The sequence below is a fragment of the Hydrogenophaga sp. SL48 genome (assembly GCF_021729865.1).
GTDB lineage: Bacteria > Pseudomonadota > Gammaproteobacteria > Burkholderiales > Burkholderiaceae_C > Hydrogenophaga.
Genome location: NZ_CP063400.1, coordinates 842,600 through 898,545 on the forward strand (window position 1 = coordinate 842,600; position 55,946 = coordinate 898,545).

Below are 55,946 nucleotides of genomic sequence, written 5' to 3' on the forward strand. Positions count from 1 at the left end.
CGCGCGTTGCGCGCGGGGCGCGCCAAAGCGCCCGCCGCCAGCCGCATGGGCGAGCCCGTGCCCTGGAGCGAGGCCGCGCAGCAGCCTCTGTGCCTGCTCACGCCCGACATGCACAACCGAAGCGTGGTGGACGCGGCGTTCGCGCGCGCCGGGGCTGTGGCGCGGCCGGTGATGGAAACGAACTCGGTGTTCGCGCTGGCGCTCGCCGTGCGCTCCGGCCCGCTGTCCAGCGTCATGCCCGGCGCGCTGGTGGCCAGCCTGCGCGATCAGCCAGGGCTGGTCTTCCGGCCACTCACCCGACCCGACGTGCAGACGCCCGTGGGCTTTCTGACACGCCGCGACGTCGCGCCCACGCGGGTGCTGGCTGCGGCGCTGGCCTGGGCCCAGGACGCGACCTGGCGTGCCGAGCTGGCCACCCTGAGCGGCACGTTGAGCTGAACTGCCGGCCCGACCGGGTTCATTCAAAACCTGAATGAACCCATGTGCCAAAGCAATTTGACGCGGGGGCCGCCACGCGACACAGTGCGATGATGAGCATCCTCTCTTCGCGCACCATTCCCATCGCCGTTGCGGCATCCTCGAAATCCGACGGCGCCCGCCAAGGCATGAAAGCCCGCGCCCACCTCAAGGGCCGCCAGGCCACCCCCGCCGCCATCGAGGCGGTGCGCGCGTTGATCGGCCCGCCGCCCGCCGATGGCCACCGCCGCGACCTGCTGATCGAACACCTGCACGCCATCAACGACGCCCACCACGGCCTGCCCGAAGCCTTGATCGTCGCGCTCGCGGCCGAGATGCGGTTGCCGGTGGTCGAGGTGTTCGAGGTGGCGAGCTTCTACCACCACTTCGACGTTCTGCGCGATGGCGACACGCCAGCGGCGCTCACCGTGCGCGTGTGTGAGGGACTGAGCTGTGGTCTGGTCGGCGCCAGCGACCTGCTGGCGAAGCTGCCCGCCTTGCTGGGTCCGTCGGTGCGCGTGATGCCCGCGCCTTGCGTGGGTCGCTGCGAGCAGGCGCCGGCGGTGCAGGTCGGGCAACGTGCCGTGCCGAAGGCCACGCCCGAATCGGTGGCGGCTTGCGCAGCGAACCCGGACGCAACGCCTGCCCCTCCACACCCCGATTTCGTGGGCTACGCGGCCTACCGCGCGGCGGGCGGTTACCAGCTGGCGGCGGCGGTCGCGCGCGGCGAGCGAGACCCCGAAGACCTCATCAGGGCCATGGAAGGCTCGGGCCTGCGAGGGCTGGGTGGTGCGGGGTTTCCGGCGGGGCGCAAGTGGCGCATCGTTCGCGGCTTCGCGGGGCCGCGCCTGATGGCCGTGAACATCGACGAGGGCGAACCCGGCACCTTCAAGGACCGCCACCACCTGGAGCGCGACGCACACCGTTTTCTGGAAGGCCTGCTGATCGCCGCCTCGGTGGTCGGCATCGACGCGGTCTACCTCTACCTGCGCGACGAGTACCACGACTGCCGCCGCCTGCTGCAGGCCGAACTGGCCGCGCTGCAGGCCGACCCGCCGTTCCCGCTGCCGCGCATCGAACTGCGCCGCGGCGCGGGCGCCTACATCTGCGGCGAAGAGTCGGCCATGATCGAGAGCATCGAAGGCAAACGCGGCGAGCCGCGCATGCGCCCGCCCTACATCGCCGAGGTGGGCCTGTTTGGCCGGCCCACGCTGGAACACAATTTTGAAACGCTCTACTGGGTGCGCGACATCCTGGAGCGCGGCCCCGGCTGGTTTGCTTCGCAAGGGCGACACGGCCGCCAGGGCCTGCGCAGCTTCAGCGTGAGTGGCCGTGTGCGCGAGCCGGGCGTCAAGCTGGCGCCGGCCGGCATCACGCTGCGTGAGCTGGTCGAGGAGCACTGCGGCGGCATGGCCGAAGGCCACGAGCTGTACGCCTACCTGCCCGGCGGCGCGAGCGGCGGCATCCTGCCCGCGAGCATGGCCGACATCCCGCTCGATTTCGACACCCTGCAACCGCACGGCAGCTTCATCGGCTCGGCCGCTGTGGTCGTTCTCGGCCACCACGACCTCGCACGCGATGCGGCGCTCAACACCATGCGCTTTTTTGAACACGAAAGCTGTGGCCAGTGCACGCCCTGCCGCGTGGGCACGGCCAAGGCGGCGAAGCTGATGGAGGCCAGACACTGGGACGCCGACACGCTGGGTGACCTGTGCGAGGTCATGGCCGACGCCTCGATCTGCGGCCTGGGCCAGGCCGCGCCGAATCCGATCCGCTCGGTGCTCAAGCACTTTGCGCATGAAGTCGGGGGTGCGCAATGAACAAGCCCTTGACCGCCCAGCAGCTCACCCCCGCCACCGTCGCGTTCGAACTCGACGGCCAGCCCGTCGAAGCCTTCGACGGCGAGTCCATCCTGAACGCCGCCGAGCGCCACGGCGTGGTGATTCCGCGCCTGTGCCACAGCGACCCGCTGCGTCCGGACGGCAACTGCCGCGCCTGCGTGGTCGAGGTGGCGGGTGAGCGCGCGCTCGCGCCCAGCTGCTGCCGCAGCGTGACGCCCGGCATGAAAGTGCTGGCGCAGAGCCTGCGCGCGAAGAAGAGCCGCGACATGGTGCTGGAGCTGCTGCTCTCCGACATGCCCGAGCAGGGCCACCAGTGGCTGGACGACGACCCCGCGTTGCCGCACGGCGAGCTGAGCGAGTGGGCGCAGCGCGAGGGCGTGAGCGTGCGCCCCGCGCTCCAGGCCTTGCGCCGCGCGCCCACCGCGCCCGACCTCTCGCACCCCGCGATGGCGGTCAACCTCGACGCCTGCATCCAGTGCAACCGCTGCCAGCGCGCCTGCCGCGAAGAGCAGGTCAACGGCGTGATCGGCATGGCCTTCCGGGGCTCACACGCGCAGGTGGTGTTTGACATGGCCGATCCCATGGGCGCGAGCAGTTGCGTGGCCTGCGGCGAGTGTGTGCAGGCCTGCCCGACGGGCGCGCTCATGCCCAAGGGCCTGGTGGGCTCACAGGCCGTCGACCGCACGGTGGACTCGGTGTGCCCGTTCTGCGGCGTCGGCTGCCAGCTGACCTACAAGGTGCGCGACGACAAGATCGTGGCGGTCGAAGGCCGCGACGGGCCGGCCAACCACGGGCGCCTGTGCGTCAAGGGGCGCTTCGGTTTCGACTACGTGCACCACGCGGGGCGCCTGACGGTGCCACTGATCCGCCGCGAAGGCGTGGCCAAACATGGCGACGCCATTCCGCCGCGCGACGCCGACTGGCGCGACACCTTCCGCGAAGCGAGCTGGGACGAGGCGCTGGCGCTGACCACCGGAAAGCTCAAGGCACTGCGCGACACCCGCGGTCCGAAGAGCCTGGCCGGCTTCGGCTCGGCCAAGGGCACGAACGAAGAGGCCTACCTGTTCCAGAAGCTGGTGCGCACCGGCTTCGGTTCCAACAACGTCGACCACTGCACGCGCCTGTGCCACGCCTCCAGCGTCGCGGCCCTGCTCGAAGGCGTGGGCTCGGGCGCGGTGAGCAACCCGGTCAACGACGTGGCGCACGCCGAGCTGATCCTGGTGATCGGCTCCAACCCGACGGTCAACCACCCGGTGGCCGCGACCTGGATGAAGAACGCCGCTCAGAGCGGCACCCGCATCGTGCTGGCCGACCCGCGCATCACCGACATCGGGCAACACGCCTGGCGCACGCTGCCGTTCCGGCCCGACACCGACGTGGCCCTGCTCAACGCGATGATCCACACCGTGATCGACGAGGGCCTGGTGAACCAGGACTTCGTCGCGCAGCGCACCACCCACTACGAGGAACTGGCGCAGAACGTCGCGCGCTTCAGCCCCGAGGTCATGGCCCCGGTCTGCGGCATCCCGGCGCAGACCATCCGCGAGGTGGCGCGCGCGTTCGCCACCGCCAAGGCCGCGATGATCCTCTGGGGCATGGGCGTGAGCCAGCACGTGCACGGCACCGACAACGCGCGCTGCCTGATCGCGCTGTGCGCCATCACCGGCCAGATCGGCAAGCCCGGCAGCGGGCTGCACCCGCTGCGGGGCCAGAACAACGTGCAAGGCGCGAGCGACGCCGGCCTGATTCCCATGATGTTCCCCAACTACCAGCGGGTCGACAACGCCTCGGCACACGCCTGGTTCGAGGCCTTCTGGGACACGCCGCTGGACCGGCAACCGGGCTACACCGTGGTCGAGCTGATGGACCAGGCGCTGGCCGACGAGACCGACCCGCACAAGCTGCGTGGCCTCTACGTCATGGGTGAGAACCCGGCCATGAGCGACCCGAACCTGAACCACACGCGGCACGCGCTGGCCTCGCTGGAACACCTGGTGGTGCAGGACATCTTCATGACCGAGACCGCCTGGCTGGCCGACGTGATCCTGCCCGCCAGCGCCTGGCCCGAGAAGACCGGCTCCGTGAGCAACACCGACCGCATGGTGCAGCTGGGCCGCCAGGCCATCGACCCGCCGGGCGACGCGCGCGCCGACCTCTGGATCGTCCAGCAGATGGCCGCGGGCCTGGGGCTGCGCTGGAACTACGAGGGCGAGCACCACGGCGTCGCGGCCGTCTATGAAGAGATGCGGCAGGCCATGCACAGCTCGATCGGCGGCATCCGCTGGGAGCGGCTGGAGCGCGAGGGCAGCGTGACCTATCCGTGTCTGAGCGACGACGACCCGGGCCAGCCCATCGTGTTTACCGACCGCTTCCCGACGGCCGACGGCCGGCTGCGCCTGGTGCCGGCGCAGCTGGTGCCCGCCGACGAATCGCCCGATGCGGAGTACCCGATGGTGCTGATCACCGGGCGCCAGCTCGAACACTGGCACACCGGCAGCATGACGCGCCGCGCGACGGTGCTCGACGCGCTGGAGCCGGAGGCCACGGCCAGCGTGAGTGGCGCCGATCTGGCGCGGCTGGGCGTGAAGCCGGGCGACCGCATCACCGTGCGCTCGCGCCGGGGCGAGGTGACGCTGCGCGCGCGGCAGGACGACGGCACCGCCGCCGGCTGCGTGTTCATTCCTTTCGCCTACTCGGAGGCGGCGGCCAACCTGCTGACCAACGCGGCGCTCGACCCGCAGGCCAAGATTCCCGAGTTCAAGTACTGCGCGGTGTCGATCCGGCCCGCGGACGCCTCCAGCCCATGAGCGTGGAGCGCCCACGGTGGCGACCCCGGGCAGGGCGCCGGGGGATTCCCGGCGTATGATGTTTCATACCCCTAGGGGTAGACAGAATGTGAAACCACCCATCACGGAGTTCCCTCATGAGCGACCAAGCCACCGTCACCCTGACCCGCCAGTCCGGCTACCAGTTTCTGGTCGATTTCGGCCCCGCCATTGCGCAGCTGGCGGTGGACGAGCCGCCGCCGCTGGGGGGCGCGGCCGGCCCTGCGCCCGACCACCTGCTGCTGGCCGCCGTGGCCAACTGCCTGAGCGCCAGCCTGGTGTTTGCGCTGCAGAAATACAAGCAGGACCCCGGTCCGCTGAAAGCCACGGCCACCGCCACCACCGGCCGGAACGCGGCCAACCGCCTGCGCATCACCGACATCACGGTGCAGCTGGAGCTGGGGCGCCCCGCCGCCGAGCTGGAGCACCTGGACCGTGTGCTGGCCCAGTTTGAAGAGTTCTGCACCGTGTCGATGAGCGTGCGCCAGGGCATTGCGATCAACGTGCAGGTGCAGGACGGGACAGGAACCCGCCTCAAGGGCTGATGCGCGCGGGAATGTCGCCGGACCTTGATCGGGGACACGGTGGTGCCGTCCCGTTGGCGCTACAGTGAAAATCACCAGCCATCCACCACCTGCCTCTGGAACAACGCATGCGACTCACCCACTGGACCGACTACAGCCTGCGTGTGCTGATGTATTGCGCTGCCTGTGAAGGGCGCGAGCATCCGCCCACGGTCAACGAGATCGCTGAGGCACACGGCATTTCCCGCAGCCACCTCACCAAGATCGTGATGATCCTGGCGTCGTTTGGCTGGCTGGCCACCACGCGGGGTCGAGGCGGCGGTCTGCGTTTGCTCAAGCCTGCCGGGGAACTGACCCTGGGCGAGGTCGTGCGTCAGACCGAGACCGACATGACCCTGGTGGAGTGTTTCGATCGCAAGACCAACACCTGCCGCCTGGATGGCTATTGCCGGCTCAAGGATGTCCTGTACAAGGCGACGCAGGGATTCTTCGATGTGCTCGATGGCGTCACGCTGGCCGACCTGCTGGCGCCCATGGCGACGGCCAAGGCGGCACAGGCGGGGCAAGCGGGACAGATGCCGCACCTGATTCCCATCCAGCTGGCCTCGCTGAAGATGCCGGGAAAGGCGCCGGCCTCAGCGGCAAGGGTCGCTCCCGCCAGGCGGCCATCGGCCGCGCGCAAGCCGGGCAAAACCCAGACCGACTGACACCGGAGGGCGTTGCCTCAGTGCCACCGCCCCGTGGTGCTGACGCGGGCGTCGGCGTCAACGATCAGGCTGTCCACCTCGCGAAGGGGTGACAGCAGGTGCCCGCCTGCGGTGGCTCCCGCCACCATGATCGCGGCGCCCAGGCCGTTGACCGGATCGGGCTGGCGCGACACCGTGACCACGCCCCGCACGCCACGGCTGGGCATGCCCGTGCGCGGGTCCAGCACGTGGTGGTAACGGCGGCCGTCGCGCACAAAGCAGCGCTCGTAGTCGCCGGACGAGGCCACGCAGGCGTCGCTCACCTGCACCGTGTGGATCAGCCGCTCGGGCGCGCGCGGGTCGCGGATGCCCACGCGCCAGTCCTGGCCCAGGAGCTGGCCGCGCGTGAGCACGTCGCCACCGCCATTGACCATGGCATGGCGCACGCCACGCTGTTCGAGCACATGCAGGCCCGCCTGCAGGATGGGCAGTTTGGCCACGCCCCCCAGGTCGATGCGCATGCCCGGCCGACCCAGGCCGGCCTGGCCCGTCGCGGGGTGGACCAACACGTCGCGGAAGTCCACCAGCCGGCGTTCGCGGCGCAGGTCTTCCGGCGCGGGCATGCGGGCGTCCTGCGGGTCGAAGGACCAGCCGTGGTACGCGCCCACGGTGATGTCGAAAGCGCCCTCGCTGAGCCGCGACAGCTCGGCGGCGCGCTGCAGCACCGAAACCAGCTCGGGTGGCGCCTGCACCAGACCCTGGCCCGCGCTGCGGTGCATCGCGCTCACCAGGCTGTCGGCGCGGTGGCGGCTCATCATGCGTTCCAGGCGCTGCATCTCGGCAAAGGCCGCCTGCACGGCGGCCGCCGTGGCGTCCGGGCCGTCGCCCTGCGCCACGATGTCCACCCGCGTGCCCATCAGGACGCGGGAGGCGCGGTGGACGTCGGGGCTGGCCAGCGCCGGGCGCATGCCCAGACCGGCGACGAGCAGACCGCCCAGCCCGGCCAGGCACTGACGGCGTTGGAACAGTGGTGTCATGGTGAGGCCGGGTGAGGTCAGAGCGACTGGGCGACCATGTAGTCCACGGCGGCCTTCAGCTCGTCGTCGGTGAGGGTGCTGCCGCCGCCGCGGGGGGGCATCATGCCCTTGGCGCCGGTGAAGCCTTCGATGGCGTGTTTGTAGAGCGTGTCGTTGCCTTGCGCGATGCGCGGGCCCCAGTCGGCCTTGTCACCGGGCTTGGGTGCGCCAGCCACGTTGGCGGCGTGGCACATCGAGCACACCGAGCCATAGACCTTCTTGCCCACGGTGTTCTCGGCCACGGGGGCGGGCGCCGGCGCGGCCGCGGGCGCGGCGGCCACCGGGGCCGGCGCCGCCGGCGCTGCGGTGGAGTCGGCGGGCTTGTCGCCACAGGCCATCAGGGCGGCGCTGCAGCCCAGGATCAGGAGAAGCTTCTTGGCGTTCATGGGGAGTCCTTGAATGAGGTGTTGAAAGAGAAGGTCTGGATTTTAATATTCATACTACATGAATAATTAAACCGGCACTTGATCGATATCAAAGGGGGTCGGGCTTCAGCCATGGGTGTGCGGGGCGAGCCGCTGCAGCGATGCGGGCAGGCCTTGGCGCAGGTGCGCGGCCGTGAGCCATTCGCCACCTTCCCGCGCGGCGAAGGCGCGCGCCTGGTCCAGGGTGGTGAACGCGGGCAGGTTGCCCGTTCGCATCGGCCCCATCTGCCGCGACCCGTGCACGTACCAGGCCCGCTCGGCGGGAATCCAGGCGCCGGTGTCCAGGTCGGTGACGTACGAGGCGACGATGCTGGCGGCGCTCTGGCCGGCGGTGTAGCGTGGGACCCGCTGCAGGTACAGGAACAGGCTCAGGGGCGAGTCCAGGTACTGCACGTCGCCGTTGTGGAAGATGACCTGGGCCGCCCAGCGCCGCTGGCGGGCCGGAAACATGCCACAGACCGGACAGCGTGCTTCGGCCGGTACCTCGCGCGCCGCCCGCAGGGGCTGGCCTGAGGCGGGGTCGTGGGAGAAGGTGGGCGCCGTCAGGCACACATCGCCGGGCTGTGTTGCGTCCGCGCGGGTGGGTGCCGTGGCACTGCGCACCGAGCGGTAGCCCAGGCCGGCGAACGCGGCCGCACCGCCCAGCAGCGACAGACCGATGATGGCGCGGCGCGATGGCATCACATGCGGGTGTCGTGCAGCGCGCCGCCGCTGAGATCCACCATGTCGGGCTTGAGGTCGGCGTAGCGCAGCAGGCGGCCGCCGTGCTGCTGCACGAAGGCCTGCGCGGCGGCCTCGGTGGCGAAGCTCGCGGCCGTGGGCCCCATGGAGCCGTGGCGTTTGCTGCCCAGCACGTAGAGCGCCTGGCGCGCGTCGATCCAGTGGCCGCGGGGCTGGTCCCAGTCGGCCAGGGCCATGTCCTGCACGTGGGCGCTCACCACCGCGCGCACCTGCTCGGGGGCGATCAGCACCGACAGCAGCTCCACCGAATCGCAGAACCACTGCACCTCGGCCACGCCGTCGTAGCGGATCTGGCCCTTGGGGCCGGGGTAGTCGGCGAGCAGCATGCCGTCGAGCGAACAACTGGCCTGGGCGCTGATCTCGGCCGGGGCGCTGGCGCCGGAGGCGGCATCGCCGCTCTGGCCGCAGCCCAGCAGGCTGAGGGTGGCCAGGCCGGCGCAGCCGCACAGCAGGCGGCGGCGGTTCAGGGGGAAGTGGGATGGGGTGTTCATGGTCGGAATCTCCAGGAAGCCAGGGCAAGGGGTGCGACGATCCAGGCCAGCATGGCGCTGCTGAGCCAGCCCACCTGGCTCAGCGCCGGGGGCAGGATGCTGGCCAGGCCATAGAGGCGCTGCACGTCGTCGAGCGAAAACACGTTGAGGATGCGGAAGATGTCGGCCGGGTTCAGCAGCAGCAGGTAGGCGAAGGCCTGGCCGCCGAACTGGCCGCCCGTGGCCACCAGCAGGCCCAGCAGCAGCAGGTCGAACACCAGCACCAGCGCGAACCACAACGCGATGGCCAGACCCGAGGCGCGGGTGCGGTCGCGGGCCAGCACCGACAGCAGCACCGCCAGGCTCAGGAACGCCAGGCCCAGCAGCACCGAGCTGATCACGAAGCCGGCGTAGTGGTACAGGCCGGCCCAGCTGAAGCGCTGGTACAGCAGCAGCGCCACCAGCGCAAAGCCTGACACGGTGGACAGCGTCAGCGCACCCGCGAGCCCGAGGTACTTGCCCAGCAGCAGTTCGAGCCGCGTGATGGGCAGGGCCAGCAGCAGGTCGAGCGAACCGCGCTCGCGCTCGCCGACGATGGCGTCAAAGCCGAGCAGCAGCGCGATCAGCGGGATCAGGTAGATCACCAGACTGACCAGGCTGGCGATGGTCAGCTCGATCGATCGCGGACCGATCTGGCCTTGCGCGGCCGAGCCGAAGTAGGTGATGAGCAGCGAGAAGACGGTGAAGACCACGGCCACGGCCAGCACCCAGCGGTTGCGCAGCCGGTCGCGGAACTCCTTGGCGGCCACCGCCTGCACCTGGCGCCATTGCAATGAAACGTTCATGGGGCCTCCCTCAGGCCGAAGTACACGTCCTCCAGCGAGGGCTCGTGGATCTGCAGATCGCTCAGCTCCGCGTTGGCCAGCCAGGCCAGCACGCGCATCTTGTGTTCGCGGGGGCAACGCAGTTCCAGCAGGCCCGGTTCGCGCTGTTGCAGCGCGATGTCGATGCCGGCCAGTTGCCCGGGCAGTTCGGTGGCCAGCGTCTGCAGCCAGGTCGGCGCGGCGCGCAGCTGGAAGACCAGGGGCATGCGCGAGCGCTCGCGCAGCGCCTGCACCGAGCCCTGCGCACACACGCGGCCGTTGCTGAGCATGGCCAGGGCATCGACGCGCTGCTGCAGTTCGGCCAGGATGTGCGAGCTGATGACCAGGGTCACTCCTTGCGAGCGCAGCAGGTCGAGCTGGTCGTAGAAATCGCGGATCGCCGACGGGTCCAGGCCCGTGGTGGGTTCGTCGAGCAGCAGCAGCTGGGGGTCGCCCAGCAGGGCCTGGGCAAACCCCAGCCGTTGCCGCATGCCCTTGGAGTATTCGCGCACCGCGCGCCCGCCGGCCCGGGTCAGGCCGACGCGGTCGAGCAGGGCGGCGCACTGCGTCTGAGGCGCGCCCTTGAGGCGCGCGAAGAAGCGCAGCGTCTCCAGCCCGGTGAGGTTGTCGTACAGCACCAGGTTCTCGGGCAGGTAGCCCAAGGCGCGCCGGGTGGTGCGGAAGTCGGGGCCGTTCACCGCGCAGCCGTTGACCTGGATGCGGCCCTGGCTGGGGGTGATGAGACCGAGCACGAGTTTGAACAGGGTGCTCTTGCCAGCGCCGTTGTGGCCGATCAGGCCGAAGAGCTGGCCGCGCGGAACCCGCAGGCTCACGTTGTCCAGCGCCAGCAGCGGCGCACGCCGGCTGCCGTAGGGTTTGGTGACGCCCTCCAGGTGCAGGGCCTCAGCGGAAATACTTGTCACGCCATGTGCTCCAGTGGGGATGTTTCGGCGCCATGGCCGGATGGGGATCGATCACGCTGGGCACGCGCAGCACCGGGAACTGGTGTCCCAGCACGCGCAGGGCCTGCACGGCGGGGCTGCCCAGCAAGAGTTGAATGGAAGGGTGGCGCCACTGCAGGCGGTCCACCAGGTCGTTGGCTTCGTAGGACAGGTCGCCGATGCCGTTGCCGTCGCGGTCCCAGCCCAGGTAGTTGCTCCAGTGGTTGCCCTGGCCGGGCTTGGGGTGGCCCCAGGGTTCGTCGCGCGCGCCGACGTAGCGCACCTGCTCCCGGTTGGCGATGAAGTCGTTGCCCACGACCTGGTTGCGCGTGGACCCGGCCGAGAGGTGCACGCCGACGTGGTTGTCCACCACCAGGTTGTTGCGCAGGGTCACGTACTCGACGTCGTAGATGAAGAAGCCGCGGGCGTTGCCGGCCACCACGTTGTCTTCGATCACCGAGTCCTGCAGGGTGCGCAGCATGATGCCGTGGTCGGAGTTGCCCCAGGTGCGGTTGCCTCGCACCACCTGGTTGCGCACCTCCATCAGGGCCAGGCCGCCTCGGTTGTAGTAGCTGTCGTTGTCTTCCCACAGGTTGTGGTACGAGTTCATGTAGTGCGCGCCGTAGCGGCTGTGGTGCAGCCGGTTGCCGCGGAATTCGGCGTGGTGCGACACGTCGACGTACAGCGCGTCGCGCACGAAGCTGATGTCGTTGCCGGTGATGCGCGCGCCCTGCGTGTTGTAGAGCTGGATGCCGTTGCCGCGCTGCGAGGAGTTGAGGTCGCGCAGGCCGGTGATGCGGTTGTCTTCGATGCGCACCTCGTTGGCTTTTTCGATCCACAGGCCGAAGAGGTTGTAGGTCAGGTCGCAGCGCCGCACCACGGCGCGGTGCGAACCGGGCTGCACGTAGATGCCCGCGTGCTGGCTCTTCAGGCTGGTGCCCGAGTCGCGCACGATCAGGTTTTCGATCAGCACATCGGGCGAGGCGACGCGGATGGTGTCGCCGCGCTGGCCGCCGCTGAGCGTGGGGCGGTTGATACCGCGCAGCGTCAGGGGCTTGTCGATGCGCAGGTTCACGCTGTAGAAGCCGCGCGCCACTTCCACCACGTCGCCGGCGGCGGCCTGCGCCACGGCGGCCTGGATGTCGCCACCCGGTTCCACCCGCCACACGGCGGACCACGCGGAGCACGCTGGCAGGGCCAGGCCCAGCAGCCATGCACAGGCCAGCCGTTGGCGCCAGGAAGTGTGGGTCTTCACGCCAGATGCCCCAGGCTCTTGAGCACGAGGAACAGCGTCGCGCCGATCAGCAGGTTCTTGAAGCCGACGTAGCTGAGCATGTCCATCCAGTTCGCCACGCGGTAGCGCGCCTGCCACCACGGGCCGTCCTTCACGTAGCGCTTGCCCGCCATGCGGATCAGCACCTCGTAGACGCTCCAGCCGAACCACCAGCCGATGATGGCGCTGGCCGACAGGCGCCCGTCGGCCGCCAGCAGCCAGGCCACGCTCGCGGCCAGGGCCAGCGAGAGCCCGGCGAACTGCAGGGCGCGCTGCTTCTTCCAGCCGTCGCGGCTCCAGGGCCACAGGTGGTGCTGCACCTCCTGCCACAGGCCTTTGAGGCCAGGGGCACGGCCGCCGGGCCAGGGCTGGGCGGGCGCGGTGGGCATGCGCGGATCGGGGCCCTGCGCCGCCCGGGCGCTGACGGGCGAGACCGGTTCGATCGGGATGAAGTAGCCGTTGCGCCCGATCGGCGTGATGAGCAGGCCGTCGCGTTCGCGGCGCTTGCGCTCTTTGGCCAGCGGCGGGCAACCCTTCTGGTCGGTGTAGAGCACCATGCAGTCCAGGCAGTGCAGGCACTCGCGGTGGTCGATGCGGCCATCGGCGTCGATCGCCTGCGCGCCGCAGCCCACGGCGCAGGCCTTGCAGCTGTTGCAATCCTGCTTGCGCTGCAGGCCGAACCAGCGGAACGTGCTGGGCATGGCCAGAGAAGCGCCCAGCGGGCAGATGTACTTGCAGTAGGGGCGCTCGATGAACAGCGACGCACCCAGGATCACCACCACGAACAGACCGTAGGGCCAGCTGCGGTTCGTGATGCCGACCAGGAAGGTGGTCTTGAACGGCTCCACCTCGGCCAGCACCTCGGCCAGGCCCATGGAGAACATGGACACCACCAGCAGGCCGAAGAAGATGGCGTACTTCAGCCACTTGAGCCGGTCGTGCCAGACCTGCGGTACCTTGGTCTGGAAGCGCTTGAGGCCGATCACGCGCCCCACCTTGTAGAGCGCCTCGGAGAGCGAACCGAAGGGGCACATCCAGCCGCAGAACAGCCCGCGCCCGAACACGAACACGGTGACGATGATGAAGACCCAGAAGACGAAGATGAACGGGTCCGAGAGGAACAGCGACCAGGTCCACTGGAACAGCAGGGCGTGGAACCAGGTCAGCACCTGGGTGATGGAGGGCTGTGCCAGCAGGCCGAAGCCGACGAAGCCGATGCTCAGCGCCCAGGCCGAGTATTTGAAGGCGTTGACCGGCCATTTGTTCTTGTGGGTCGAGCGCCGCGTGAGCTTGTCGCGCAGGGCATAGACCACGGCCACCGCCAGCAGCAGGGCGGAAAAGAGGGCGATCTCGATGGCGCGCGACTTCCAGATGCGCACCCAAGGGGCATCTGGCTCGGTGACCACCGGGCGGCCGCCTTGCAGCATCTCGGCGGGCAGCCAGTACTTGGTCTCGAACACCGCGAAGCTGCGGTGCCCTGTGGCGCGGTCCACGCGGTTGCCCAGGAAGGCCAGCTTCCAGGGGTAGGCCGCCGAGAAGCTCTCGGAGCGGATCACGAAGATCGCCGACTCGGAGTAGCGCGGCGCGCCATCGGCTTCCAGTCCGTAGAGGTTGAACGAGTCCAGGTCGCGGAAGGTGAAGGCATCGGCGCCCTGCTTGACCTGGATGCGGTCGTAGATGCCACCGCGCACGAAGCCCGAGCCCTTGAAGGATTCGATGCCGGCACTGCGCACCACGAAGAGCGCCTGTTCGCTGTCTTTCAGGCGCGAGCGCAGCGTGGCGAAGCCCGACTTGCCGAGCAGGCTCTGGCCCACGTCGGGGTGGTTGAGGTCACCGAACCACAGCTCGATGAAGGGCTCGGCGCTGCGCTCCAGGCCCAGCTGCTCGGGCATCACGCGCAGGCGCTGCACCGCGCCCATCTTCACCAGCTCGTCCCAGCGGTAGGGCCGGCCGCTGGTCACGAAACGTGCGGGGTCGCGGCGGGTGGGTTCGATGATGCCGACCTGGCGGGCCACCGCCGAGCCCGAGAGCTGCATCACCTGGTTCTGCGCGATCACCGTGACGGTGGCGCCGGAGATGGCGTCCAGGCCCAGGATGTTTTCGTCCGGGCGCGAAGGACCGACCTCGATCTGGTCGGTGACCGACTTGCCGAGGTACTGGTTGTTGAAGTTGACCAGCGTGGACTCTGGAATGCCCAGCAGCAGGATGGGCTCGGAGTGCTTGAGCACCTTCACGCCGACGTAGCGGCCGCGCGCGTCCATGCCGATCAGCGTGATCACCGGCTTGCCGGAATAGGCCGGGGTGTCGGTGATGTCGGTCGAGAGCATCACGTAGCCCAGCAGGGTCTTCTTGCCCGGCTGTTGCGGGTCGGCGTCGCCGTAGGCCTCCACATACGGTGGCTGGCCCTTGCGCTGGGAAAAACTCTGGGCGCCCGGGAACACCTCCGCGCAGGGCACGAGGGCGCACAGGTCGGGGTTGGTGGCCAGGTCGGCGGGCAGATGGGCCTCGTAGGCCTGCGCCTGGGCATCGTTGCCGAGCGGGCTCAGCAACAGAGCAGCGGCGGTCAGCGCGGCCGAGAAAAGGCGTGCAATCGACATCGTTGGAATCCAGGGGGGCGGGGTCCGACGCCAGCGCCACACGGCGCGGGCATCGGTTCCGGCAAAGCAGGACCTCCCCGGGGGGAGGTTTTGAAGGCTTGTGGGCCTACCTTCGTGCAGCGCACTCCGGTGCGAGCTTGCTTGGGGCGGCCCGGCGCGACGCTCAGGCCTCCACGATCATGCGGGTGCGCATCTCCAGGTGCAGGGCGTGGCAGAAGTGCGTGCAGTAGCACCAGTACACGCCGGGCTCGCCCGCGGTGAAGGTGACCGATGCCGTCTCCTGCGGGTTCACGATGAAGTTGACGTCGTGGTTCGGGATCGCGAAGCCGTGCGTCAGGTCTTCGATCTTGTCCAGGTTGGTCAGGATCAGCGTGACCTCGTCACCCTTCTTCACTTTGAACTCGCGCAGCGAGAAGGCCGGGGCCTGCGATGTCATCTTCACGGTCACCTTCTTGCCGTTGCGCACCACGCCCGAGTCCTTCGGGTCCTTGACGGCGTTCGGGAAGTCGTCGAGGCTGTAGACCTGCTTGGGCTTGACGAGGTCGCGCTTGAAGATGATGAAGTCGTGCGGTTCGCCGCGCACCGGGTGGTCGGCCAGCAGCACCATCTTCTCGCCCGACATGTCGATGATCTGCTCGTTCTCGGCGTGCAGCGGGCCCACCGGCAGGAAGCGGTCTTTCGAGAACTTGCAGCCCACGGCGAGGTACTTGCCGTCGGCGGCAATGGTCTCCGACTGCGAGCCGTTGATGTGGCCCGGCTGGTACTGCACGTCCAGGCGGTCGACCACGTACTTGGCGGCCTTGTCGCCGGCGTGGAACTTGATTGCGGCGTCCACGTTCCATTTCACGATCTGGCTGTCCAGGAACAGCGTGGTGTAGGCGTTGCCACGGCCGTCAAAGGCGGTGTGCAGCGGGCCCAGGCCGATCTCGACCTCGGCCACGATGGCGTTGTCCAGCTTCTCGAGCTTGCCGTCGAACCATTCCAGCACCTTGGCCAGCTCGATAACCGTGGCGGTGGGCGAGAGCTTGCCGGCGCAGATGAAGTACTTCTGGTCCGGGCTGGCGTTGACGCCGTGCGGGTTCTTGGGCACCGACACGTAGGCGGTCAGCGCGGTCGTCGGGTCCTGGTTGGTGGTGTGCGTGCCGTCCACCACGGGCACCTTGGAGCTGCCGAAGGTCTTGAACTTGCCGGCCTTCACCGCCGCTTCGATGCGGGCGATGTTGAAGAAGATGCAGGCATCGCGCTCGGCGGACATCATGTCCTCGTACTTCGCGCCCATCTCGGTGTTGTACTGGTTCGACGCGGCCAGCTTGCCGTCGTAGGACGTGGCCACCAGGTCGCAGTTGCCGTCGATCAGCACCTGCCAGCGCACCTCCATGGTTTCGGCGTCGACGCAGCTGAACAGCGAACGGTACTTGCCCGCGTCCTCGGTGCCGGTGTTGGGCAGCGGAATGCCGAACTCGCCGCCGCAGAACACGCGCGTGGTGTAGTTGATGGCGGGGTCCACGGGGTCGCGTTTGTCGGGGAAGATGCCGTGGAAGCCCTGCACGTTGGGCAACTGCGTGATCTTGTCGCAGATGAAGTAGTCCAGTCGGATGCGTGCGATGCGGCTGTTGATCTTGTCGTTGATCCAGGCGTAGCGGCCGTCGTAGTTGCCGTCCTTGTACGAGGCGTGCGTGTGGTGGGTGTCACCCACGGTGTAGCGCAACGCGCCATTGGGCTTGGTGCCCATGATCGCCTTGGACTCGTTGGTGATGCCCCAGCCCACCAGGGCGTCGGGCACGAAGCAGGGGATGCGAAGCAGTTCGCGACCCGAGGGCATGCCGAGCACGCGCATGTCGCCGGTGTGGCCACCGCTCCACAGCCCGTAGTAGGTGTCGAGCTCACCGGGTTTGAGGTGCGTGGCGTTGGCGCCGGCGTGTGCGGCATCGGTGGCCGCGGCCGGTGCTGCGGCGGGGGCGTTGGCGGCACCCGACTCTTTTTCGGTGCAGGCCGTGGCGCCCAGTGTCAGTCCCGCGAGCGCGGCGGTGTTGAGGAAACGCCGGCGACCCCAAACGGTGGTGTCGTTGGCAGACAAAGTGCTGTCGTCTTTCATGTGTGAACCTCTTGGGTTTGGTTTTGGAAAAGGGGTGGACCACGCGCGGGGGGCGGCATGGCGGCGGGAGCGGGGGGCACGTGGCTGGCCACCTGGGCCAGCAGCGTGAGCGAAGGCAGGCCGACCGCCGGCAGCGTGGCGGTGGGCGGGGTCGGCAGGGCGGCGGGCAGGCAGAGCCAGCAAACGGTGGTGTGCGTGGGTCCGGAGTCGGGGCTGTCATCGGCCTGAACCCACTGGGTGCCGCTGCTGCTGCAGACCTCGGTCATGCCCTGGGGGGGCGGGATCGGCGATGAAAAGACGATTCCCCAGGCGAGCAGCAGGCAGAGCAGAAGCCATCGCTGCACTGCGCGTGTGGGTCTCGGGAAATGCGTCATGCGCGGACTATAGGTCCGATATCATTCACGTGGAGTGAATATTTAAGTGCATTTGACCTGCATCAATGGAATGGCCCCTTGAACCGCGGCGTGCGGTGCCCGCGCCGACCCCAGGCCGGCGTCGCCGTCCCGTGAGCCCACCGCGCCCCTGCGATGCCGGCCACGTCGCCGTGCACCAGCACGCCGTAGGCACGGCCGGCCAGGTGCTGCGGGTAGCCCCAGCCCTTCATCTCCAGGGCTTTGGCCTTGGCGGCGTTTTTGCCTGAGGTGGCGGTCGGGTCCGGGTTGCCGCCGTCGGCGCACACCATGCGGTCCATCATCAGCTTGAGTGGGCTCGGGCGCTGGTACCAGTAAACCGGGGTGACGATGAGCACGGCGTGGGCCGCGGTCCAGCGCTCGTGGATCTGTGCCATCCAGTCGTTGGTCTGGTTCAGCGCGTGGTTGGGGTCGCCGCTGCAGGGCCAGTGGCTTGCGCGGCGTCCAGGCGTTTTTTGGTGGCCACCCATTCATCGGACAGCAAGTAGTCTGGGTTCGCGTAACCCTCGCCGGCCTGGTGGGTGAACGGTGCCTTGCGGCCTTCGCTGAAGGCGGCCCAGGCAATGGCCTCCAGGCGGGCAATCGAGGCCTCTTCCGCGCGGAAGGCCGGGTCCTTGAAGGAGGCCCGGAAGCGCTCGGTGAACTGCGCCCGTGCCAAAGGGGCGGGCGCCTGCCCCTTGCGAATCTGGATCATGGTGGTCCCCTGGCGGCACATGCCGAGGGGTCCAATCTGGGCGTATGGCCCCACGGTGTCTGTGCGACGCCGCACCGAGCGCCGGCGGTCCCGCCGTGCCGCGTCAGCGGGGCGGGGTCAGGCCGGGGCCCACCACCAGCCCGCCATCTTCATGCCGAGCACCGTGAGCAGCAGCGAGCCGAGCAGGTGCAGGACCGCGGTGCCGAAGGCCAGCAGGTAGCGCGCGTGCTGCAACATGCCGACCACCTCCACCGAGAAGGTGGAGAAGGTGGTGAGCGCGCCCAGAAAGCCGGTCACGATGGCCAGCCGCCAGGCCGGGTCCAGCTGGGTCTGGCTGTGGAAGAACACCACCGCCACACCCACCAGCCAGGCCCCGATCCAGTTGGCTGCCAGCGTGCCCCAGGGCAGCACGGCGTGCCCCTGGTTGAGCCACAGGCTCAGCTGCCAGCGCGAGAGCGCGCCGACGCTGGCGCCGAGGCTGATGGCGATGACTTGCAACATGAGTGTTCGCTGGTCAGGTGGTGGTCGCTATCTTGCCCAGCTCACACCGTGGAACCGGCTTTGCCGGGCCACGGGTGTGGTCCCCCTGGGGGGAAGGCGCGCAGGGACGCAGGGGGTGCATGTATCAAAACGGCGGGTCGTCGTCGCCGACGGCGGTGACGGCTTCCTGCTTGGGCTTGGCCGGTGCCGCGGCCGGGGCGTCGGGCATCGCCATGCCGGGCACGATCTCGCCGCCCAGGGCTTCGATCAGTTCAGGGATCAGTTTTTGCAGCTCGCCGGTGCTCAGCGCCACGTCGGTGTCGAAGCCGCTGTCGCCGTCGCCCGCGCGGTCGTCGAACACGCCTTCGAGGAACGCGAGCTTCTTGAGCTGCATGGACTCGGTGAGCACGAAGCCGATGCGGCCTTCCCAGCTCATGGCCAGGCGCGTGGGCAGCTTGCCCTCGGTGATGTGCTTGCGCACCTCGTCGGTGGCGAGGTTGTGGCGGGTGAACTTCACCACGCTCTTCTCTTCGTCGCCCGATTTCAGCTCGCACTCGCGCTCGACCGAGAAGCCACCGGGCGCGCCGCCTTCGTCTTCGTCGGACACCGGGGCCGAGAGCCACGAGGTCATCGCGGTCTGCGGCGTGATGGCGGTCTGCAGCAGGGTGAGGGACAGGTCGTTGAACACGTTGACCAGCGCGGTCACCAGCTCGTCGGCCTTGCCCTGGCTGCTGGCGTCGGTGATCAGCAGGCCGTTGGCCAGGTCGATCCAGACCCACACCGCCATGCGGCGTGGAAAGGCCTGCGGCAGCAGCGACAGCAGCGCGTCTTCGCGCAGCTCTTTCATCTGCTTCTTGCCGGGCTTGCGGCCGGTGGTGGCCTCGATGTGCTCGGCTTCTTCATCCGCCTTCTCGCGCACGACCGAGCCGGGCACGGCCTTGCTCTCGATCATCAGTTTGAGGATGCGCTGCCCGGCCACGGACTCGGCCAGCGGGCCATTCGCCTCGCCGCGCGGCTCGACCCAGCCCACGGCTTTGTCCTGGGTGGCGCCACAAGGCACAAAACGGGCCGCGTCGAGCGCGGTTTCCATGGCTTCCAGCGTCGCGGTCCAGCCGGGCGCGATGCGGTAAATCGTCACATTCTTGAACACAGGGTATTTCTCTCTCGGTGGTCCGCGCGGCATTGCGCGGCCTTGCGTCTGATGATACCCAGCCAGCCACGGTCCGATGGAGGTGCACGGCCCAAGGCCAACGCGGAACCGGCTTTGCCGGGCCGCTGCTGGCGCCCCCTTCGAGGGGGTGACGCCGAAGGCGGCGCGGGGGTGTTCAGATGAGTGCCGTCAGTGGTTGCAGTCTGTAACCGGCGGCTTCGAGCGCGAGCCGGATCTGCTGGGCCGAGGCCACGGCGTCGGGCCCGTCGCCGTGCACGCAGATGCTGTGGATGGGGGTGGGCAGGCGCTGGCCGTCGGCGGTGACGATGCCGTGCGCGTCGAGCATGCGCAGCACGTGTTGCACGCAGGCCTGGGCGTCGTGCAGCACGGCGCCGGGCTGCGAGCGGGGTGTGAGCTGACCGTCTGGTTGATAGGTCCGGTCGGCAAACACCTCACGGCCCAAGCGCAGGCCGGCCGCCTCGCCGGCCGCTTCGAGCGCCGAGAGGGCGGGCGCGAGCAGGATGAGGTCCCGGTCCAGCGCCCGCACGGCGCGCGCCACGGTGGCGGCCACGCCAGCGTCGGCGCAGGCGATGTTGTTGAGCGCCCCGTGCGGCTTGACGTGCGTGACCCGACCGCCTTCGGCCGCGGCCATGGCCTGCAGCGCGCCGACCTGGTAGAGGATGGTGGCCTCCAGCTCCTTGGCCGACAGCTGCATCGCGCGGCGGCCAAAGCCTTGCAAGTCGGGAAACGCCGGGTGCGCGCCCAGGCTCACGCCGTTGGCCAGCGCGAGGCGCACGGTCTCGCGCATCACGACCGGGTCGCCCGCGTGGAAGCCGCAGGCGATGTTGGCGCTGCCGATCACCTGCAGCAGCGCCGCATCGTCGCCCATGCGCCAGGCGCCGAAACTTTCGCCGAGGTCGGCGTTGAGGTTGATGGTTTTGGCATTCATGAAGGGCTCCGGGTCAGAGGGTGAGCGGGCGTGGGCAAAAGGCGCTTTCCCCTCAGGGGTCGGCGCGTTGCATGCCGTCGATGAGGTTGCAGGTGTAGAGCGCGGCTTCGTCCACCGTGCCGGGTGGCAGGTAGGTCTCGCGCGAGTTGAGCCAGCGCTGCCAGCGCTCGTGTTCGTCTTTCAGCGCGCGGTGGGCCTGTTCCAGGTTCACCGCCTCGAAGCGCACGCGCGTGCCGGGCCGCAGGTGCGCGAGCCGGGGCAAGTCGGCGCTGATCACGGTGGCGATCTTGGGGTAGCCGCCCACGGTCTGACCGTCGGCGAGCAGCACGATGGGCAGGCCGTTGGCCGGCACCTGGATCGCGCCGGGCGTCACGCCGTCGGACACGATGTCCGCCGCCGCGGCGTTGACGTGCGCCAGCGGTTCACCCTGGAAGCGCAGGCCCATGCGGTCCTGCGCGGCGGTGGCTTCCCAGTCCTGATTCAGGAACTGGGCGATGGCGTCGGGGGTGAAGTGGTCTTGTTGAGGGCCGAGCAGCACGCGCACCGGGCCCTCGTTCGCGGTCCACGGCGAACGGCAACGCCATTCCCTCGGGTCGGCGTGGCCCCAGGCGCCGCAAGGCAGCATGTCGCCCGGGCGGAAGGCGCGACCCAGCACGCCGGCCAGCCCGGCGCGCCAGTAGCTGGCGCGGCTGCCGAGCTGGGGCTCCATGAGCAGGCCACCGGCCACGGCCAGGTAAGCGCAACCGCTCTCGGCCGGGCCGAGCAGCAGCTGGTCGCCCTCGCGCAGCGTGACGCTGTGCCAGGCGGGCAGGGGGCTGCGACCACCGTCGTTGCGCAGACAGGTGGCGCCGACGCGGCCCGCGAGCGCCACGCGCACCGGCCCGGCCGCCACGCGCAGCACCGTGCCCGTGCCGCGCAGCTCCAGCACGGCCGCGTCGGGCGGGTTGCCGAGCAGGGCGTTGGCCGCACGGGCCAGCGGTCCGTCGAGCCAGCCGGAGAGCGGCATGCCGTGGTGCCGGTGGCCCGCGCGGCCACGGTCCTGCACGGTGGTGCCGATGCCGGGTTGTGCGATTTCCAGCAGGCCGCTCATCGCTCGGGTGCCTTCAGAAACGTTTCGCGTGGCAGCCCACGAGCGATCTCGGCGGCCAGCCGGTCGTGGGTCGCACGGTCCACGGCGTGGCACCGCACCTCGTCGCCGGCCGCGAGCAGGGCCGGCTGCTCGGCGTGGCGCAGGTCGAACAGCACCACCGGCGTGCGACCCAGCAGGTTCCAGCCGCCAGGGCTGTCCCAGGGGTAGACCGCGCACATCTCGCCCGCCACGGCCAGCGATTGCGCGGGCACCTTCTGGCGCGGCGCCGGCAGTCGCGGCATGTGCAGCTCGGGCGGCACGCCGCCCATGTACGGGAAGCCCGGCTGGAAGCCGAGCATGTAGACCCGGAAGGTGGCGGCGAGCAGGTGATGGATCACTTCGTCAGGGTTCAGGCCCTTGGCTTCGGCGAGCCGGGGCAGGTCGGGCGCGAAGTCGGCGTCGAAACACACCGGCAGGTGCCAGAGACGGCCGGGCTGCATGGCCTGGTGACCGTCCTGGGCGAGCACCCGCAGGCGCTCGCCCAGCGCGGTGGCATCGGCTTCCAAGGGGTCGTAATGCACCGTGAGCGAGCGGAAGGTGGGCACCACATCGGTGACCGATGCCATCAGCGGTTCCGAAGCACGCGCCTGCGACACCCGCTCGGCCAGGCCCATCACGCGGGCGTTGATGGCCGGGTCGATGGCACTGCCGAACTCCAGCGTCCAGGCGCTGTCGCCGAGGGCGAGCAGGCGGGGGGGCGTGTCAGTACTCATGAGTGAGATGGTGTGTATGGGAGGCACGGGCTCGGCGGCGGCCCCTCACCCCAGCCCTCTCCCCAGAGGGGCGAGGGAGCAAGGCACGAGGCGCGAGCAGGAGTGGTACCCACATGCAGCCGGAGTGCGTGCCCCACCCAGAGCAGCCGTGGAACCGGCTTCGCCGGGCCACCAGCTGCGTCCCCCCTCAGGGGGGAAGCCGCGAAGCGGCGCAGGGGGGCTTTCACAGTGACGCCGCGGACCGCGCCGCCTGGTCGTACATGCCCGAGAGCACGCGCAGCAGGCGCGCGAGCTCGCCGATGTCCTTGTTGAGCGCGTCGTCCGCGTGCAGCGCCTGGATCAGGCATCGCTCGCGGATCTCGCGGTAGCGCTGCACGCTGGCGCTGCCCGTCTCCGTGGCGGCGTAGGTCACTTCCTTGCCCGACTTGCTGGACACCACCACGCCCAGGCTCACGAGCTTCTTGAGCGAGTAGTTGACGAGGTGCGTGTCCTCGATGTTCATGATGAAACAGATGTCCGACAGGCGTTTGTCCCGCGCGCGGTGCGAGACGTGGTGCAGGACCAGCACGTCCAGCGGCATCAGGTCTTTCAGGCCGGCGGCCGACATGCAGTGCACGACCCAGCGGTGGAAGGCGTTGCTCGCCACGATCAGGCCGAACTCGAACTCGCTCATCTCCGCGCTCTGCGGCGAGACCAGGTGCGCCGACGACACGATGTGCGAGCCGGGAGCCTTCGCGGCGGGCGTGGATGTTGCTTTGGGTGTCTTGGCCATGGGTGCTCCTTCGATGGCCCGGAGTTTAGATTTTTTGCCGATGATTTGCCAACAATTTGTTGACGATAAGGGAAAACACCCATCACAATCCGCCGGCCTGACGCCTACAGTCCGTGCACCCTTTCCCCGCAGGACGCCCCTGCGATCCGTTCCACCTCACCCACCGGAGTTCCCATGAACCGTCGCGCTTTCCAACTCTCGATGGCCGCTGCCGCTGTCGCGCTCTCCACGCTGACCACCACCTCGGCCTTCGCCCAGACCAAGTGGGACCTGGCCACCGCCTACCCGGCCAGCAACTTCCACACGGTCAACATCAGCCAGTTCGCGGCTGACGTGGACAAGGCCAGCGGCGGCAAGCTCAAGATGACGGTTCACGCCAACGCCGCGCTGTTCAAGGCGCCCGAGATCAAGCGCGCGGTGCAGGGCGGTCAGGCCCAGGCCGGCGAGATCCTGCTGGTGAACTACCAGAACGAATGGCAGGTCTTCGGCGCCGACGGCCTGCCGTTCCTGGCCGACAGCTACGACGAAGCGGCCAAACTCTGGAAGGTGCAACGCCCGGTGCTGGAGAAGAAGCTGGCGGAGCAGGGCATGATGGTCTTGTTCGCTGTGCCGTGGCCGCCGCAGGGCGTGTACAGCAAGAAGCCGCTGAACAGCGCGGCCGATCTCAAGGGCATCAAGTGGCGCGCCTACAGCCCGGCCACCGCGCGCATCGCCGAGCTGGTGGGCGCCCAGCCGGTCACCGTGCAGGCGGCCGAGGTCAGCCAGGCCTTCGCCACGGGCGTGACCGAAAGCATGATGTCCAGCGGCTCCACCGGTGCCGACGCCAAGCTGTACGAACACGTGAAGTACTGGTACGACACCCAGGCCTGGCTGCCCAAGAACGCGCTGCTGGTGAACAAGAAGGCCTTTGATGCGCTGGACAAACCGACGCAGGATGCCGTGCTGAAGGCCGCCGCCGACGCCGAGACCCGCGGCTGGGCCGAGAGCAAGAAGGCCAACGGCGAAAGCCTGGACAAGCTCAAGGCCGGTGGCATGCAGATCCTGCCGGCGCCCGCGCAGCTCAAGACCGACATGAAACAGGTCGGCGACACCATGCTCAAGGAGTGGCTCACCAAGGCCGGCCCTGAAGGCCAGGCCATGGTCGACGCGTTCCGCAAGTGAGTCACGGCAGCACCATGCGGCGCACGCTGAATGCCTTGTACGACGGCTGCGCCTGGCTCGCGGCGGTGTTCATGATCGGCGTGCTGGTCATGGTGCTGCTGTCGGTGCTGGGCCGGCAGCTCAACTTCCACGTGCCGGGCACCGATGCCTACGCCGGCTACGCCATGGCCGCCGCTGGCTTCCTGGCGCTGGCGCACACGCTCAAGCGCAACGAGCACATCCGCGTCACGCTGGTGCTGGGCAAACTCACCGGCCGTACCCGCCAGGGCCTGGAGCTGTGGTCGCTGAGCGTCGCGGTGCTGCTGTCCGGGTTGTTTGCCTGGTTCGCGGCGCGCCTGGTGTGGCAGTCGATCGAGTTCCACGACATCTCCACCGGCAACGACGCGACGCCGCTGTGGATGCCCCAGCTCGCGATGGCGTTCGGCACGCTGGTGCTGTTCATCGCCTTCGTGGACGAATGGGTGCTGGAAGCGCGCGGTCAGCGCCTGCGCGTTGACGGATCGGAGACGCACCATGAATGAGATGCTCGTCACCGGGTTTCTGATCGTCACCCTGTTCGCCCTGCTGGGCAGCGGCGTCTGGATCGGCCTCACGCTGGCCGGCGTGGCCTGGATCGGCATGGAGCTGTTCTCCACACGCAGCGCGGGCGACGCGATGGCCGTCACCATCTGGGGCTCGGCCAGCAGCTGGACGCTGACCGCGCTGCCGCTGTTCATCTGGATGGGCGAGATCCTGTTCCGCACCAAGCTGTCCGAGAACATGTTCAAGGGCCTGGCGCCCTGGGTCAACTCGCTGCCGGGCCGGCTGCTGCACACCAACATCCTGGGCAGCACGATCTTTGCGGCGGTGTCGGGTTCGTCGGCCGCGACCTGCGCCACCATCGGCAAGATGACCATCCCTGAGCTGACCGCGCGCGGCTACCCGCCGGAGCGCGTCATCGGCTCGCTGGGTGGTGCGAGCACGCTGGGCCTGCTGATCCCGCCCTCCATCGTGATGATCGTCTACGGTGTCGCGGCCGAGGTGTCGATCGCCAAGCTGTTCGTGGCGGGCATGATTCCGGGCCTGATGCTCGCGGGCCTGTTCAGCGGTTACCTGATGGTCTGGTCGCTGTTCAACCCCGACAAGATTCCGCAGGCCGATCCGGGCATGAGCTTCACCGACAAGTTGCGCGCTTCCAGCGAGCTGATCCCGGTGGTGCTGCTCATCGGCGGCGTGATCGGCTCGATCTACGTCGGCGTGGCCACCGCCACCGAGGCGGCCGCCATCGGCGTGGTCGGTTCGCTGATGCTGTCGGCGTACCAGAAGTCGCTCAACTGGCAGAACTTCAAGGACGCGTTGCTGGGCGCCACCCGCCTGTACTGCATGATGGCGCTGATCCTCGCTGGGGCGGCTTTCCTCACGCTGTCCATGGGCTACATCGGCCTGCCGCGCCACCTGGCCGAGTGGGTGGGGTCGCTGGGCCTGTCGCCGGGCCTGCTGCTGATCGCGCTGGCGCTGTTCTTCATCCTGCTGGGTTGTTTCCTCGACGGCATCTCCATGATCGTACTGACCATGGGCGTGCTGATCCCGACGGTGCAGGCCGCGGGCATCGACCTGATCTGGTTCGGCATCTTCATCGTCATCGTGGTGGAGATGGCGCAGATCACGCCGCCGGTGGGCTTCAACCTGTTTGTGCTGCAGGGCATGACCAAGCGCGAGATCAACTGGATCGCCAGCGTCTGCATGCCGTACTTCTTCCTCATGGTGCTGGCCGTGTGCCTGCTCTGGTGGTTCCCGCAGATCGTGATGTGGCTGCCGGGGCGGATGTGAACCTCATGACCGCAGGAAACGCTGCGGCCTGAACGGGTGCGGGTCGAGGGTGGTGGGCTCGCCCAGCATGAGCTGCGCCAGCAACTCGCCGGTGCCCGGCCCGCTGGAAAAGCCGATGTGCTGGTGGCCCAGCGCCAGCCAGACCCCGGCCTGACCGGGGCACTCGCCGACCATCGGTCGGCTGTCCGGCAGGGTGGGACGGCTGCCCAGCCAGTCGGGTTCAGCGGTGCGTTCACCCAGCGCCACCGCCTCGCGCGCGGCCCGCTCGGCGGCGTCCAGCTGCGCCGGCCGAGACGGCGCGTGTTGTGCGTTCAGCTCCACCCCGGTGGTCAGCCGCAGCCCTTGCGCCATGGGCGCGAGCACGTAGCCGGCGGCGGTGTCGTACACCGGCCGGTTGATTGCCGCGCCATTCGCTGGCGTGAAGTGCCTGTGGTAGCCGCGCTCGAAGCCCATGGGCAGCTTCAGTCCGACATGCTGTCGAAGGAAATCGCGCGACCACGGGCCGAGCGCGATCACCACGTGATCGGCACGCAGGGCGCGCCCATCGGACGTGCCGATGGACCAACCACCGTTGTCTCGTTGCAGCTGTGTGGCCTCGGTGGTCTGCAGCTGCCCGCCGAGTTCCACCAGCCAGCGCGCGTAGGCGCGCACCAGCTCACCCGGGCTGTCGACCGAGCTGGCGTCTTTCACCCACAGGGCCCTGCGGAAGATGGGCTGCAGGTGCGGCTCCAGATCGTGCAGTTCGTGTGCGCCCAGTTCGGCGGTGGCCACGCCGAAGCGGGCCAGCGTCTCGCGCCCGAAAGCGCCCGATTGGAAGCCGGCTTCGCTGCGGTAGAGGAACAGCCAGCCCTCGTCACGGCGGCGGTGCGCGACACCGGTCGCGTCCATCCACCGGCGGTGCACGGTGCCGGATTGACGGATGAGGGCGTCCAGCGCGGTCGTGGTCTCGCGAAAGGCCTGCTCCCGCGCATGGGACAGGAACGACAGACCCCAGCGCCATTGGCTCATCATCGCCAGCGGGTTGTAGCGAAAGCCCGGGCTGCGCCCGCGCAGCAGACCCGGCAATTGAGGCCACAGCCGGGGGTGGTTGAACGGCATGAGCGAGCTGCGCGCCAGCACGCCGGCGTTGCCGTGCGAAGTCGCAGCGCCCGGCCCCAGCGGGTCGACCACGGTCACGGCCAGGCCGCGCTGGCGCAACGAGAGCGCGCAGGCGATGCCCACCATGCCCGCGCCCAGCACCACCACCTGTTGTCCCAGCCTTGCACGCGTCATGCTTCAATGTTCCCATCGTTGGTGTTTTCAACCCGCAGCTTATCGCCATGAAGGACACGAAGACCGAAGCCGAAAGATGTCTGGGCGTCATCATGCTGGACACGCGTTTCCCGCGCCCGCCGGGCGACATCGGCAGCCCGGACACCTGGGCACGCGCCGGCATCCCGGTGCGCTTCATCACAGTGCCGGGGGCTTCGGCCCGGCGGGTGGTGCAGACCCAAGACCCGGCGCTGCTTGGACCTTTCGCAGACGCTGCAAGATCGCTGGCGCACCAGGGCGCCCGACTGATCACCACCAGTTGCGGCTTTCTGGCCGCGTGGCAAGCCGAGCTGCAGGCGGCGGTGGACGTGCCTGTGATCACCTCCAGCCTGTTGCAATGCGCCAGCATGGCGTCGCCGGGCATCGTCACGTTCGACGCCGCCTCGCTGCACGCCGATCTGCTGCATCGCGCGGGCGTCCCGGCGGGCACGCCCGTGGAAGGGCTGCAACCAGGGTGCGAACTGCAATCGCGCATCCTGAGCGACGACACCGTGTTGGATTTACGACAGGCGTCAGAGGACGTGGTGGACGCGGCGGTGCGACTGGTGGCGAGGCATCCCGAGGTGGAGCAGGTGGTGCTGGAGTGCACCAACATGCCGCCGTACCGAAGCGCCGTGGCCCAGGCCACCGGGCGACCGGTGCACGACCTGGAAACCTTGCTGCTGAAAGCCTGGAACGAGCAGCGGGTCAAACACTGACTCACCGTAGAGGGGAAGCCCAACCCAGAACGCCGCGCAACCGGCTTTGCCGGGCCGCCAGCGTTGCCCTCTGGGGGGTTGACGCGCCGCAGGCGCGGCGCGGGGGGATCACAGCTCCTCTACGCGCCGCGCCGGGTAGCTGTCCCAGCTCTGGCAACCCGGGCAATGCCAGAAGTGCTGCCGCGCCTCGAAGCCGCAGGCAGCGCAACGGTAACGTTTGAGCGGCGCGCTGGCCTGTTCCAGTGCAGCCTGCACCCGCTTCTGGGCAGTGGGGTCGGAGAGTGTCTCGCCGCCCAGCCATTTCGTGGCGATCACCAGCGAAGGTTCTCGCTCCAGGTGGGCGAGGTAGTGGGATCGCGCGGCATCCGGGCTCAGGTGCGCCAGGGCTTCGGTGATGTCCAGCGAAGGCGCGTGGGCCTGTGCCGTGTGCAGCAGCTGGAGGGCCTCCGCCTGGCGCCCGACCAGTTTGGACAGGTCGGCCAGTGGTTGGGCCGCCAGCGGCATGCCTTGAGGCGCCTCGGTGGCCATTTGCTTCAAGGTGTCCATGGCCCCCGACGTGTCGCCCTGCTGGGCCTTGAGCGCCGAGAGCGCCAGCCAGCCCCGTGCCTGTTGAGGCGCCCGGTCCACGGCCTTGCCGAGCAGGCGCAGGGCTTCGGTGGCGTCGCCTTTGCTCTGGGCCAGCTCGGCCTCTTCGCACAGGTAGTGGGACAGGCGCGGGCTGAAGCTGCCCTGGTTGGCGTTTTCCAGCCGCTGGGCAATCGCCTGGGCCTGGGGCCAGTCGCGCGAGCGCTCGCTGATGGCGAGCAGCGCTAGCAGGGCCTCGCCTTCGAAGGCAGAACCATCGAGCTTGTGCAACGCCGACTCGGCACGGTCCAGCAGACCCGCCTTCAGGAAATCGAGCGCCAAGGCGTGCTGGGCGCGGTCGCGGTCCTTGCGGTCGAGGTCGGCGCGCGCGAGCAGGTGTTCGTGAACCCGGACAGCGCGGTCATAGTCCCCTCGGCGGCGGAACAGGTTGCCCAGCGCAAAGTGCAACTCGGCCGTGTCGGGGTCCCGCTGGACCGCCTCGATGAAGGCGTCGATGGCCTGGTCCTGCTGCTCGTTCAGCAGGTGGTTCAGGCCCCGGAAATAGGCCTTCGGCGTCTGCCGGCTTTCCATGCGCCACTGGCGCAGGTCCAGGCGCGAAGCGACCCAGCCGAGCGCGAACGCCAGAGGCAGGCCCCACAGGAGCCAGGTGAGATCAAGATCCATGGGCAGGGGTCTGGGGAGGGCCGACAGCGTCAGGGACGGTGGGCAGCGGCGCCACGACCGTGGGGGCGGGACGGCGCTGTTTGCGTGCACGCAGCCACAGCGGCAGCATCACCAGGACGCCCAGCACCACGCCCAGCAGCAGCACACACAGCAAGACCAGCACCAGTGGTGCCTGCCAGCTGACACCGAAGAACAGGTGCAGCGTGACGGGTGCCTGGTTGTTCAGCGCGAAGGCGAACAGCACAAAAAAAATGGCTGCGTTGAGCAGCCACATCAGGTATTTCAAATCATCCCCTCTGTGGTGGGGCGATTGTAGCGATCAGGTCGGCGTCTTCGGCTCGCGGCCCAGGATCTCGGCGGTCTTCTTGTCCACCTCTTCGCGCAGGGCCTTGCCTGGCTTGAAATGGGGGACGCGCTTCTCCGGGATCATCACGCTCTCGCCCGAACGCGGATTGCGTCCGATGCGGGGTGAGCGGCGGTTCACGGAAAAGCTGCCAAAACCCCGGATTTCGATCCGGTGGCCTTTGACCAAAGCCTCGCCCATCGCGTCGAGGATCGCCTTGACGGCAAATTCGGCATCGCGGTGGGTGAGCTGGCTGAACTTGGCCGAAAGTGCTTCGACGAGGTCGCTGCGGGTCATGTCTGAATCGAACCGTGTTCGGGTCTGGATGGCGCATCACAGGGCTGGCGCGCAGGGTGCGCGCCAGCCACTGATCAGGCTTCTCAGTTGTTGTTGTCCAGCTTGGCGCGCAGCAGGGCGCCCAGGCTGGTGGTGCCGGCGTTTTCACGGGCCGACTGCTGGCTCAGGGTCTGCATGGCTTCGTTCTGGTCGGCCATGTCCTTGGCCTTGATCGACAGCTGGATGTTGCGGGTCTTGCGATCCACGTTCATCACCACGGTCGTGACTTCGTCGCCTTCTTTCAGCACGTTGCGCGCGTCTTCCACGCGGTCACGGCTGATTTCGGAGGCACGCAGGTAGCCCAGCACGTCTTCGCCCAGATCGATCTCGGCACCCTTGGCGTCCACGGTCTTGACCTTGCCGGTCACGATGGAGCCCTTGTCGTTCACCGACACGAAGGTCGTGAACGGGTCGCCGTCGAGCTGCTTGATGCCCAGAGAGATGCGTTCGCGCTCAACGTCGATGGCCAACACGATGGCTTCGACTTCCTGGCCCTTCTTGAAGTTGCGCACGGCGGCTTCGCCGGTTTCGTTCCAGGACAGGTCGGACAGGTGCACCAGACCGTCGATGCCGGCGGCCAGGCCGACGAACACGCCGAAGTCGGTGATCGACTTGATCGGGCCCTTGACGCGGTCACCGCGCTTGGTGCCTTCAGCGAACTCGTGCCAGGGGTTGGCGCGGCACTGCTTCATGCCCAGGGAGATGCGGCGCTTGTCTTCGTCGATGTCGAGCACCATGACTTCGACTTCGTCGCCCAGCGACACCAGCTTGGACGGGGCCACGTTCTTGTTGGTCCAGTCCATTTCGGAGACGTGCACCAGGCCTTCGATGCCCGGCTCCAGTTCAACGAACGCGCCGTAGTCGGCGATGTTGGTGATCTTGCCGAACATGCGCGTGCCTTGCGGGTAGCGGCGGCCAACGCCCATCCAGGGGTCGTCGCCCATCTGCTTCAGACCCAGGGAAACGCGGTGCTTCTCGGTGTCGAACTTCAGGATCTTGGCGGTGATTTCCTGACCAGCCGTCACCACTTCGCTCGGGTGACGGACACGGCGCCACGCCATGTCGGTGATGTGCAGCAGGCCGTCGATACCGCCCAGGTCCACGAACGCACCGTATTCGGTGATGTTCTTGACCACGCCGTTGACGATGGCGCCTTCTTTCAGCGTGTCCATCAGCTTGGCGCGCTCTTCGCCCATGGAGGCTTCCACCACGGCACGGCGGCTCAGCACCACGTTGTTGCGCTTGCGGTCGAGCTTGATGACCTTGAATTCCAGGGTCTTGTTTTCGTAAGGCGTGAGGTCCTTGGTCGGACGGCTGTCGACCAGCGAGCCCGGCAGGAAGGCGCTGATGCCGTTGACCATGACCTTGAGGCCGCCCTTGACCTTGCTGGAGGTCGTGCCGGTGACGAAATCGCCGGATTCGAGGGCCTTTTCCAGGGCCATCCACGAGGCCAGGCGCTTGGCCTTGTCGCGCGACAGCAGGGTGTCACCGAAGCCGTTTTCCACGGAGTCGATGGCGACGGAGACGAAGTCGCCGACCTGCACTTCGAGTTCGCCCAGGTCGTTCTTGAATTCGGCGAGCGGCACATAGGCTTCGGACTTCAGACCGGCGTTGACCACCACGTGGTTGTGTTCGATGCGAACGACTTCCGCAGTGATGACTTCGCCCGAGCGCATTTCGGCGCGTTTCAGGGACTCTTCGAAGAGGGCGGCAAAAGATTCAGACATGCAGTTTCCTAGAGCCACTCAGCGTCGGGGCGCAGCACCGGTTGTACGGTGGGCGCGGGTTCGACGGATGAGCGGCGTTGACGTGCGGTACGAGGTACCGCGGGGTTAAGTGAAAGAACCATTCGGCCTGCGGGCAGTGAGCGCCCGGCGGTGCCGTCTGGGCCATCAGGGACGGTGTTTCCAGCTGCCTGAAAACACCGTTTTGCCTTGCCACCAGTCCAGCACCTGCAACACCGACTGTTCGATGGTGAGCGCTGAGTTGTCCAGCAACAAGGCATCTTCGGCCGGCTTCAGCGGTGCGTGGGCGCGGGATGTGTCCCGCAGGTCGCGCGCCGCCAAGTCGGCCAAAAGACTGTCGATGTTAGCAGCAAATCCCTTTGAAATCAACTGCTTATGCCGTCTTTGCGCGCGTTGTTCGGCGCTGGCGGTCAAATACACCTTCAGTGGTGCGTCCGGGAAGATCACCGTGCCCATGTCGCGCCCGTCGGCGACCAGGCCGGGCAGGCGCCGGAAGCTCAGCTGCAAGGCATGCAGCGCGGATCGAACCTCCGGATGCTGGGACACCCTGGAGGCCATGCCTCCGGTGGACTCCAGCCGCAAGGGGTCGGTGATGTCGCGACCGGCGAGGTACACCCGGTGATCCCGAAACACCAGGGGCAGCTGTGCGGCCAGCCGGGCCAGGGCGGGTTGGTCGTCCAGATCGATGCCCGCGTCCTGCGCCGCGAGGGCGGTGGCCCGGTACAGGGCGCCCGAGTCGAGCAATTGGTAACCCAGCCGCTGGGCCACTTCAGAGGCCAGCGTTCCCTTGCCAGATGCCGTGGGTCCGTCGATGCAGATCACCGGTATGGCATGGGTCGGCGTGTGGCTCACGTCGAAGAGGGTCTCGAAGTAGTCGGGGAAGGTCTTGGCCACGCATTTCGGGTCTTCGATCCGCACCGGCAGAGCGCCCGGATTGAAGGCCGCGAGCGAGAAGCACATGGCCACGCGGTGGTCGTCGTAGGTGTGGATGCTTCCCGTGCTCCATTGCGTGGGGGGCGTGATGCGGAGGAAGTCAGCCCCTTCTTCGACCTTGGCGCCGAACTTGCGGCACTCGGTTGCCATGGCGGCGATCCGGTCGGTTTCCTTGACCCGCCAGCTGGCGATGTTGCGCAAGGTGGTGGTGCCATCGGCGTAGAGCGCCATGACGGCCAGCGTCATGGCCGCGTCGGGGATGTGGTTGCAGTCCAGGTCGATGGCCTTGAGGGGCCAGGCGCCGCGCCGGATGTGCAGGCGGTTGGCTTCGCCCGTCACGTCGGCCCCCATCAAGCGGGCGGCTTCGACGAAGCGGATGTCGCCCTGGATCGACGAGAGCCCCACGCCTTCGATGGTGATGCCCTGGGTGCCGGGTGTGGCGGCGGCAATGGCGCCCAGCGCAATGAAGTAGCTGGCCGAAGAGGCATCGCCTTCGACGTGGATCAGGCCGGGCGAGCGGTATCGGCAACCCGCAGGGATGGTGAAACGTGACCAGCCATCGCGCTGCACCGTGACGCCAAAGCGTTCCAGCAGATTGAGCGTGATCTCGATGTAGGGCTTGGAGATCAGCTCTCCCACCACATCAATCACCACGTTGTGCGACGTGGCCACCAGCGGCAAGGCCAGCAGCAAGGCGGTGAGGAACTGGCTCGACACGTCGCCGCGCACGCGGATCGGCTGGTCCAGCTTCAGCGACTGTGGCGCCCCGTTGCCCAGGCGCAAGGGTGGGTAGCCCTCCTGTGCCGTGCAGTCCACAGGGCAGCCGAGTTGGCGCAGCGCGTCCACCAGATCGCCGATGGGGCGCTCGTGCATGCGAGCGACGCCGCTGAGGTCGAACTGGCCGCCCTGGGTGCTGGCAAGCAGCGCGAGCGCGGCGGTGAGCGGGCGCATCGCCGTGCCGGCATTGCCCAGAAAGAGGGGCGCCTGCTTGACGGGCAGCGCACCGCCCAGGCCGTGCACACGCAACACACCGTCGGCCTGCGGTTCGATGCGGCATCCCAGCTGGCCCAGGGCCGTCAGCATGACGCGCGTGTCGTCTGAATCCAGCAGATCGGCAATGTCGGTATGTCCGACGCTCAACGCTGCAAGCAAAAGCACGCGGTTGGAAATGCTCTTGGAACCGGGCAGGCGGACCGTGCCGCCTGCGCTGCTCAATGGCGGAAGATCAAGGTGTTCAATGGCGTACATGCGCGGCGGTCGATGCTCAGCTTTGCGGCTTGTGGGTGCTCATGCGCCAGTGGGATCGGGCGTGGCTGGCCTTTTCGATCAGCGATTCCAGGGCATCGGCATTGCCGGCGGAGATCGCCGTTTCGAAGGCGTGCAGGGCACGCTGGAAATGCCGGGACTGCGCAATCAGTTCCTCGCGGTTGGAGGCGAGGATGTCACGCCAGACGCTCGGGTCGCTCGCGGCGATGCGCGTGAAGTCCCGGAAACCGGGGCCGGCCAGCGACAGAAATGCCTTCGCCTGGGCCTGCCCCGTGATGCCGTTCATCAACGCGAATGCAATCATGTGTGGCAGGTGGCTCACGGCCGCGTAGGCCGCGTCGTGTGCCTCTGGCGACATCTGTTCCACCTGGCAGCCCAGCGCAGTCCACAACCGGGTGGCCTTGTCCAGCTGGGTAGTGAGTGTGCGTTCGATGGGCGTGAGGATGACCTGCCGGCCCGCGTACAGGTCGGCATCGGCGTGTTCCACGCCCGCCAGTTCCTTGCCCGTGATGGGGTGAGCGGGCACGAAGATGCCGACCTGATCCTTGAGCACACGGCGCGCGGCGTCGATCACATCGCGTTTGGTCGAGCCCACGTCCATGATGAGGGTGTCGTTGCTCAACAGATGCCGGATGGCCTTGAAGGTCGCTTCGGTGGCCGCCACGGGCACCGCGACGAGGACCAGATCGGCGCCCGACACGGCCAGCAACGCCGACGGGGCTTCAATGTCGATCACCCCCATCTGCCGGGCGCGCTCGGTGGTGGAAGGCGATTTGCTGTAGCCGACGACGCGCTTGACCAGGCCCGCTTTCTTCAGCGCCAGCGCGAAAGAGCCACCCATCAGGCCGCACCCGATGAGGCCGAGTTGTTCGAATTTCAGAGGGGCAGGAGTGGCCATGTCATTCACTGACCGGGTAGGCACCCAGCACCTTGTAGAAGGCGCAAAGGCCCTGGAGTTCCTTGAGCGCCGCCGCCACATGGGGCTGGGACGGATGGCCGGCGATGTCGATGTAGAAGTAGTACTCCCACTGCCCCGACTTGGCCGGGCGAGATTCGAAGCGCGTCATCGACACGCCGTTGTTCTTCAGTGGCACCAGCAGGTCGTGCACGGCACCTGGACGGTTGGGTACCGAGACCACAAGGCTGGTGCAGTCCTTGCCCGAAGCCGGTGGCATGGCCAGGGTCTGCGGCAGGCTGATCACGGCGAAGCGTGTGCGGTTGTAGGCTTCATCCTGGATCGCATGCGCCACGATGTGCAGGCCGAACTGCGCGGCAGCGCGTTCGCTGGCCAGACCGGCCCAGGCTGGGTGGGTCGCGGCCAGGCGGGCGCCCTCGGCGTTGCTGGACACCGCCCTGCGTTCTGCATTGGGCAAGTGCTGGCTCAGCCAGCCTTGGCACTGGGCGAGCGCCTGCGGATGCGCCATGACGACCTCGATGCCGTCCAAGTGGTTCACCTGGCGCAGCAGGTTGTGGCGCACCAGCAGACTCACTTCACCAACCACGTGGACCGGTGAGCGCAGGAACAGGTCGAGCGATCGGGCCACCACGCCTTCGGTGGAGTTTTCCATGCCCACCACGCCGTACTGCGCGGTGCCCGCTGCTGTGGCGTGAAACACCTCGTCAAAATTGGCGCAGTAGATCAGGTTGGCTGCGCTGCCGAAAAATTCGATGGCGGCCTGCTCGCAGAACGTGCCTTGCGGTCCGAGCACGGCGACGCGTTGGGGCGCTTCCAGTGCCAGGCAGGCCGACATGATCTCGCGCCATATGGATGCCACATGCGCGTTCTGCAGCGGACCCTGGTTGGCCTTCTGGATCTTTTCGATGACCTGTGCCACGCGGTCGGGGCGGAAGAACGGCGAGCCCTCGGCGCGTTTGATCTCGCCGACCTGTTCGGCCACCTTGGCGCGCTGGTTGAGCAACGAGAGCAGCTGCTGGTCCAGCGAGTCGATCTGGACCCGCAAGGTGCCCAGCGCTTCGGATTGGGAGGGTTGGGTCATGCTTGTGTCTGTTCAAAGTCCCGCATGTACGTCACCAGTGCCTGCACACCTTCCAGCGGCATGGCGTTGTAGATGCTGGCGCGCATGCCCCCCACCGACTTGTGGCCCTTGAGCTGAAGCAGCCCGGCCGCTTTGGCCCCGGCCAGGAAGGCGTCGTTGCGCGATTCGTCGCGCAGGAAGAAGGGGACGTTCATGCGCGAGCGGCAGTCCTTGGCCACGTGGTTCAGGTAGAACCCTGAGCCGTCGATGAAGTCGTACAGCAGGCGGGCCTTGGCCATGTTCTTCGCCTCCATTGCGGCGATGCCGGTGAGCTCGCCCTCGGTCTGGGCTTTGAGCCACTGGAACGTCAGTCCCGCCATGTAGATGCTGTAGGTGGGCGGCGTGTTGTACATCGACGCGTTGTCGGCCACGGTCTTGTAGTCGAACGCGCTCGGGCAGATGGACAGCGCGTGACCCAGCAGGTCTTCGCGGACCACCACCAGTGTCACGCCGGCGGGCCCGAGGTTTTTCTGGGCACCACCAAAGGCCAGCCCCACGCGAGACCAGTCCACCGTGCGCGAGGCAACGTGAGAAGAGAAGTCGATCACCAGCGGAGCGTCGCTGCCCAAGGCCTTCAGGTCGGGCAGCTCGTGGAACTCCACGCCGTGAATGGTTTCGTTGCTGCAGAGGTGCAGGTATTGCGCGTCGCTGCTCAGCTGCCAGCTGGCTGGTGAGGGCAGGGTGGTGTGGTGGTCGGCCTCGTTGCTGCCCACCACGTTGGCCGAAGCGTACTTGCGCGCTTCCTTGGCCGACTTCTGGCTCCAGCTGCCCGTGACCACAAAGTCCACCACGCCACCGCGCGACAGGTTCATCGGCACGATGGCATTTTCGGCAAGACCTCCGCCCTGCATGAACAGGATGCGGAAATGGGCCGGCACCGACAACAATTCGCGCAAATCGGCTTCCGCCGCTGCGGCGATGGACATGAACTCCTTGCCCCGGTGGCTCATCTCCATCACACCCATGCCGCTGCCCTGCCAGTCCAGCATCTCGGCAGCTGCCTGTTGCAGCACGGCTTCGGGCATGGCGGCCGGGCCGGCCGAAAAGTTGTAGGGGCGCGTCATGCTTCGGAGCCCGTCTCGGTGTCGTCTCCGGCGTTGGTCGCATCCGGTGCATCACCCGCATCGGCCATGTTGGCGTCGTTCTCCACGATGCGCTGCAGGCCGGAGAGCTCGGCGCCCTCGTCCAGCGCGATCAGGGTCACACCCTGCGTGGCGCGGCCCATTTCGCGGATCTCGCTCACCCGGGTGCGCACCAGCACGCCCTTGTCGGTGATCAGCATGATCTCATCGTCGGTGTGCACCAGCGTGGCCGCCACGACCTTGCCATTGCGCTCGCTCTGCTGGATCGCGATCATGCCCTTGGTGCCTCGGCCGTGGCGGGTGTATTCACCGATGGGTGTGCGCTTGCCGTAGCCATTGATGGTCGCGGTGAGCACACTTTGCTGCTCGTCTTCGGCGACCAGCATGGCGATCACGCTCTGGCCGTCTTCGATCGTCATGCCGCGCACACCACGGGCATTGCGGCCGAGTGGACGCACGTCGTTTTCGTCGAAACGCACGGCCTTGCCACCATCGCTGAACAGCATGACATCGTGCTGGCCGTCGGTCAGGGCTGCCCCGATCAGGAAGTCGCCTTCATCGAGGTTGACCGCGATGATGCCGCCCTTGCGCGGGTTGTTGAACTCGTCGAGCGAGGTCTTCTTCACGGTGCCCATGGACGTGGCCATGAACACAAAGCGGTTGTCGGGGAAGCTGCGCGCGTCGCCGGTCAGCGCCAGCACCACGTTGATCTTCTCGCCTTCCTGCAGCGGGAACATGTTGACGATGGGGCGACCACGCGAGCCACGCGAGCCCGCCGGCACTTCCCAGACCTTGAGCCAGTAAAGCCGGCCACGGTTGGAGAAACACAGAATGTAGTCGTGCGTGTTGGCGATGAAGAGCTGATCAATCCAGTCGTCTTCCTTGGTGGCGGTGGCTTGTTTGCCGCGTCCGCCACGCTTTTGCGCCCGGTACTCGGATAGCGGCTGACTCTTGATGTAGCCGCTGTGACTGAGCGTGACCACCATGTCGGTGGGCGTGATCAGGTCTTCGGTGGACAGGTCTTGCGCGCTGTGTTCGATCTCGCTTCGGCGGGTGCCCAGCTTGGTCTGGCCAAACTCCTGTTTCACGGCGGTCAGTTCTTCACCGATGATGGTGGAGACGCGCTCGGGGCGAGACAGGATGTCCAGCAGATCGTCGATCTCGGCCATCACGTCCTTGTACTCGGCAACGATCTTGTCCTGCTCCAGCCCGGTCAGGCGCTGCAGACGCATCTGCAGGATTTCCTGGGCCTGCGTTTCGCTCAGGCGGTAGAGACCATCGCCCTGCATGCCGAACTCACGCTCCAGACCGTCGGGACGGTAGTCGTCGGCGTTGACCACGCCGCCATCGAGTCGGCTTCGGGTCAGCATTTCGCGCACCAGCTTGCTGTCCCAGCTGCGCGTCATCAGCTCTGCCTTGGCGACGGGCGGGGTGGGCGACTCGCGGATGATGCGGATGAATTCGTCGATGTTCGCCAGCGCCACGGCCAAGCCCTCGAGCACGTGGCCGCGTTCGCGCGCCTTGCGCAGCTCGAACACCGTGCGGCGGGTCACCACCTCGCGGCGATGCTCCAGGAACACCTGGATCAGATCCTTCAGATTGCACAGCTTGGGCTGACCGTCGATCAGGGCCACCATGTTGATGCCGAAGGTGTCCTGCAGCTGCGTCTGCTTGTACAGGTTGTTCAGCACCACCTCGGGCACTTCTCCGCGCTTGAGTTCGATCACCAGGCGCATGCCGGATTTGTCCGACTCGTCCTGGATGTGGCTGATGCCTTCGATCTTCTTTTCGTGGACCAGTTCGGCAATGCGCTCCTGGAGGGTTTTCTTGTTCACCTGGTAGGGCAGCTCGTCCACGATGATGGACTGGCGCTGGCCCTTGTCGATGTCCTCGAAATGGCATTTGGCGCGCATCACCACTCGGCCTCGGCCCGTGCGGTAGCCGTCTTTCACGCCATTGATGCCGTAGATGATGCCGCCGGTGGGGAAGTCGGGCGCTGGAATGATCTCCATCAGTTCGTCGATGGAGGCCCCCGGGTTCTTGAGCAAGTGCAGGCAGGCCTCCACCGACTCGTTGAGGTTGTGCGGCGGGATGTTGGTTGCCATGCCCACCGCGATGCCGCCCGAGCCGTTCACCAGCAAGTTGGGGAAGCGCGCCGGCAACACCAGTGGCTCTTTTTCCGAGCCGTCATAGTTGGGACCGTAGTTGACGGTGTCTTTGTCGATATCGGCCAGCATTTCGTGGGCGATTTTCGACATGCGGATTTCGGTGTATCGCATGGCGGCGGCGTTGTCGCCGTCCACGCTGCCGAAGTTGCCTTGGCCGTCCACCAGCATGTGGCGCAGCGAAAAGTCTTGCGCCATGCGAACGATGGTGTCGTACACCGCCGAGTCGCCGTGAGGGTGGTACTTGCCGATCACATCACCGACGATGCGGGCCGATTTTTTGTACGGGCGGTTCCAGTCGTTGTTGAGCTCGTGCATTGCAAAAAGCACGCGGCGGTGCACCGGCTTCAGGCCGTCACGCGCATCGGGCAAGGCGCGCCCCACGATCACGCTCATGGCGTAGTCGAGGTAGCTTCGGCGCATTTCCTCTTCAAGGCTGATGGGCAGGGTTTCTTTGGCGAACTGTGTCATGAGCAGTGAAGAGAGATCCGTGAACAGCCTGTGGGCAACCTCTCATTTTAAATGACAGGCCGGCAGGTGACTTGCGGCGGTGCCTGTTGTGTCGCGACAACGATCGCGCTGCTCGTCTGAACAAGGGAGACCGCCGTGCCCTGCCGCCCTGATTCTTGTTTCGCACGCTTGTGGCACAATAATTTCAGCGTTTCAAGTGGTGGTCACTTCAAGCGTGATTGTTGACATCCAGCCCGTCCGCGGCTTACTCCAAGAGGAAAACCATGAAAAAACTGAACACAGTGGCAATGCTGTTTGCAACCGCCGCCATGGCATCGGCCGCCTTTGCTGCGCCTTCCAGCGGTACCGCAACGAACGACAACTGGCGCAGTGGCCATGGCAACCTCCAGTGGAAAAACGGCGACGGATCCCTCTGCTGGCGCGATGCCTTCTGGACCCCAGCCACCGCTGCAAAAGGCTGTGACGGAGCCATCGTGCCCGCACCGGCTCCTGCCCCCGCACCAGCCCCCGCTGCGGCACCGGCTCCTGCGCCCGCACCGGCTCCGGCGCCTGCTGCAGCGCCAGCCGCTCCGGCCGCCACCAAGGTGACCTATGCTGCCGATGCGTTCTTTGACTTCGACAAGTCCGTGGTCAAGCCTGAAGGCAAGGCCAAGCTGGACGATCTGGCCAGCAAGGTCAGCGGCATCAACCTGGAAGTGGTGATCGCTGTCGGCCACACCGACTCCAAGGGCACCGCTACGTACAACCAGGCGCTGTCCGTTCGCCGCGCCGAAGCGGTGAAGGCGTATCTGGTGAGCAAGGGCATCGAAAGCAACCGCGTGTACACCGAAGGCAAGGGTCTGACCCAGCCTGTGGCCGACAACGCCACCTCCGAAGGCCGCGCAAAGAACCGCCGCGTCGAAGTGGAAGTCGTGGGCACTCGCACCAACAAGTAAGCTTTGCTGGCCGCGTTTCCAACGCAAGGCCCCAGGCGCGCAAGTGCCTGGGGCCTTTTTCCTGGCCTGTTGGTGTGTCGAATGGGTGTTTTTGTGGCGGTGTGTATCGTTTGTGCCGTGTGGACGTGGCGAACAGCTCATTCGGAGACACTGCCCTCCAGTCATCTCTTGCCCGTGGTCCGTGGCATCGGCGTCGACTGCCATGCGGCCTGGTCCACACTGTCTTCCTCACCGGTGGTCGTGATGCTGATTTCTCCGCGCATGATCTACAGCCTGTCCGAATGGCCTCGCATGCGGTTGGCTGCTCTGGCGGCGGGCTTTGATGTGGTGACCTGGAAAGCCCCAGGGGTGCCGCCTCATGAGTGGGCTCAAGCTGTCCAGGCGGCGCGCTGGACACCCATGCAAAGTGCCTTGATCGGTGATGCGCCGGCAGCCTGTTCCGCGTGGTGGCAAAGCCTCAATCATTTTCCCTTCAGCGTCGTTGTCCAGGGTGACCAGGTTCACGGGTGGCCGATCTGGGGTGTGTTGCCCGATGAGGCGTGGACTGCTTCGCTGGCGGTGCGCCTGGAGGCCCTGAGGGAGGCGAGCATCCGCAACCACCTGAAATCCCCATGATGCGATCGGTTGACGCAGTCTTCGTTCATCTTTTGGCGTTGCTCATGGCCTTGGCGGTGCCAGTCAACGCCAGCGAGGCCGATAGCGCCTGCATCGACGCAGTGAGCTATTTGGCTCTGGATCCCGAGAAAGTTGGGGTGGACAGCAACGGCGCCCCTGCATTGGGCGCCTACGAACGCATCAGCCCGGATGGGCGTTTTGTCCTGCGTTCGTTTTCCGGCGCGAGGCTGGGCGAGGTGTCTCTGATCGAGCTGCCAGCTGACACGGGCGGTCGGCTTGCTGTTTTCAGAACACCGCTCAGCAACGAGGCGTTTCCGGTACAGGGCACCTGGCGCTACGTGGTCGATGTCGACGGGCGCCATTTCCGGTTGGCCGATGTGCTGCGGCAGCAGGAGCGGGCCGAGCCACAGTTTCAAGGCGGCATGCGCGGTTTTTATGCCGCCGCTGCAGAGTTGACCGGGGTCAGGTCCGATGACAAATCTCTGGTCTGGATTCGCTCCATGAGTTGGCCGCAGGGCGGGCGGTCGGGGCAGGGCACCGGGCCGCTGCAGGTGCGCACGCTGGGCGTGCGCGATCAGGGCGATCGTGTGGATGTCGTGTCGGACAGTGGTCCGCAGTTCATCTGCGGGGCGCGGGGCAGCTCCGATGGTGGGGTTTATACCTTGCCCATGATTTCGGTGGACGGGCTGGAGTTTTCGGCGATTCCCATCAATCCGCGCGTGGGACAACCCAGCATGCGGGTCTACGGACTCGCAAACGATGCACTTGCCGCAGCGCACCCCTGCGATCTTCGCGTGGACCTGCAGGCTGCGCCAGGCAAGGCGGTGTTTGGTTTTGCGGGTTCCGGGTCGGCGATGTTGGCTTACACCGACAACGCCAGCGTGTACTTCGTGGACCGGCATCCCGCGCTGCACGACCAGGTGTTTCGTGTTGAAGACACGCAAACCCAGGTGCTGGCCAGTGCGTTTCCAGGTCTGACCCGAGATGGGCGCATTGTGTTTGGAGCCAACTGGAAGGAGTGCACCTCCCGCGGGACGTGTCTCGATCGCGCGGGCTACGTGGTGGCCGACCCCTACCAAAACAAAGATTACCGCCAGCAACTCCAGCGATTGGGGCTTGCGCCCGACAAGGCCTGCATCACGCGACGCGATGTCCTGCAAGAGCGCCAGCGCTTTGCGACGCAACACCGGCTCAAGCCCTGAAGCCGTGGGAAAATCCGGGGCATGAACCCCGTCAATGCCGATCCGGCCGAACTGGCCAAATTTTCCGATCTCGCTCACCGCTGGTGGGACCCCGAGAGCGAATTCCGTCCCTTGCACCAGATCAATCCGCTGAGGCTGGCTTGGATCGATGGCTTGGTTCCGCTCGCGGGTCTACGGGTTCTCGATGTGGGTTGTGGCGGCGGCATCCTGTCGGACTCGATGGCGCGCAAAGGCGCCGATGTGACTGGTATCGATCTCTCCAGCAAGGCACTCAAAGTGGCGCAGTTGCACGCGCTGGAAGCCGGCACCACCCAGGTCAGCTACCGCGAAATCAGCGCCGAGGCGATGGCGCTGGAGCAGCCGGCGTCGTTTGATGTGGTCACCTGCATGGAGATGCTGGAGCATGTGCCGGACCCTGCCTCCGTGGTGCGCGCCTGCGCCGCGCTGGTGAAGCCCGGTGGATGGGTGTTCTTCTCGACCATCAACCGCAATCCCAAGTCTTTCCTGTTCGCCATCGTCGGGGCAGAGTACCTGCTGCAGATGCTGCCCAAGGGCACCCACGAATATGCCAAGATGATCCGGCCAAGCGAGTTGGCGCGCTACTGCCGTGCGGCCGACCTGACACTGGAGCACACACGCGGCCTGGAATACAACCCGCTGTCCCAGCGCTATTGGCTGAGCGACGACACCAGCGTCAACTACATGATCGCCACGCGCCGATCATGACCGTGGTGTTCCGTGGCATCCAGGCTGTGCTGTTCGACCTGGATGGCACCCTGATCGACAGCGCGCCCGACCTGGGGTCGGCCGCCAATGCGATGCTGGTGCGCCGGGGGCGCGAGGCCATTCCGCTCGATCGTTACCGGGCACTGGCGGGTTCGGGTGCTCGGGGTATGTTGCGGGTGGCTTTTGACATCGATCCCGAGCACAAAGACTTTGAGCTGCTCAAGCAGGAGTTCTTTTCCGAATACCAAGCGTGCCTTACCGCAAGCACCCAGGCCTTTGATGGCGTCAGCGGCATGCTGGCGTCGCTGGGTCATGCCGGCTTGCCCTGGGGTGTGGTCACCAACAAAGGGGAGCGGTTCACCGGCCCCTTGACCTGCGCAATGGGTCTGTTTGACACTGCGGCCACGGTGATCAGCGGCGACACGACGCCGCACGCCAAGCCCCATCCCGCGCCGTTGTTGGAAGCCGCCCGGCGACTGGCGCTGCCGCCGGACGCGTGCCTCTACGTGGGTGATGACCTGCGCGACATCCAGGCCGGTCAGGCAGCCGGCATGAAAACTGTTGCCGCGATGTACGGATATCTGGGGCAAGGGGCCGATGTGAGCAGTTGGAGCGCAGATGCGTCAATATCTTCTCCGGCCGACCTCTTGCAATTGCTCGAACTGCCTTAAACTTGAGGGCTCAGGGGCTGCACTGGTTTCGACGTGGGTTCGGACACGCAGCAGGGCATGTCGAGGTTCTGTCACCTCGTAAAACCGCAGAAAAAACTAACTGCAAACGACGAACGTTTCGCACTCGCCGCTTAATTGCCGGTGAGCTTTGCAACAGCAGGCCTATGGGCTGGGCAAGGGTTCAGGCGGCGCAAGCCGCTTGGGTCCAGGCTGCAAAGATAATTCAATAGGCTGGTCGGGCGTCGGGTAACTTGGCGCACGGTGAGATTCAAGGTTGCTGGCGTCCTTCACAGCGTGCCGCTGCGCGGTGAGGGAAGTGAGATCCAAATCAGACGGCTACACATGTAGAACTGCTCGAAGAAGGCTTGCGGACGGGGGTTCAAATCCCCCCAGCTCCACCATTTCAACAAAAAAGGCCTCGAAGCATCACCGCTTCGGGGCCTTTTTTCTGGCGACTGCCCAGGGCAGCGTTCGCCCAAAAACGAATTCGAATGATGCAGTTGCAGGATATTCTATTTTCCCAGGGCTTCGGCACACGACGCGTATGCTGTGGCCTTGTTCAGCAGGGTCTGGTGCAGCTCGGTGAGTCCCGGCAACCTTGCACCGGTCCGACCGAGGAGGTGGACGACGACGGACTCGTGTTCTGGGTTCAGGGTGAACGTTGGGAATACCATGCGCAGGCCTATCTGATGCTGCATAAACCCGCGGGCACAGAGTGCTCACAAAAGCCCAGCACCTACCCCAGCATCTACACGCTGTTGCCTGGCCCGTTGCGCAACCGGGGTGGTGGAGCGGCGGCGGGTGTGCAGGCCGTGGGACGGCTGGACCAAGACACCACGGGGTTGCTGTTGTTGTCGGACGATGGCAAGTTCATTCACCGCATGACTTCACCCCGCCATCACGTGCCGAAGGTATATCAGGTGCAGGTCAAGCACGCGCTGGACGATCGGCAGTTGGAGCGCTTGCGTCAGGGCGTGGTGCTGGATGACGATCCGGTGCCCGTCAGGGCGGCCGACTGCCGGACGGTGGACACCTTCCACCTGGAGCTGACACTCACCGAAGGCAAGTACCACCAGGTCAAGCGCATGGTGGCTGCCGTGGGAAACCGGGTGGAGGGCTTACACCGGTCCTCGGTCGGGACCATTGCTCTGCCGGAGAGCCTGTCGCCCGGTCAGTGGCGCTGGTTGACGGCTGAGGAGGTTCAGTCGCTGACCAAGAAAGCGGTCAAGTCGGCCTGACCCTCCCCTGGATTCTTCAGAGCAGATCGCCTTTGCGACTGTCGAGGGGCATGAGGAACGAGTTGTCCTGCCACTGGGAGCCCAGATCGCTCACTTTGGAGTCTCCGGTCGTGCTGCCCGGCCATGTGGACAACGGGCTGAAGTCGCTGTGGCGGTTGCTGCGCTGACGGTTCAGCGCCGAGCGCAGGTTGGTCTGCGCCGCGATCATGGCGCGCTCTTCCTGCTCACGATCACGCAGGATTTCTGGCGTTGGCACTTCGCCAAGAAACTCACCCCGGATCTCGGAGACCGTGGGCAGGCTGTTGGAGCGGACCACCCAGTAGGGCAGGCCGCACTGGGTGAGCAGGGAGTGTTTGAGCTGCCGCGTGCTGCGTGGGATACCCGAGCGCCCGGGCACGTCCAGGCAACCGACCACCCTTCCATCGGCCTTGCAGACCGAAAAGGTGCAGTACACCCCGCCGAGCAGCCGGTACCAGTCCATGCCCTCGTCCTTTTCCCTGGGGAGGGTGAAGCGGGTCACGGGCAGCTTGATCATCACATGATGATCGTAGAACGCCCGGGACAGCCAGTGCCAGACCAGCAGCTCTTCGCTGTTGGTCACAGCTCGCGTGTCCAGTGGCCACTGTTTGGGGATGCGACGGCGCGCCCGTGCCTTCCGGTCTTCCCAGGCGCGGTACAGCATCGCGCCGATGGCCAGCAGAGCAGGCACCAGCACGGCCAGTAGCCATGGTTCGTTCCAAAGGGTCATTGAAAAACTCGGGTGGAATGTAACCTAATGTATTGAATCTGCAAGAAAAGTGTGCGAATGTCGTATTCAAGAAACGCCGCTGTTGTGAGATTCTTGGGGTTTCGGGGTAGCTTGCAGGCTGCGTTTGAGGCGCCGGTCGCTGGTTCCGGTCCTTCGTGGATCAGGCAGGTGGGTGGTCACGGTATTCAGGCCCCGTGCAGAAGGGGCTTTGGGGCTAGCGCAGCCGTGGACTTGTGGGCGATGTGTCGCTTGGCCGTGACAAAAGGCAAATTGTGCCCAAGCCGCAGCGCTTCGAACATCCCACAAATGGGGGATTCAGCGAACGTTGTTCAGAAATCCGGCGATGGCAGAGGTGAGTTGCTCGGGCTGGTCGCGGTGGGGACTGTGCCCGCAACTGGCCAGTTCGAGTGTCTGGACGCCTGGAACCCGCGCTTCGATCTCGCGCAGTTGTTGCAGGCTGCCGTATTCGTCGTTCAGCCCCTGAACTGCCAGCAAAGGGGCCTGGATGGTGCTGCAGTCTGCGCGGATGTCGAAACGGCGAAACGCCGGGCTGAGCCAGACATCGTTCCATTGGTAGAAGGCGTTGTCCACGTCGGCATGGTGACGCGCCAGGCGTTGACGCAACCCTTTTTCCGCGGGACCCGCTTCGTACAACCGACGGGCCTCGTCAATCGCCTGGACCGCGATGTCCTCGACAAAGACATGCGGAGCCATGACCACGCAGGCTGCGACGGGACACCGGCTCGCGTGCAGCAGGGCAATGCTCGCGCCGTCGGAGTGTCCGATGAGCACAGGTCGATTGACGTCCAGCCGCTGGAGCAACTCGGGCAACACATGCCAAGCCTCCCGATGCATGTAGTCGGGCTCATGGCGTCCTGCATGCCAGAAAGCGCCACCCCGCGGCTCACCGCGCACGTCAGCGACGGGATCCGAACGGCCATATCCCCGGCGCGAGTACAACCAGCCTGCACGTCCGGTGGTTGCGCACAGTTCGCGAGGCCAGTCGCGATCGCGCTGGGTCCACATCGACACACTGCCCAGCCCTTCATGCAGGAACACCAGCGGTGCCCGTTCCTTCGGTCCGGGAATGTGGGCGAACTCCAGTTCGACGCCGCGTATGTCTATGCGATCCATGGCGGGTTCTGACCGGCGTGTGGCGTCGGTTGGAAGTGAAAGCCTGTATTCTCGTCAGATGTCCCTGATGTTCGATTCCTTCTGGCGCGCGGTGGCTTATTGCATGCATCCGCGCGTGATCGGCCTGTCGTTTCTGCCGTTGGTCCTGATGGTGGCGCTGTCATTCGGGCTGGGCTATTTCTTCTGGGACACCGCGGTGGCTTCGGTGGCGGCCACGCTGGAGGCTTACGAGCTGATGCAGAGCTTTCTCGGCTGGCTGGAGCGAGTGGGCATGGGGTCCTTGCGTACCGTGTTCGCGCCGCTGGTGGTGCTGGTGCTGGCCACGCCGGTCATCGTGCTGCTGTGTCTTCTGCTCGTTGCGCTGTTCATGTCGCCCGCGATGATCGAGCTGGTCGGTCAACGCCGTTTTGCGCAGTTGGAACGCAAGCACGGCGGGTCGCTGCTGGCCAGCATTTTCTGGTCGCTGGGTTCTACGATCGTGGCCTTGCTGGCGTTGGTGATGTCAATGCCTTTGTGGCTGGTCCCGCCCCTGGTGTTGATCTTGCCGCCGCTGATCTGGGGCTGGCTCACCTACCGCGTGTTTGCGTTCGACGCCCTGGCGCAGCACGCCTCCAGCGCTGAGCGAAAGACCATTCTTCGCCAGCACCGCGGCACGTTGTTGTTGATGGGCGTGCTCAGTGGTTACCTCGGCGCGGCGCCCAGCCTGCTCTGGGCCTCGGGCGCGATGCTGGTGGCACTGGCACCCTTGCTTGTGCCGGTGGCAATCTGGATCTACACGCTGGTTTTTGCCTTTGCATCGCTCTGGTTCGCCCACTTCACCCTGGCCGCCCTGCAGCGCCTTCGCGCCTCTCAGGTGGTGGAGGCTGACGGGACTTCGTCTCCCCCAGGCATGCCACCTGGTTTTTGATCTTTTTGTGCCATGGACACGACGACACCTGAATTCGGATTGATCATCATCGGGGACGAAATCCTCTCGGGCAAACGCGCCGACAAGCACCTGCCGAAGGTGATTGAGCTGCTGCAGGCCAGGGGGCTGTCGCTGGCCTGGGCTCGGTGCATCGGCGATGACCGACCCCGCATCACGGCCGCCCTTCGTGATGCGTTTGACGGGACCGATGTGGTGTTTTGCTGTGGCGGTATTGGTGCCACACCAGACGATCACACACGCCAGTGCGCCGCCGCGGCGCTGGGGGTTGAGCTGGCGCTCCATCCGCAGGCGCGTGAACTGATCGAGCAGCGCATGCGCGATCTGGCCGCGGAGCGCGGCGAAGCTCACGACCCTGCTCGCTCCGACAATGTGCATCGCCTGAACATGGGGGTGTTCCCGTTGGGGGCCAGCATCATTCCGAACCCTTACAACCAGATCCCGGGCTTCAGTTGCATCGGGGCCGGTGGCAGCAAGGTGCATTTCGTGCCAGGCTTTCCAGTGATGGCCTGGCCCATGATCGAGTCGTTGCTGGACGGCCCCTACGCCCACTGGCACCGCCAAGGGGGGTGGCAGGAGCGATCGGTCGTGGTCATGGGCGCGATGGAAGCCGCGCTCACGCCGTTGATGGAGCGCATTGAGCGCGAATACCCGGTGAAGGTGTTCAGCCTGCCCAGCGTTGACCATCCGGTGCACGGGCGCCACATCGAGCTGGGCGTCAAGGGGGAAACTGCACAGGTGGCTCCTGCGTTTCAAGCGTTGATCTCTGGACTCCGAGGGTTCGGTGCCGATTTTGGCCCTGAAATGGTGCGTTAGAGGGTTGCACCAACAAGGTGCGATGTGTTTGCGCATTGTTGGTGCATCGAAGCCGATTCCAAGGCGTGCGCTCCATGCCATCGGCACCGTTTCCGGTCGGTTCAGGTCCTGAGCAGTCAAGGCGCTGCGCCATAATCCGTTCGAGTGTGCAAGTCAGCGGTGCCGGACGGATCAGACGGTCTGCTGATGGCACAAAAGCTGCTTAACTCCCATGTTGGTTTTTTCACTTCCACCCACCCGCTACAGGAGCTTTTGATGGCAAAGACCGTCGCAGACGTAATGCAAATGGTGAAGGACAACGACGTCAAGTTCGTTGACTTCCGTTTCACCGATACCCGCGGTGCGCAGCAGCACACCACCGTGCCCGTGTCGCATTTCGATGAAGACAAATTCGTTTCGGGTCACGCCTTTGACGGCTCCTCCATCGCTGGCTGGAAGGGCATCGAAGCCTCCGACATGCAGCTGATCCCCGATCCGAACACGGCCAACATCGACCCGTTCTACGAAGAGACCACGCTGATCCTGACTTGCGACGTGCTGGAGCCTGCCGACGGCAAGGCCTACGACCGCGATCCCCGTTCCATTGCCAAGCGCGCCGAGGCTTACCTCAAGTCCACCGGCCTGGGCGACACGGCTTTCTTCGGACCGGAACCCGAGTTCTTCCTGTTCGATGGCGTGCGCTGGAGCACCGCTCCGGGCCACACCTTCTACGAAATCGAAGAGTACGAAGCCCCCTGGAACAAGGGTGCCAAACTCGAAGGCGGCAACCGCGGCCACCGTCCCACCGTCAAGGGCGGCTACTTCCCCGTGCCCCCGGTCGACAGCACGCAGGACATGCGCGCCGAGATGGCCCTGATCCTCGAATCGCTGGGCATTCCGGTCGAGGTGTTCCACCACGAAGTGGCGGGCGCTGGCCAGAACGAAATCGGCACCCGCTTCAGCACCCTGGTGCAGCGCGCCGACTGGACCATCCTGCAGAAGTACGTGGTGCACAACGTCGCCAATGCCTACGGCAAGACCGCGACCTTCATGCCCAAGCCCTACGCCGGTGACAACGGTTCCGGCATGCACGTGCACCAGTCGGTCTGGAAAGACGGCAAGAACCTGTTCGCTGGCGACGGCTATGCCGGCCTGAGCGAGTTCGCGCTGTACTACATCGGCGGCATCATCAAGCACGCCCGTGCCCTGAACGCCATCACCAACCCTGGCACGAACTCGTACAAGCGCCTGGTGCCACACTTCGAAGCCCCGGTGAAGCTGGCCTACTCGGCCAAGAACCGCTCGGCCTCGATCCGCATCCCTTACGTGCCGAACCCCAAGGGCCGTCGCGTGGAAGCCCGCTTCCCCGATCCCCTGATGAACCCCTACCTGGGTTTTGCCGCGCTGCTGATGGCCGGTCTGGACGGCGTGGAAAACAAGATCCACCCGGGCGAAGCCGCCACCAAGGACCTGTACCACCTGCCGCCGGAAGAAGACAAGTTGGTGCCGACCGTGTGCCACAGCCTCGATCAGGCGCTGGAGCACTTGGACAAGGACCGCGCGTTCCTGACCAAGGGCGGCGTGTTCACCGACTCCATGCTCGACGCCTACATCGAGCTGAAGATGGGCGAAGTCACCCGTGGGCGCATCGAGGTGGCCCCGGTCGAGTACGACATGTACTTCAGCCTGTGATGCCCTGACCCGGTTCAACCGGGTGATGAGAATCGCCAAAAGGGACGGTCCAAAGCCGTCCCTTTTCGCGTTTCTGGTCGGCCATTCGCCACCGGTCGTTCGGTTTCAGGAACCGTGAGGCATGTTTTCGGTCATACTGGAAAGTGAACTGTCAAGCGCCCACTGGCGCATGGAGACTCTGCGTTGCTGAACATGACACCCGCTGCCTCGATTCGCTGGCTCACTCTTGCCATCACTTCTGCTTTTCTGTCGCCAGTACTGGCACAGGAACGCATCTACCGATGCGGCAACGAGTACACCAACAACGCGGTGGTGGCCAAAAGCCGCGGATGCAAGGTGATGGAGGGAGGCAACATCACCATTGTGCAAGGTACCTCACCGCAGGCTGCAACAGCGCCACGCACCAGTGCCGCACCCGCTGCGCCGCGCAGCGCCCCCCGCAACGATTCCGCCGAGCAGCGCTCGCGCGACAGCGACGCGCGCCAGATCCTCGAAGCGGAGCTGCGCAAAGCCGAGGATCGATTGGTCCAATCACAGAAGGCCTATGCCAATGGACAGCCGGAAAAAGAAGGTATCGAGTCGCGCAACCACCAGCGCTACCTTGACCGTGTGGCCGAACTCAAGGCCGCGTTGACGCGTGCCGAAAGCGATGTGAGCGGCCTGCGGAGAGAACTGAGCCGGATGGGTGGTGTGCCATCCGTCAGCCCCGGCGCCGCTGCGTCCGGCACGCAGACCGCGCCCGAATCTGCCGCAAAATAGCGGCTTGAAAAACCCCAGCCCCAACCCCACTCCGTCCCCCGCCCGCGCATCGTCCTTGCCGGGCCACCCCGCTTCCCGCGCTGTACCCGCCCACAGCCGTTTCCAGTCCCTTGATCTGCTGGCCACCCTGGTGGCGGTGGTGGCGTCCGATGGGGCCGTGCTGTATGCGAACGCCGCTCTGGAAGATGCCTTGGGCATGTCCCGTCGCAGCATCGCGGGCGCGTATCTGCAGGACTGTTTCACCGACCCGCAGTTGCTGCAGAACGCGCTCTCCGGTGCCCGTGGCAATGAGTTTGCGGCCCTGCGTTACGACGCCTGGCTCAAGCGCGTGACCCACGAACCCCTGCCGGTGCACGTCGTCGTGGCACAGACCGAAACACAGGGCGAGGTGATTGTCGAGTTGCTGCCTTTGGAGCAGCAGACCCGACAGGAGCGTGAAGAGCGGCTCATCGACCAGGCCCAGGCCAACAAGGAGCTGATCCGCAACCTCGCGCACGAGATCAAGAATCCGCTGGGGGGTATTCGGGGCGCAGCGCAGTTGCTCGAACTCGAACTCGACAACAAGCAACTCACCGAATACACGCAGGTCATCATCCACGAGGCCGACCGGTTGCAGTCGCTGGTGGATCGCCTGCTCGCGCCGCACCGCCGCCCGCACGTGGTGGGTGACGTGAACATCCACGAGGTGTGTGAGCGTGTGCGCTCGTTGATCGTGGCCGAGTTTCCGAAGGGGCTGCGCGTGGTTCGCGACTACGACACCTCGATTCCCGAGTTCCGTGGCGACCGCGAGCAGCTGATCCAGGCGGTGCTCAACATCGCGCACAACGCGGCCCAGGCGCTGTCGGAGCGCATTGCCTCGGGCGACGCGCTGATCACCTTCAAGACACGCGTCGGACGACAGGTCACCTTCGGCAAGCAGCGCTATCGGCTGGCACTGGAATTGCATGTGATCGACAACGGGCCTGGCGTGCCCGACTCGATCAAGGACCGCATCTTTTTCCCGCTGGTGTCGGGGCGTGATGGCGGCTCAGGTCTGGGGCTCACACTGGCCCAGACCTTCGTGCAACAGCACCACGGATTGATCGAGTGTGAGAGCGCGCCCGGCCAGACGGATTTCAAATTGTTGATTCCGTTGCCTTGAAACCAAAACGCCTCGATTGAGGAAGGGAAGACGCTCACATGAAGCCGATCTGGATAGTGGATGACGACCAATCGATCCGCTTCGTGCTGGAGAAGGCGCTGCTGCGAGAAAACCTGCCCACACGCAGTTTCATCAACCCCCAGGAGGTGCTCAAGGCCTTGGCCGAGACGCCCGAGCACGAAGGCCCGCAGGTGCTGGTGAGTGACATCCGCATGCCTGGTGGCTCCGGCCTCGATCTGCTGGAGAAGGTCAAGGAGAAGCTGCCTGGCCTGCCCGTGATCATCATGACGGCCTTCTCCGATCTGGACAGCGCGGTGTCGGCCTTCCAGGGCGGCGCCTTTGAGTACCTGCCCAAGCCGTTTGACCTGCCCAAGGCGATCGAACTGATCCACCGCGCCGTCGAAGAGAGCCAGCGTGAAGAGGTCTCCCAGGAGTCGATCACCGACGCGCCCGAGATGCTGGGCCAGGCGCCCGCGATGCAGGACGTGTTCCGCGCCATTGGCCGGCTCTCGCAGAGCCAGGTCACGGTGCTGATCACGGGAGAGTCCGGCTCGGGCAAGGAGCTGGTGGCGCGTGCCCTGCACAAGCACTCGCCGCGCGCGGGCGGGCCGTTCGTCGCCATCAACACGGCCGCGATTCCGAAGGACCTGCTGGAGTCCGAGCTGTTCGGTCATGAGCGCGGCGCTTTCACCGGCGCGCAGACCATGCGCCGGGGCCGCTTCGAGCAGGCCGACGGCGGTACGCTGTTCCTCGATGAAATTGGCGACATGCCGTTTGACCTGCAGACACGCCTGTTGCGCGTGTTGTCCGACGGCCACTTCTACCGCGTGGGCGGACACAGCGCGGTGCGCGCGAATGTGCGCGTGATCGCGGCCACCCACCAGAACCTGGAACAGCGCGTCAAGGAAGGCGTGTTCCGGGAGGATTTGTTTCACCGCCTCAACGTGATCCGCCTGCGCCTGCCCGCGTTGCGCGAGCGCCGCGAAGACGTGCCCATGCTCACGCGTTTTTTCCTGCAGCAGAGCGCCAAACAACTGGGCGTGGAGCCCAAGCGCATCTCCGATGGCGCGCTGCGCCTGTTGGGGACGTTCGACTTCCCGGGCAACGTGCGCCAGCTGGAAAACGTGTGCCACTGGCTGACCGTCATGGCCCCCGCCCAGGTGATCGAACTCAAAGACCTGCCGCCGGAGGTGCTCGCGGGCGCCGGTGCGCTGTCGGACGCGCTGGTGGAGGCCCCGGCCCCGCAGGAGGTGCCCACGGTCGCGGCGGTGCCCGACACCGCGGTGTCGCCGGTGGTGACCGCGGTGTTCCCGCCGGCGGTGGGCGCGGCTCCCCTGGCCGAGGCACCACTCCCGTTGACCTCGGCCTGGGAGAGTGGTCTCCAGGCCGAAGCGCGTTCGCTGCTGGAAGCGGGTCGCACCGATGTGTGGGACGTGCTCACGCGCCGTTTCGAAACCGGGCTCATCCTCACGGCGCTGGCCAACACCCGGGGGCGCCGCATCGAGGCGGCGCACAAACTGGGCATCGGGCGCAACACCATCACGCGCAAGATCCAGGAATTGAATCTCGAGTGACCCCGCGGCGCTTCGCGCCACCCCCTGCAGGGGGCAACACCAGCGGCCCGGCGAAGCCGGTTCCGCGGTGTTTCTGGGTTGTGCTCCCCCTCTCTGGCGTCGTGATCAGGTCAGCGTCAACACCACCGGCGCGTGGTCGCTGGGGCGTTCGTTCTTGCGCGGCAGCTTGTCCACCACGCAGGCGGTGGCGCGTGATTTCAATGCTTCGCTGACCAGGATGTGGTCGATGCGCAGACCCCGGTTGCGGCGGAACGCGAACTCGCGGTAGTCCCACCAGCTGTAGTTCTTCTCGGGCTGCGGAAACAGGCGCACCGAGTCGGTCAGCCCCAGACCGATCAGCGCCTGCAGGTGGTTGCGCTCTTCGGTGGTGCAGTGGATCGTTTCGCGCAGGCCCACCGGGTCCCACACGTCGAGGTCGTCGAAGGTGATGTTGTAGTCGCCCATGAGCACCAGCTGCGGGTGCGCCACCAGCTCGGTGCGGACCCACTCGCGCAGCGCATCCAGCCAGCGCATCTTGTAGACGAACTTGTCGCTGTCGGGGGCCTGGCCGTTGGGGAAATAGGCGCCGATCACACGCACGCCAGCGACGGTGGCGCACAGCACGCGCGCCTGCTGGTCGTCAAAGCCGGGGATGTTCCGGACCACGTCCTCGGCCGGTGTCTTGCTCAGCAGCGCCACGCCGTTGTAGGTTTTCTGGCCGAACCATTGCGCGTGGTAGCCGATGTCGGTGAAGGCCTGCACGGGAAACTTGTCGTCGGTCAGCTTGAGCTCCTGCAGCGCGAGCACGTCCACCGGGTTCAATGCCAGCCAGTCGAGCACCTGCGGCAGGCGCACGGTGAGGGAGTTGATGTTCCAGGTCGCAAGGCGCATGGGTGTGTCGCAGGGAGTGAAGGGGTTGGAGCATTCTAGGTTTTCCGCCCCGTGGCCGCGCCATAAGACTCACTTAATCTGGCCTGCCCACCATGCATCCTCAATGCCGGCCTCATCGGGTCAGCGCTCAAGGAATCAGGATGCCTCTGGCCATCGCCGCCCCGAACCCGGGGTCCCTCCCGCCCCAGCCCGAAAGGGCTCCCGCTGCGCCGATCTTCGGCTGGCATTCCGCCGTCGATCCGGATCGGGCCGAGGTCGAGCGTTTCGTTCAACGCGTGTACGCACGCCACTTTGGTGCTCAGGTGCGGCACTTTGCGCCGCAGCTGGTGAGCCTGCGCGATCGGGCCAGCGGTGAGATCGTGGCCGCCGCCGGGTACCGGCAGGCCAGCGTGGCGCCCCTGTTTCTGGAGCGCTACCTGGACCGGCCGGTCGAGCAGTGCCTGTCGCAACCCGGCGCGCAAGTCCCTTCGCGGGACGGCATCTTCGAGGTGGGGCACCTGGCTGCGGAACGCGCCGGGGAAGGCCGGCGCCTGATTCTGCTGATGGCCCGGCACCTCGCCGAACGTGGAGCGCAGTGGGTGGTCAGCACCCTGACCGAAGAGCTGCGACACCTGTTCGTCCGCCTCGGCATCACGCCCCTGGCGCTCGGGCGTGCCGACGCGGCCGCGCTCGGTGGCGACGCAGGCGAGTGGGGCAGCTACTACGAACACCACCCGGTGGTGCTGGCCGGGCAGGTTCAGCACGCCCTGCGCCTGTTCGAACGCCGCCGACCGGCACAGGGGCTGGGCCTGTGACGCCGCTGCCCGAAGCCGTCGCGCTGAGCGACGGCGAGCGCCACCTCACCTGCGCCGAGATGCTGGCGGGCGTGGACGTGCTCGCCGAGCGCCTGCAAGCACAAGGCACCCGCGTGCTCGCCACGCTGATGGACAACTCGATGGCCTGGGTGGTCGCCGATCGCGCGGCCGAACAGGCCGGCATCGTGCATGTGCCGCTGCCGGTGTTTTTCACGCCGCAGCAGATCGCTCACGCATTGCAGGTGGCCGGCGTGGATAGCCTGCTCACGGTCCCCGCGCTGGCGCAGCACTGGCCCCAGGCCGAGGCCCACGACTGGGACGTGGTGGGCACGCCGCTGCGCTGCCTGCGCCTGCCGGCCGCGGGCCTGCCCATGCCGGCGGGCACCGCCAAACTCACCTTCACCTCCGGCACC

General features: G+C 66.6%; 52 protein-coding genes, 1 other RNA gene and 1 pseudogene (2 of these 54 running past the window's edge). 24 read left to right on the top strand and 30 right to left on the bottom strand.

The genetic code is table 11. The features are described from left to right. The 5 genes from IM738_RS04060 to IM738_RS04080 all read left to right on the top strand — a co-directional run. Window positions 1-438, top strand: partial view of a LysR substrate-binding domain-containing protein gene (locus tag IM738_RS04060; RefSeq protein ID WP_236964619.1) — the 3' end only. 513 nt of this gene lie to the left of the window's left edge; 438 of the gene's 951 nt are visible here — the last part of the coding sequence; the start codon falls outside the window, past its left edge; it ends in the stop codon at window positions 436-438. A gap of 92 nt (window positions 439-530) precedes the next feature. After that, a complete protein-coding gene (locus IM738_RS04065) occupies window positions 531-2,276 on the top strand; it encodes an NADH-ubiquinone oxidoreductase-F iron-sulfur binding region domain-containing protein (RefSeq protein WP_442908485.1) in 1,746 nt (581 codons plus the stop codon). Next, the gene (gene fdhF, locus IM738_RS04070; RefSeq protein ID WP_236964620.1) at window positions 2,273-5,104 is read left to right on the top strand and encodes a formate dehydrogenase subunit alpha; all 2,832 of its coding nucleotides are present in this window, start codon (window positions 2,273-2,275) and stop codon (window positions 5,102-5,104) included. Before IM738_RS04065 ends, fdhF begins: the two co-directional genes overlap by 4 nt. A gap of 116 nt (window positions 5,105-5,220) precedes the next feature. Continuing rightward, window positions 5,221-5,667, top strand: a complete 447-nt coding sequence (locus IM738_RS04075) for an OsmC family protein (RefSeq protein ID WP_236964621.1) — start codon at window positions 5,221-5,223, stop codon at window positions 5,665-5,667. 107 nt (window positions 5,668-5,774) lie between these two features. Beyond that, complete coding sequence (locus IM738_RS04080; RefSeq protein WP_236964622.1) at window positions 5,775-6,353, top strand: Rrf2 family transcriptional regulator; 579 nt, start codon at window positions 5,775-5,777, stop codon at window positions 6,351-6,353. Between the two features lie 17 nt (window positions 6,354-6,370). On the opposite strand, the gene IM738_RS04085 is transcribed toward IM738_RS04080, so the two are convergent. From IM738_RS04085 to IM738_RS04165, 17 genes and pseudogenes are all read right to left on the bottom strand, one after another. Further along, window positions 6,371-7,369 carry an FAD:protein FMN transferase gene (locus tag IM738_RS04085; RefSeq protein ID WP_236964623.1) on the bottom strand — a complete coding sequence of 333 codons (999 nt, stop codon included), beginning with the start codon at window positions 7,367-7,369 and terminating at the stop codon, window positions 6,371-6,373. Window positions 7,370-7,386: 17 nt separating this feature from the next. Then, window positions 7,387-7,794 (bottom strand): c-type cytochrome, encoded by a 408-nt coding sequence (locus tag IM738_RS04090; protein ID WP_236964624.1) that lies wholly within the window; start codon window positions 7,792-7,794, stop codon window positions 7,387-7,389. 105 nt (window positions 7,795-7,899) lie between these two features. Continuing rightward, the gene (locus tag IM738_RS04095) at window positions 7,900-8,514 is read right to left on the bottom strand and encodes a nitrous oxide reductase accessory protein NosL (RefSeq protein WP_236964625.1); all 615 of its coding nucleotides are present in this window, start codon (window positions 8,512-8,514) and stop codon (window positions 7,900-7,902) included. Then, complete coding sequence (locus tag IM738_RS04100) at window positions 8,514-9,065, bottom strand: nitrous oxide reductase accessory protein NosL (RefSeq protein WP_236964626.1); 552 nt, start codon at window positions 9,063-9,065, stop codon at window positions 8,514-8,516. The genes IM738_RS04095 and IM738_RS04100 overlap by 1 nt, the downstream gene beginning before the upstream one ends. Then, entirely contained in the window at window positions 9,062-9,889 is an 828-nt protein-coding gene (locus tag IM738_RS04105) for an ABC transporter permease (protein WP_236964627.1), read from the bottom strand. The genes IM738_RS04100 and IM738_RS04105 overlap by 4 nt, the downstream gene beginning before the upstream one ends. Then, window positions 9,886-10,830, bottom strand: a complete 945-nt coding sequence (locus IM738_RS04110; protein WP_236964628.1) for an ABC transporter ATP-binding protein — start codon at window positions 10,828-10,830, stop codon at window positions 9,886-9,888. Before IM738_RS04110 ends, IM738_RS04105 begins: the two co-directional genes overlap by 4 nt. After that, window positions 10,811-12,103 carry a nitrous oxide reductase family maturation protein NosD gene (locus IM738_RS04115; protein ID WP_442908486.1) on the bottom strand — a complete coding sequence of 431 codons (1,293 nt, stop codon included), beginning with the start codon at window positions 12,101-12,103 and terminating at the stop codon, window positions 10,811-10,813. The genes IM738_RS04110 and IM738_RS04115 overlap by 20 nt, the downstream gene beginning before the upstream one ends. Beyond that, the gene (locus IM738_RS04120) at window positions 12,100-14,718 is read right to left on the bottom strand and encodes a NosR/NirI family protein (protein ID WP_236964629.1); all 2,619 of its coding nucleotides are present in this window, start codon (window positions 14,716-14,718) and stop codon (window positions 12,100-12,102) included. The genes IM738_RS04115 and IM738_RS04120 overlap by 4 nt, the downstream gene beginning before the upstream one ends. Window positions 14,719-14,881: 163 nt before the next feature. Next, window positions 14,882-16,813: a TAT-dependent nitrous-oxide reductase gene (nosZ, locus tag IM738_RS04125; RefSeq protein ID WP_236964630.1), complete on the bottom strand. Its 1,932-nt coding sequence runs from the start codon at window positions 16,811-16,813 to the stop codon at window positions 14,882-14,884. Next, complete coding sequence (locus IM738_RS04130; protein WP_236964631.1) at window positions 16,810-17,157, bottom strand: DUF2946 family protein; 348 nt, start codon at window positions 17,155-17,157, stop codon at window positions 16,810-16,812. The genes nosZ and IM738_RS04130 overlap by 4 nt, the downstream gene beginning before the upstream one ends. 170 nt (window positions 17,158-17,327) lie before the next feature. Continuing rightward, window positions 17,328-17,917, bottom strand: a pseudogene (locus IM738_RS04135) (NAD(P)H-dependent oxidoreductase); the annotation flags it as partial. Between the two features lie 117 nt (window positions 17,918-18,034). Continuing rightward, window positions 18,035-18,418: a fluoride efflux transporter CrcB gene (crcB, locus tag IM738_RS04140; protein ID WP_236964632.1), complete on the bottom strand. Its 384-nt coding sequence runs from the start codon at window positions 18,416-18,418 to the stop codon at window positions 18,035-18,037. A gap of 124 nt (window positions 18,419-18,542) precedes the next feature. Next, complete coding sequence (locus tag IM738_RS04145) at window positions 18,543-19,547, bottom strand: recombination-associated protein RdgC (protein WP_236964633.1); 1,005 nt, start codon at window positions 19,545-19,547, stop codon at window positions 18,543-18,545. 175 nt (window positions 19,548-19,722) lie between these two features. After that, the gene (locus IM738_RS04150; protein WP_236964634.1) at window positions 19,723-20,496 is read right to left on the bottom strand and encodes a LamB/YcsF family protein; all 774 of its coding nucleotides are present in this window, start codon (window positions 20,494-20,496) and stop codon (window positions 19,723-19,725) included. A gap of 52 nt (window positions 20,497-20,548) precedes the next feature. Beyond that, window positions 20,549-21,586 carry a biotin-dependent carboxyltransferase family protein gene (locus IM738_RS04155; protein WP_236964635.1) on the bottom strand — a complete coding sequence of 346 codons (1,038 nt, stop codon included), beginning with the start codon at window positions 21,584-21,586 and terminating at the stop codon, window positions 20,549-20,551. After that, window positions 21,583-22,338: a 5-oxoprolinase subunit PxpB gene (gene pxpB, locus IM738_RS04160; RefSeq protein WP_236964636.1), complete on the bottom strand. Its 756-nt coding sequence runs from the start codon at window positions 22,336-22,338 to the stop codon at window positions 21,583-21,585. The genes IM738_RS04155 and pxpB overlap by 4 nt, the downstream gene beginning before the upstream one ends. A 223-nt stretch (window positions 22,339-22,561) precedes the next feature. Next, window positions 22,562-23,110 carry a winged helix DNA-binding protein gene (locus IM738_RS04165; RefSeq protein ID WP_236964637.1) on the bottom strand — a complete coding sequence of 183 codons (549 nt, stop codon included), beginning with the start codon at window positions 23,108-23,110 and terminating at the stop codon, window positions 22,562-22,564. 174 nt (window positions 23,111-23,284) lie between these two features. On the opposite strand from IM738_RS04165, the gene IM738_RS04170 reads away from it, so the two are divergent. From IM738_RS04170 to IM738_RS04180, 3 genes are read left to right on the top strand one after another with little or no spacing between them, the layout of a single operon-like run. Then, on the top strand, window positions 23,285-24,271 hold the full coding sequence (locus tag IM738_RS04170) for a TRAP transporter substrate-binding protein (RefSeq protein ID WP_236964638.1): 987 nt from the start codon (window positions 23,285-23,287) through the stop codon (window positions 24,269-24,271). Window positions 24,272-24,285: 14 nt separating this feature from the next. Beyond that, the gene (locus IM738_RS04175; RefSeq protein WP_236966459.1) at window positions 24,286-24,792 is read left to right on the top strand and encodes a TRAP transporter small permease; all 507 of its coding nucleotides are present in this window, start codon (window positions 24,286-24,288) and stop codon (window positions 24,790-24,792) included. Beyond that, window positions 24,785-26,080 carry a TRAP transporter large permease gene (locus IM738_RS04180; protein ID WP_236964639.1) on the top strand — a complete coding sequence of 432 codons (1,296 nt, stop codon included), beginning with the start codon at window positions 24,785-24,787 and terminating at the stop codon, window positions 26,078-26,080. The genes IM738_RS04175 and IM738_RS04180 overlap by 8 nt, the downstream gene beginning before the upstream one ends. A 3-nt stretch (window positions 26,081-26,083) precedes the next feature. Here the strand turns inward: IM738_RS04180 and IM738_RS04185 are convergent, their stop codons facing one another. Continuing rightward, on the bottom strand, window positions 26,084-27,352 hold the full coding sequence (locus IM738_RS04185) for an NAD(P)/FAD-dependent oxidoreductase (protein ID WP_236964640.1): 1,269 nt from the start codon (window positions 27,350-27,352) through the stop codon (window positions 26,084-26,086). A 47-nt stretch (window positions 27,353-27,399) separates the two neighbouring features. Here IM738_RS04185 and IM738_RS04190 point away from each other — a divergent pair, with 47 nt between their 5' ends. Next, window positions 27,400-28,089, top strand: a complete 690-nt coding sequence (locus tag IM738_RS04190) for an aspartate/glutamate racemase family protein (protein ID WP_236964641.1) — start codon at window positions 27,400-27,402, stop codon at window positions 28,087-28,089. A 108-nt stretch (window positions 28,090-28,197) separates the two neighbouring features. On the opposite strand, the gene lapB is transcribed toward IM738_RS04190, so the two are convergent. From lapB to gyrA, 9 genes are all read right to left on the bottom strand, one after another. Continuing rightward, window positions 28,198-29,337 carry a lipopolysaccharide assembly protein LapB gene (gene lapB / locus IM738_RS04195; RefSeq protein ID WP_236964642.1) on the bottom strand — a complete coding sequence of 380 codons (1,140 nt, stop codon included), beginning with the start codon at window positions 29,335-29,337 and terminating at the stop codon, window positions 28,198-28,200. Beyond that, on the bottom strand, window positions 29,327-29,623 hold the full coding sequence (locus tag IM738_RS04200) for a lipopolysaccharide assembly protein LapA domain-containing protein (protein WP_236964643.1): 297 nt from the start codon (window positions 29,621-29,623) through the stop codon (window positions 29,327-29,329). The genes lapB and IM738_RS04200 overlap by 11 nt, the downstream gene beginning before the upstream one ends. A gap of 33 nt (window positions 29,624-29,656) precedes the next feature. Further along, window positions 29,657-29,977 carry an integration host factor subunit beta gene (locus tag IM738_RS04205; RefSeq protein WP_236964644.1) on the bottom strand — a complete coding sequence of 107 codons (321 nt, stop codon included), beginning with the start codon at window positions 29,975-29,977 and terminating at the stop codon, window positions 29,657-29,659. A gap of 83 nt (window positions 29,978-30,060) precedes the next feature. Beyond that, a complete protein-coding gene (rpsA, locus tag IM738_RS04210; RefSeq protein WP_077336023.1) occupies window positions 30,061-31,743 on the bottom strand; it encodes a 30S ribosomal protein S1 in 1,683 nt (560 codons plus the stop codon). A gap of 165 nt (window positions 31,744-31,908) precedes the next feature. Next, complete coding sequence (locus IM738_RS04215) at window positions 31,909-33,942, bottom strand: bifunctional 3-phosphoshikimate 1-carboxyvinyltransferase/cytidylate kinase (RefSeq protein ID WP_236964645.1); 2,034 nt, start codon at window positions 33,940-33,942, stop codon at window positions 31,909-31,911. Between the two features lie 16 nt (window positions 33,943-33,958). After that, window positions 33,959-34,858 carry a prephenate dehydrogenase gene (locus IM738_RS04220; protein WP_236964646.1) on the bottom strand — a complete coding sequence of 300 codons (900 nt, stop codon included), beginning with the start codon at window positions 34,856-34,858 and terminating at the stop codon, window positions 33,959-33,961. Between the two features lies 1 nt (window position 34,859). Next, window positions 34,860-35,957: a prephenate dehydratase gene (pheA, locus tag IM738_RS04225; protein ID WP_236964647.1), complete on the bottom strand. Its 1,098-nt coding sequence runs from the start codon at window positions 35,955-35,957 to the stop codon at window positions 34,860-34,862. After that, entirely contained in the window at window positions 35,954-37,060 is a 1,107-nt protein-coding gene (serC, locus tag IM738_RS04230; protein ID WP_236964648.1) for a 3-phosphoserine/phosphohydroxythreonine transaminase, read from the bottom strand. The genes pheA and serC overlap by 4 nt, the downstream gene beginning before the upstream one ends. Further along, on the bottom strand, window positions 37,057-39,714 hold the full coding sequence (gyrA, locus tag IM738_RS04235) for a DNA gyrase subunit A (protein WP_236964649.1): 2,658 nt from the start codon (window positions 39,712-39,714) through the stop codon (window positions 37,057-37,059). Before gyrA ends, serC begins: the two co-directional genes overlap by 4 nt. Before the next feature lie 263 nt (window positions 39,715-39,977). Here gyrA and ompA point away from each other — a divergent pair, with 263 nt between their 5' ends. From ompA to IM738_RS04270, 7 genes are all read left to right on the top strand, one after another. Continuing rightward, the gene (gene ompA, locus IM738_RS04240; RefSeq protein WP_236966460.1) at window positions 39,978-40,649 is read left to right on the top strand and encodes an outer membrane protein OmpA; all 672 of its coding nucleotides are present in this window, start codon (window positions 39,978-39,980) and stop codon (window positions 40,647-40,649) included. Window positions 40,650-40,730: 81 nt separating this feature from the next. Next, window positions 40,731-41,264, top strand: a complete 534-nt coding sequence (locus IM738_RS04245) for a hypothetical protein (RefSeq protein WP_236964650.1) — start codon at window positions 40,731-40,733, stop codon at window positions 41,262-41,264. Beyond that, entirely contained in the window at window positions 41,261-42,466 is a 1,206-nt protein-coding gene (locus IM738_RS04250; RefSeq protein WP_236964651.1) for a hypothetical protein, read from the top strand. Before IM738_RS04245 ends, IM738_RS04250 begins: the two co-directional genes overlap by 4 nt. 21 nt (window positions 42,467-42,487) lie before the next feature. Then, complete coding sequence (gene ubiG, locus IM738_RS04255; RefSeq protein ID WP_236964652.1) at window positions 42,488-43,192, top strand: bifunctional 2-polyprenyl-6-hydroxyphenol methylase/3-demethylubiquinol 3-O-methyltransferase UbiG; 705 nt, start codon at window positions 42,488-42,490, stop codon at window positions 43,190-43,192. 5 nt (window positions 43,193-43,197) lie between these two features. Beyond that, window positions 43,198-43,863 (top strand): phosphoglycolate phosphatase, encoded by a 666-nt coding sequence (gph, locus tag IM738_RS04260; RefSeq protein WP_236966461.1) that lies wholly within the window; start codon window positions 43,198-43,200, stop codon window positions 43,861-43,863. Between the two features lie 13 nt (window positions 43,864-43,876). Then, window positions 43,877-44,264: a transfer-messenger RNA gene (gene ssrA, locus IM738_RS04265) on the top strand. A gap of 93 nt (window positions 44,265-44,357) precedes the next feature. Then, window positions 44,358-45,101, top strand: a complete 744-nt coding sequence (locus IM738_RS04270; RefSeq protein ID WP_236966244.1) for a 16S rRNA pseudouridine(516) synthase — start codon at window positions 44,358-44,360, stop codon at window positions 45,099-45,101. A 16-nt stretch (window positions 45,102-45,117) separates the two neighbouring features. On the opposite strand, the gene IM738_RS04275 is transcribed toward IM738_RS04270, so the two are convergent. Further along, on the bottom strand, window positions 45,118-45,849 hold the full coding sequence (locus tag IM738_RS04275; RefSeq protein WP_236964653.1) for a hypothetical protein: 732 nt from the start codon (window positions 45,847-45,849) through the stop codon (window positions 45,118-45,120). Between the two features lie 315 nt (window positions 45,850-46,164). Further along, entirely contained in the window at window positions 46,165-46,983 is an 819-nt protein-coding gene (locus IM738_RS04280) for an alpha/beta fold hydrolase (protein WP_236964654.1), read from the bottom strand. A 58-nt stretch (window positions 46,984-47,041) separates the two neighbouring features. Here IM738_RS04280 and IM738_RS04285 point away from each other — a divergent pair, with 58 nt between their 5' ends. From IM738_RS04285 to ntrC, 6 genes are all read left to right on the top strand, one after another. Beyond that, window positions 47,042-47,890, top strand: a complete 849-nt coding sequence (locus IM738_RS04285; protein ID WP_236964655.1) for an EI24 domain-containing protein — start codon at window positions 47,042-47,044, stop codon at window positions 47,888-47,890. Window positions 47,891-47,902: 12 nt separating this feature from the next. Further along, window positions 47,903-48,724, top strand: a complete 822-nt coding sequence (locus tag IM738_RS04290) for a competence/damage-inducible protein A (RefSeq protein WP_236964656.1) — start codon at window positions 47,903-47,905, stop codon at window positions 48,722-48,724. Window positions 48,725-48,979: 255 nt separating this feature from the next. Continuing rightward, on the top strand, window positions 48,980-50,395 hold the full coding sequence (glnA, locus tag IM738_RS04295; RefSeq protein WP_236964657.1) for a type I glutamate--ammonia ligase: 1,416 nt from the start codon (window positions 48,980-48,982) through the stop codon (window positions 50,393-50,395). A gap of 192 nt (window positions 50,396-50,587) precedes the next feature. Next, entirely contained in the window at window positions 50,588-51,154 is a 567-nt protein-coding gene (locus IM738_RS04300) for a hypothetical protein (protein ID WP_236966245.1), read from the top strand. Window positions 51,155-51,209: 55 nt separating this feature from the next. Continuing rightward, the gene (gene glnL / locus IM738_RS04305; RefSeq protein WP_236966246.1) at window positions 51,210-52,295 is read left to right on the top strand and encodes a nitrogen regulation protein NR(II); all 1,086 of its coding nucleotides are present in this window, start codon (window positions 51,210-51,212) and stop codon (window positions 52,293-52,295) included. Between the two features lie 38 nt (window positions 52,296-52,333). Continuing rightward, on the top strand, window positions 52,334-53,869 hold the full coding sequence (ntrC, locus tag IM738_RS04310; protein WP_236964658.1) for a nitrogen regulation protein NR(I): 1,536 nt from the start codon (window positions 52,334-52,336) through the stop codon (window positions 53,867-53,869). 105 nt (window positions 53,870-53,974) lie between these two features. Here the strand turns inward: ntrC and xth are convergent, their stop codons facing one another. Beyond that, window positions 53,975-54,739, bottom strand: coding sequence for an exodeoxyribonuclease III (gene xth / locus IM738_RS04315; RefSeq protein WP_236964659.1), 765 nt, complete (start codon window positions 54,737-54,739; stop codon window positions 53,975-53,977). 140 nt (window positions 54,740-54,879) lie between these two features. Between xth and IM738_RS04320 the strand changes: the two genes are divergently transcribed. Both IM738_RS04320 and IM738_RS04325 read left to right on the top strand, forming a co-directional pair. Further along, a complete protein-coding gene (locus tag IM738_RS04320) occupies window positions 54,880-55,533 on the top strand; it encodes a thermostable hemolysin (RefSeq protein ID WP_236964660.1) in 654 nt (217 codons plus the stop codon). Next, window positions 55,530-55,946: the beginning of an AMP-binding protein gene (locus IM738_RS04325; RefSeq protein ID WP_236964661.1), read on the top strand. Its footprint extends 1,035 nt past the window's final position; only the first 417 of its 1,452 coding nucleotides appear in the window; its start codon is at window positions 55,530-55,532; its stop codon lies beyond the right edge, outside the window. The genes IM738_RS04320 and IM738_RS04325 overlap by 4 nt, the downstream gene beginning before the upstream one ends.

Excerpts from the sequence above, each read along its gene's own strand:
- IM738_RS04165 (WP_236964637.1), bottom strand. The coding sequence starts at position 23,110 with ATGGCCAAGACACCCAAAGCAACATCCACGCCCGCCGCGAAGGCTCCC.
- serC (WP_236964648.1), bottom strand. The coding sequence starts at position 37,060 with ATGACGCGCCCCTACAACTTTTCGGCCGGCCCGGCCGCCATGCCCGAA.
- IM738_RS04085 (WP_236964623.1), bottom strand. The coding sequence starts at position 7,369 with ATGACACCACTGTTCCAACGCCGTCAGTGCCTGGCCGGGCTGGGCGGT.
- IM738_RS04320 (WP_236964660.1), top strand. The coding sequence starts at position 54,880 with ATGCCTCTGGCCATCGCCGCCCCGAACCCGGGGTCCCTCCCGCCCCAG.
- IM738_RS04180 (WP_236964639.1), top strand. The coding sequence starts at position 24,785 with ATGAATGAGATGCTCGTCACCGGGTTTCTGATCGTCACCCTGTTCGCC.
- IM738_RS04100 (WP_236964626.1), bottom strand. The coding sequence starts at position 9,065 with ATGAACACCCCATCCCACTTCCCCCTGAACCGCCGCCGCCTGCTGTGC.
- fdhF (WP_236964620.1), top strand. The coding sequence starts at position 2,273 with ATGAACAAGCCCTTGACCGCCCAGCAGCTCACCCCCGCCACCGTCGCG.
- pxpB (WP_236964636.1), bottom strand. The coding sequence starts at position 22,338 with ATGAGTACTGACACGCCCCCCCGCCTGCTCGCCCTCGGCGACAGCGCC.
- ompA (WP_236966460.1), top strand. The coding sequence starts at position 39,978 with ATGAAAAAACTGAACACAGTGGCAATGCTGTTTGCAACCGCCGCCATG.
- gyrA (WP_236964649.1), bottom strand. The coding sequence starts at position 39,714 with ATGACACAGTTCGCCAAAGAAACCCTGCCCATCAGCCTTGAAGAGGAA.
- IM738_RS04155 (WP_236964635.1), bottom strand. The coding sequence starts at position 21,586 with ATGAGCGGCCTGCTGGAAATCGCACAACCCGGCATCGGCACCACCGTG.
- ubiG (WP_236964652.1), top strand. The coding sequence starts at position 42,488 with ATGAACCCCGTCAATGCCGATCCGGCCGAACTGGCCAAATTTTCCGAT.
- nosZ (WP_236964630.1), bottom strand. The coding sequence starts at position 16,813 with ATGAAAGACGACAGCACTTTGTCTGCCAACGACACCACCGTTTGGGGT.
- IM738_RS04080 (WP_236964622.1), top strand. The coding sequence starts at position 5,775 with ATGCGACTCACCCACTGGACCGACTACAGCCTGCGTGTGCTGATGTAT.
- ntrC (WP_236964658.1), top strand. The coding sequence starts at position 52,334 with ATGAAGCCGATCTGGATAGTGGATGACGACCAATCGATCCGCTTCGTG.
- IM738_RS04190 (WP_236964641.1), top strand. The coding sequence starts at position 27,400 with ATGAAGGACACGAAGACCGAAGCCGAAAGATGTCTGGGCGTCATCATG.
- IM738_RS04275 (WP_236964653.1), bottom strand. The coding sequence starts at position 45,849 with ATGACCCTTTGGAACGAACCATGGCTACTGGCCGTGCTGGTGCCTGCT.
- IM738_RS04075 (WP_236964621.1), top strand. The coding sequence starts at position 5,221 with ATGAGCGACCAAGCCACCGTCACCCTGACCCGCCAGTCCGGCTACCAG.
- IM738_RS04250 (WP_236964651.1), top strand. The coding sequence starts at position 41,261 with ATGATGCGATCGGTTGACGCAGTCTTCGTTCATCTTTTGGCGTTGCTC.
- IM738_RS04270 (WP_236966244.1), top strand. The coding sequence starts at position 44,358 with ATGCAGTTGCAGGATATTCTATTTTCCCAGGGCTTCGGCACACGACGC.
- IM738_RS04280 (WP_236964654.1), bottom strand. The coding sequence starts at position 46,983 with ATGGATCGCATAGACATACGCGGCGTCGAACTGGAGTTCGCCCACATT.
- IM738_RS04285 (WP_236964655.1), top strand. The coding sequence starts at position 47,042 with ATGTCCCTGATGTTCGATTCCTTCTGGCGCGCGGTGGCTTATTGCATG.
- pheA (WP_236964647.1), bottom strand. The coding sequence starts at position 35,957 with ATGACCCAACCCTCCCAATCCGAAGCGCTGGGCACCTTGCGGGTCCAG.
- IM738_RS04300 (WP_236966245.1), top strand. The coding sequence starts at position 50,588 with ATGACACCCGCTGCCTCGATTCGCTGGCTCACTCTTGCCATCACTTCT.
- IM738_RS04185 (WP_236964640.1), bottom strand. The coding sequence starts at position 27,352 with ATGACGCGTGCAAGGCTGGGACAACAGGTGGTGGTGCTGGGCGCGGGC.
- lapB (WP_236964642.1), bottom strand. The coding sequence starts at position 29,337 with ATGGATCTTGATCTCACCTGGCTCCTGTGGGGCCTGCCTCTGGCGTTC.
- IM738_RS04105 (WP_236964627.1), bottom strand. The coding sequence starts at position 9,889 with ATGAACGTTTCATTGCAATGGCGCCAGGTGCAGGCGGTGGCCGCCAAG.
- xth (WP_236964659.1), bottom strand. The coding sequence starts at position 54,739 with ATGCGCCTTGCGACCTGGAACATCAACTCCCTCACCGTGCGCCTGCCG.
- IM738_RS04170 (WP_236964638.1), top strand. The coding sequence starts at position 23,285 with ATGAACCGTCGCGCTTTCCAACTCTCGATGGCCGCTGCCGCTGTCGCG.
- crcB (WP_236964632.1), bottom strand. The coding sequence starts at position 18,418 with ATGTTGCAAGTCATCGCCATCAGCCTCGGCGCCAGCGTCGGCGCGCTC.
- IM738_RS04095 (WP_236964625.1), bottom strand. The coding sequence starts at position 8,514 with ATGCCATCGCGCCGCGCCATCATCGGTCTGTCGCTGCTGGGCGGTGCG.
- IM738_RS04220 (WP_236964646.1), bottom strand. The coding sequence starts at position 34,858 with ATGGCCACTCCTGCCCCTCTGAAATTCGAACAACTCGGCCTCATCGGG.
- IM738_RS04090 (WP_236964624.1), bottom strand. The coding sequence starts at position 7,794 with ATGAACGCCAAGAAGCTTCTCCTGATCCTGGGCTGCAGCGCCGCCCTG.
- glnA (WP_236964657.1), top strand. The coding sequence starts at position 48,980 with ATGGCAAAGACCGTCGCAGACGTAATGCAAATGGTGAAGGACAACGAC.
- IM738_RS04065 (WP_442908485.1), top strand. The coding sequence starts at position 531 with ATGAGCATCCTCTCTTCGCGCACCATTCCCATCGCCGTTGCGGCATCC.
- IM738_RS04215 (WP_236964645.1), bottom strand. The coding sequence starts at position 33,942 with ATGTACGCCATTGAACACCTTGATCTTCCGCCATTGAGCAGCGCAGGC.
- rpsA (WP_077336023.1), bottom strand. The coding sequence starts at position 31,743 with ATGTCTGAATCTTTTGCCGCCCTCTTCGAAGAGTCCCTGAAACGCGCC.
- IM738_RS04205 (WP_236964644.1), bottom strand. The coding sequence starts at position 29,977 with ATGACCCGCAGCGACCTCGTCGAAGCACTTTCGGCCAAGTTCAGCCAG.
- IM738_RS04290 (WP_236964656.1), top strand. The coding sequence starts at position 47,903 with ATGGACACGACGACACCTGAATTCGGATTGATCATCATCGGGGACGAA.
- IM738_RS04245 (WP_236964650.1), top strand. The coding sequence starts at position 40,731 with ATGGGTGTTTTTGTGGCGGTGTGTATCGTTTGTGCCGTGTGGACGTGG.
- IM738_RS04175 (WP_236966459.1), top strand. The coding sequence starts at position 24,286 with ATGCGGCGCACGCTGAATGCCTTGTACGACGGCTGCGCCTGGCTCGCG.
- IM738_RS04150 (WP_236964634.1), bottom strand. The coding sequence starts at position 20,496 with ATGAATGCCAAAACCATCAACCTCAACGCCGACCTCGGCGAAAGTTTC.
- IM738_RS04120 (WP_236964629.1), bottom strand. The coding sequence starts at position 14,718 with ATGTCGATTGCACGCCTTTTCTCGGCCGCGCTGACCGCCGCTGCTCTG.